At 38.4% G+C, this 57,020-nt stretch carries 62 protein-coding genes and 3 pseudogenes (2 of these 65 cut by a window edge); 48 read left to right on the top strand and 17 right to left on the bottom strand.

Annotated elements, in window-relative coordinates:
• The 12 genes from pyrF to ACJV45_RS03455 all read left to right on the top strand — a co-directional run.
• A protein-coding gene (gene pyrF, locus ACJV45_RS03510) for an orotidine-5'-phosphate decarboxylase (RefSeq protein WP_004115188.1) crosses the window boundary here: on the top strand, nt 1-336 show its final stretch. 564 nt of this gene lie to the left of the window's left edge; only the last 336 of its 900 coding nucleotides appear in the window; its start codon lies beyond the left edge, outside the window; the stop codon is at nt 334-336.
• Between the two features lie 22 nt (nt 337-358).
• Nucleotides 359-976 carry a guanylate kinase gene (gene gmk / locus ACJV45_RS03505; RefSeq protein ID WP_419397660.1) on the top strand — a complete coding sequence of 206 codons (618 nt, stop codon included), beginning with the start codon at nt 359-361 and terminating at the stop codon, nt 974-976.
• Nucleotides 977-1,075: 99 nt separating this feature from the next.
• Complete coding sequence (gene rpoZ / locus ACJV45_RS03500) at nt 1,076-1,360, top strand: DNA-directed RNA polymerase subunit omega (RefSeq protein WP_004111763.1); 285 nt, start codon at nt 1,076-1,078, stop codon at nt 1,358-1,360.
• A gap of 113 nt (nt 1,361-1,473) precedes the next feature.
• Nucleotides 1,474-2,700 (top strand): methionine adenosyltransferase, encoded by a 1,227-nt coding sequence (gene metK, locus ACJV45_RS03495; protein ID WP_415684095.1) that lies wholly within the window; start codon nt 1,474-1,476, stop codon nt 2,698-2,700.
• A gap of 24 nt (nt 2,701-2,724) precedes the next feature.
• The gene (locus ACJV45_RS03490; protein WP_419397659.1) at nt 2,725-5,169 is read left to right on the top strand and encodes a primosomal protein N' family DNA-binding protein; all 2,445 of its coding nucleotides are present in this window, start codon (nt 2,725-2,727) and stop codon (nt 5,167-5,169) included.
• A 46-nt stretch (nt 5,170-5,215) separates the two neighbouring features.
• Entirely contained in the window at nt 5,216-6,340 is a 1,125-nt protein-coding gene (locus ACJV45_RS03485; protein WP_419397658.1) for a shikimate dehydrogenase, read from the top strand.
• Nucleotides 6,337-7,236: an RNase adapter RapZ gene (gene rapZ, locus ACJV45_RS03480; protein WP_004122445.1), complete on the top strand. Its 900-nt coding sequence runs from the start codon at nt 6,337-6,339 to the stop codon at nt 7,234-7,236. The genes ACJV45_RS03485 and rapZ overlap by 4 nt, the downstream gene beginning before the upstream one ends.
• A gap of 174 nt (nt 7,237-7,410) precedes the next feature.
• On the top strand, nt 7,411-8,349 hold the full coding sequence (gene whiA, locus ACJV45_RS03475; RefSeq protein WP_004117190.1) for a DNA-binding protein WhiA: 939 nt from the start codon (nt 7,411-7,413) through the stop codon (nt 8,347-8,349).
• 213 nt (nt 8,350-8,562) lie between these two features.
• Nucleotides 8,563-9,768, top strand: a complete 1,206-nt coding sequence (locus tag ACJV45_RS03470; protein WP_004123485.1) for a phosphoglycerate kinase — start codon at nt 8,563-8,565, stop codon at nt 9,766-9,768.
• Nucleotides 9,769-9,871: 103 nt separating this feature from the next.
• Nucleotides 9,872-10,669 carry a triose-phosphate isomerase gene (tpiA, locus tag ACJV45_RS03465; RefSeq protein WP_004111753.1) on the top strand — a complete coding sequence of 266 codons (798 nt, stop codon included), beginning with the start codon at nt 9,872-9,874 and terminating at the stop codon, nt 10,667-10,669.
• A gap of 59 nt (nt 10,670-10,728) precedes the next feature.
• Nucleotides 10,729-10,977 (top strand): preprotein translocase subunit SecG, encoded by a 249-nt coding sequence (secG, locus tag ACJV45_RS03460; RefSeq protein ID WP_004115170.1) that lies wholly within the window; start codon nt 10,729-10,731, stop codon nt 10,975-10,977.
• Nucleotides 10,978-11,107: 130 nt separating this feature from the next.
• Nucleotides 11,108-11,947 (top strand): HAD family hydrolase, encoded by an 840-nt coding sequence (locus tag ACJV45_RS03455; protein WP_419397657.1) that lies wholly within the window; start codon nt 11,108-11,110, stop codon nt 11,945-11,947.
• Nucleotides 11,948-12,742: 795 nt separating this feature from the next.
• Here the strand turns inward: ACJV45_RS03455 and ACJV45_RS03450 are convergent.
• The gene (locus ACJV45_RS03450) at nt 12,743-13,192 is read right to left on the bottom strand and encodes a hypothetical protein (protein ID WP_419397656.1); all 450 of its coding nucleotides are present in this window, start codon (nt 13,190-13,192) and stop codon (nt 12,743-12,745) included.
• A gap of 1 nt (nt 13,193) precedes the next feature.
• A complete protein-coding gene (locus ACJV45_RS03445) occupies nt 13,194-13,394 on the bottom strand; it encodes a helix-turn-helix transcriptional regulator (protein WP_004128511.1) in 201 nt (66 codons plus the stop codon).
• A 240-nt stretch (nt 13,395-13,634) separates the two neighbouring features.
• On the opposite strand from ACJV45_RS03445, the gene ACJV45_RS03440 reads away from it, so the two are divergent.
• From ACJV45_RS03440 to ACJV45_RS03415, 6 genes and pseudogenes are all read left to right on the top strand, one after another.
• Entirely contained in the window at nt 13,635-13,793 is a 159-nt protein-coding gene (locus ACJV45_RS03440) for a hypothetical protein (protein WP_419397655.1), read from the top strand.
• On the top strand, nt 13,736-14,281 hold the full coding sequence (locus tag ACJV45_RS03435) for a recombinase zinc ribbon domain-containing protein (protein ID WP_419397691.1): 546 nt from the start codon (nt 13,736-13,738) through the stop codon (nt 14,279-14,281). Before ACJV45_RS03440 ends, ACJV45_RS03435 begins: the two co-directional genes overlap by 58 nt.
• Before the next feature lie 167 nt (nt 14,282-14,448).
• A complete protein-coding gene (locus ACJV45_RS03430; RefSeq protein WP_472850112.1) occupies nt 14,449-14,991 on the top strand; it encodes a conjugal transfer protein in 543 nt (180 codons plus the stop codon).
• 274 nt (nt 14,992-15,265) lie between these two features.
• Nucleotides 15,266-15,352 carry a tetracycline resistance determinant leader peptide gene (locus ACJV45_RS03425; RefSeq protein ID WP_011058339.1) on the top strand — a complete coding sequence of 29 codons (87 nt, stop codon included), beginning with the start codon at nt 15,266-15,268 and terminating at the stop codon, nt 15,350-15,352.
• 15 nt (nt 15,353-15,367) lie between these two features.
• Nucleotides 15,368-17,286: pseudogene (gene tet(M) / locus ACJV45_RS03420) on the top strand (tetracycline resistance ribosomal protection protein Tet(M)).
• Between the two features lie 118 nt (nt 17,287-17,404).
• Nucleotides 17,405-17,572, top strand: a complete 168-nt coding sequence (locus ACJV45_RS03415; protein ID WP_000336323.1) for a cysteine-rich KTR domain-containing protein — start codon at nt 17,405-17,407, stop codon at nt 17,570-17,572.
• Between the two features lie 59 nt (nt 17,573-17,631).
• Here the strand turns inward: ACJV45_RS03415 and ACJV45_RS03410 are convergent, their stop codons facing one another.
• Together ACJV45_RS03410 and ACJV45_RS03405 are read right to left on the bottom strand one after the other, a co-directional pair.
• Complete coding sequence (locus ACJV45_RS03410) at nt 17,632-17,754, bottom strand: hypothetical protein (RefSeq protein ID WP_427876568.1); 123 nt, start codon at nt 17,752-17,754, stop codon at nt 17,632-17,634.
• Nucleotides 17,755-17,866: 112 nt separating this feature from the next.
• Nucleotides 17,867-18,031, bottom strand: a pseudogene (locus ACJV45_RS03405) (IS256 family transposase); the annotation flags it as partial.
• A gap of 52 nt (nt 18,032-18,083) precedes the next feature.
• Here ACJV45_RS03405 and ACJV45_RS03400 point away from each other — a divergent pair.
• Nucleotides 18,084-19,352 carry a DNA methyltransferase family protein gene (locus ACJV45_RS03400; protein WP_075038927.1) on the top strand — a complete coding sequence of 423 codons (1,269 nt, stop codon included), beginning with the start codon at nt 18,084-18,086 and terminating at the stop codon, nt 19,350-19,352.
• A 103-nt stretch (nt 19,353-19,455) separates the two neighbouring features.
• Here the strand turns inward: ACJV45_RS03400 and ACJV45_RS03395 are convergent.
• A pseudogene (locus tag ACJV45_RS03395) lies at nt 19,456-19,624 on the bottom strand (helix-turn-helix domain-containing protein).
• A gap of 614 nt (nt 19,625-20,238) precedes the next feature.
• Between ACJV45_RS03395 and ACJV45_RS03390 the strand changes: the two are divergent.
• From ACJV45_RS03390 to ACJV45_RS03375, 4 genes are all read left to right on the top strand, one after another.
• A complete protein-coding gene (locus ACJV45_RS03390; protein ID WP_353582750.1) occupies nt 20,239-20,832 on the top strand; it encodes a DUF4097 family beta strand repeat-containing protein in 594 nt (197 codons plus the stop codon).
• A 91-nt stretch (nt 20,833-20,923) separates the two neighbouring features.
• Complete coding sequence (locus ACJV45_RS03385; protein WP_004114737.1) at nt 20,924-21,208, top strand: hypothetical protein; 285 nt, start codon at nt 20,924-20,926, stop codon at nt 21,206-21,208.
• A gap of 108 nt (nt 21,209-21,316) precedes the next feature.
• Nucleotides 21,317-22,795, top strand: a complete 1,479-nt coding sequence (locus tag ACJV45_RS03380) for an Lsa family ABC-F type ribosomal protection protein (protein ID WP_004113321.1) — start codon at nt 21,317-21,319, stop codon at nt 22,793-22,795.
• Nucleotides 22,796-23,193: 398 nt separating this feature from the next.
• The gene (locus tag ACJV45_RS03375; protein WP_353582751.1) at nt 23,194-23,805 is read left to right on the top strand and encodes a CadD family cadmium resistance transporter; all 612 of its coding nucleotides are present in this window, start codon (nt 23,194-23,196) and stop codon (nt 23,803-23,805) included.
• Between the two features lie 621 nt (nt 23,806-24,426).
• Here the strand turns inward: ACJV45_RS03375 and ACJV45_RS03370 are convergent.
• Complete coding sequence (locus tag ACJV45_RS03370; RefSeq protein ID WP_419397690.1) at nt 24,427-25,230, bottom strand: sulfite exporter TauE/SafE family protein; 804 nt, start codon at nt 25,228-25,230, stop codon at nt 24,427-24,429.
• A gap of 129 nt (nt 25,231-25,359) precedes the next feature.
• On the opposite strand from ACJV45_RS03370, the gene ACJV45_RS03365 reads away from it, so the two are divergent.
• Nucleotides 25,360-25,698 (top strand): hypothetical protein, encoded by a 339-nt coding sequence (locus tag ACJV45_RS03365; protein WP_004120510.1) that lies wholly within the window; start codon nt 25,360-25,362, stop codon nt 25,696-25,698.
• Between the two features lie 46 nt (nt 25,699-25,744).
• Nucleotides 25,745-26,236, top strand: a complete 492-nt coding sequence (locus ACJV45_RS03360; RefSeq protein ID WP_004123511.1) for an NUDIX hydrolase — start codon at nt 25,745-25,747, stop codon at nt 26,234-26,236.
• A 529-nt stretch (nt 26,237-26,765) separates the two neighbouring features.
• On the opposite strand, the gene ACJV45_RS03355 is transcribed toward ACJV45_RS03360, so the two are convergent.
• Genes ACJV45_RS03355 through ACJV45_RS03330 form a run of 6 tightly spaced genes read right to left on the bottom strand, consistent with a single transcriptional unit; the run spans nt 26,766 to nt 33,743 of the window.
• Nucleotides 26,766-28,175 (bottom strand): ABC transporter ATP-binding protein, encoded by a 1,410-nt coding sequence (locus ACJV45_RS03355; protein ID WP_101887808.1) that lies wholly within the window; start codon nt 28,173-28,175, stop codon nt 26,766-26,768.
• Nucleotides 28,172-28,906, bottom strand: a complete 735-nt coding sequence (locus ACJV45_RS03350; protein WP_101887807.1) for an energy-coupling factor transporter transmembrane component T — start codon at nt 28,904-28,906, stop codon at nt 28,172-28,174. The genes ACJV45_RS03355 and ACJV45_RS03350 overlap by 4 nt, the downstream gene beginning before the upstream one ends.
• Nucleotides 28,906-29,490: an MptD family putative ECF transporter S component gene (locus ACJV45_RS03345; RefSeq protein ID WP_419397654.1), complete on the bottom strand. Its 585-nt coding sequence runs from the start codon at nt 29,488-29,490 to the stop codon at nt 28,906-28,908. The genes ACJV45_RS03350 and ACJV45_RS03345 overlap by 1 nt, the downstream gene beginning before the upstream one ends.
• Nucleotides 29,491-29,537: 47 nt before the next feature.
• Entirely contained in the window at nt 29,538-31,295 is a 1,758-nt protein-coding gene (locus tag ACJV45_RS03340) for an ABC transporter ATP-binding protein (RefSeq protein ID WP_101887806.1), read from the bottom strand.
• Nucleotides 31,288-33,033, bottom strand: a complete 1,746-nt coding sequence (locus tag ACJV45_RS03335; protein WP_101887805.1) for an ABC transporter ATP-binding protein — start codon at nt 33,031-33,033, stop codon at nt 31,288-31,290. The genes ACJV45_RS03340 and ACJV45_RS03335 overlap by 8 nt, the downstream gene beginning before the upstream one ends.
• On the bottom strand, nt 33,030-33,743 hold the full coding sequence (locus ACJV45_RS03330; protein WP_285060868.1) for a TetR/AcrR family transcriptional regulator: 714 nt from the start codon (nt 33,741-33,743) through the stop codon (nt 33,030-33,032). The genes ACJV45_RS03335 and ACJV45_RS03330 overlap by 4 nt, the downstream gene beginning before the upstream one ends.
• 842 nt (nt 33,744-34,585) lie before the next feature.
• On the opposite strand from ACJV45_RS03330, the gene abc-f reads away from it, so the two are divergent.
• The 12 genes from abc-f (at nt 34,586) to ACJV45_RS03270 (ending at nt 43,460) form a co-directional block, all read left to right on the top strand.
• Nucleotides 34,586-36,028 (top strand): ribosomal protection-like ABC-F family protein, encoded by a 1,443-nt coding sequence (gene abc-f, locus ACJV45_RS03325; RefSeq protein WP_419397653.1) that lies wholly within the window; start codon nt 34,586-34,588, stop codon nt 36,026-36,028.
• Between the two features lie 199 nt (nt 36,029-36,227).
• Entirely contained in the window at nt 36,228-36,407 is a 180-nt protein-coding gene (locus ACJV45_RS03320) for a hypothetical protein (RefSeq protein WP_285060866.1), read from the top strand.
• 164 nt (nt 36,408-36,571) lie between these two features.
• Nucleotides 36,572-36,946: an integrase gene (locus ACJV45_RS03315; RefSeq protein ID WP_419397652.1), complete on the top strand. Its 375-nt coding sequence runs from the start codon at nt 36,572-36,574 to the stop codon at nt 36,944-36,946.
• Between the two features lie 478 nt (nt 36,947-37,424).
• Entirely contained in the window at nt 37,425-38,435 is a 1,011-nt protein-coding gene (locus tag ACJV45_RS03310) for a GNAT family N-acetyltransferase (RefSeq protein ID WP_419397651.1), read from the top strand.
• A 335-nt stretch (nt 38,436-38,770) separates the two neighbouring features.
• A complete protein-coding gene (locus ACJV45_RS03305; protein WP_419397650.1) occupies nt 38,771-39,025 on the top strand; it encodes a type II toxin-antitoxin system RelE/ParE family toxin in 255 nt (84 codons plus the stop codon).
• Between the two features lie 32 nt (nt 39,026-39,057).
• On the top strand, nt 39,058-40,110 hold the full coding sequence (locus ACJV45_RS03300) for a HigA family addiction module antitoxin (protein ID WP_419397649.1): 1,053 nt from the start codon (nt 39,058-39,060) through the stop codon (nt 40,108-40,110).
• Between the two features lie 139 nt (nt 40,111-40,249).
• Nucleotides 40,250-40,585, top strand: a complete 336-nt coding sequence (locus ACJV45_RS03295; protein WP_419397648.1) for a restriction endonuclease — start codon at nt 40,250-40,252, stop codon at nt 40,583-40,585.
• A 293-nt stretch (nt 40,586-40,878) separates the two neighbouring features.
• Entirely contained in the window at nt 40,879-41,184 is a 306-nt protein-coding gene (locus ACJV45_RS03290) for a type II toxin-antitoxin system RelB/DinJ family antitoxin (RefSeq protein WP_419397647.1), read from the top strand.
• Entirely contained in the window at nt 41,181-41,501 is a 321-nt protein-coding gene (locus ACJV45_RS03285) for a type II toxin-antitoxin system RelE/ParE family toxin (protein ID WP_419397646.1), read from the top strand. The genes ACJV45_RS03290 and ACJV45_RS03285 overlap by 4 nt, the downstream gene beginning before the upstream one ends.
• 167 nt (nt 41,502-41,668) lie before the next feature.
• Nucleotides 41,669-42,133, top strand: a complete 465-nt coding sequence (locus ACJV45_RS03280) for a GNAT family N-acetyltransferase (protein WP_419397645.1) — start codon at nt 41,669-41,671, stop codon at nt 42,131-42,133.
• Nucleotides 42,134-42,180: 47 nt separating this feature from the next.
• A complete protein-coding gene (locus ACJV45_RS03275) occupies nt 42,181-42,798 on the top strand; it encodes a DNA alkylation repair protein (RefSeq protein ID WP_419397644.1) in 618 nt (205 codons plus the stop codon).
• 398 nt (nt 42,799-43,196) lie between these two features.
• Nucleotides 43,197-43,460 carry a hypothetical protein gene (locus ACJV45_RS03270; RefSeq protein ID WP_419397643.1) on the top strand — a complete coding sequence of 88 codons (264 nt, stop codon included), beginning with the start codon at nt 43,197-43,199 and terminating at the stop codon, nt 43,458-43,460.
• Between the two features lie 127 nt (nt 43,461-43,587).
• Here ACJV45_RS03270 and ACJV45_RS03265 read toward each other — a convergent pair whose 3' ends face one another.
• Entirely contained in the window at nt 43,588-44,769 is a 1,182-nt protein-coding gene (locus tag ACJV45_RS03265) for an alpha/beta fold hydrolase (protein ID WP_419397642.1), read from the bottom strand.
• A gap of 38 nt (nt 44,770-44,807) precedes the next feature.
• Nucleotides 44,808-45,329 (bottom strand): HXXEE domain-containing protein, encoded by a 522-nt coding sequence (locus ACJV45_RS03260; RefSeq protein WP_004111736.1) that lies wholly within the window; start codon nt 45,327-45,329, stop codon nt 44,808-44,810.
• Between the two features lie 129 nt (nt 45,330-45,458).
• Between ACJV45_RS03260 and ACJV45_RS03255 the strand changes: the two genes are divergently transcribed.
• The 8 genes from ACJV45_RS03255 to ACJV45_RS03225 all read left to right on the top strand — a co-directional run bounded on the left by ACJV45_RS03255 (nt 45,459) and on the right by ACJV45_RS03225 (nt 52,100).
• Nucleotides 45,459-46,016 carry a TetR/AcrR family transcriptional regulator gene (locus ACJV45_RS03255; RefSeq protein WP_419397641.1) on the top strand — a complete coding sequence of 186 codons (558 nt, stop codon included), beginning with the start codon at nt 45,459-45,461 and terminating at the stop codon, nt 46,014-46,016.
• Nucleotides 46,017-46,205: 189 nt separating this feature from the next.
• Nucleotides 46,206-47,111 carry an exonuclease domain-containing protein gene (locus ACJV45_RS03250; RefSeq protein ID WP_419397640.1) on the top strand — a complete coding sequence of 302 codons (906 nt, stop codon included), beginning with the start codon at nt 46,206-46,208 and terminating at the stop codon, nt 47,109-47,111.
• Between the two features lie 25 nt (nt 47,112-47,136).
• On the top strand, nt 47,137-47,400 hold the full coding sequence (locus ACJV45_RS06965; protein WP_472850111.1) for a KilA-N domain-containing protein: 264 nt from the start codon (nt 47,137-47,139) through the stop codon (nt 47,398-47,400).
• The gene (locus ACJV45_RS06960) at nt 47,391-47,681 is read left to right on the top strand and encodes a hypothetical protein (RefSeq protein WP_472850110.1); all 291 of its coding nucleotides are present in this window, start codon (nt 47,391-47,393) and stop codon (nt 47,679-47,681) included. Before ACJV45_RS06965 ends, ACJV45_RS06960 begins: the two co-directional genes overlap by 10 nt.
• A 67-nt stretch (nt 47,682-47,748) precedes the next feature.
• Nucleotides 47,749-48,000, top strand: coding sequence for a hypothetical protein (locus ACJV45_RS03240; protein ID WP_472850109.1), 252 nt, complete (start codon nt 47,749-47,751; stop codon nt 47,998-48,000).
• Nucleotides 48,001-48,561: 561 nt separating this feature from the next.
• A complete protein-coding gene (locus tag ACJV45_RS03235) occupies nt 48,562-49,770 on the top strand; it encodes an ATP-binding protein (RefSeq protein WP_419397639.1) in 1,209 nt (402 codons plus the stop codon).
• A 373-nt stretch (nt 49,771-50,143) separates the two neighbouring features.
• Nucleotides 50,144-51,130 carry a helix-turn-helix domain-containing protein gene (locus ACJV45_RS03230; RefSeq protein WP_419397638.1) on the top strand — a complete coding sequence of 329 codons (987 nt, stop codon included), beginning with the start codon at nt 50,144-50,146 and terminating at the stop codon, nt 51,128-51,130.
• 352 nt (nt 51,131-51,482) lie between these two features.
• Complete coding sequence (locus tag ACJV45_RS03225; protein ID WP_419397637.1) at nt 51,483-52,100, top strand: hypothetical protein; 618 nt, start codon at nt 51,483-51,485, stop codon at nt 52,098-52,100.
• Nucleotides 52,101-52,278: 178 nt separating this feature from the next.
• On the opposite strand, the gene ACJV45_RS03220 is transcribed toward ACJV45_RS03225, so the two are convergent.
• A complete protein-coding gene (locus ACJV45_RS03220; RefSeq protein WP_415686337.1) occupies nt 52,279-52,521 on the bottom strand; it encodes a type II toxin-antitoxin system Phd/YefM family antitoxin in 243 nt (80 codons plus the stop codon).
• Between the two features lie 265 nt (nt 52,522-52,786).
• On the opposite strand from ACJV45_RS03220, the gene ACJV45_RS03215 reads away from it, so the two are divergent.
• The 3 genes from ACJV45_RS03215 (at nt 52,787) to ACJV45_RS03205 (ending at nt 54,601) form a co-directional block, all read left to right on the top strand.
• A complete protein-coding gene (locus tag ACJV45_RS03215; RefSeq protein WP_116437144.1) occupies nt 52,787-53,512 on the top strand; it encodes a MerR family transcriptional regulator in 726 nt (241 codons plus the stop codon).
• A 359-nt stretch (nt 53,513-53,871) separates the two neighbouring features.
• On the top strand, nt 53,872-54,009 hold the full coding sequence (locus ACJV45_RS03210; RefSeq protein ID WP_419397636.1) for a hypothetical protein: 138 nt from the start codon (nt 53,872-53,874) through the stop codon (nt 54,007-54,009).
• A gap of 49 nt (nt 54,010-54,058) precedes the next feature.
• The gene (locus tag ACJV45_RS03205) at nt 54,059-54,601 is read left to right on the top strand and encodes an ATP-binding protein (protein ID WP_419397635.1); all 543 of its coding nucleotides are present in this window, start codon (nt 54,059-54,061) and stop codon (nt 54,599-54,601) included.
• Nucleotides 54,602-54,677: 76 nt separating this feature from the next.
• Here ACJV45_RS03205 and tal read toward each other — a convergent pair whose 3' ends face one another.
• Entirely contained in the window at nt 54,678-55,781 is a 1,104-nt protein-coding gene (tal, locus tag ACJV45_RS03200) for a transaldolase (protein ID WP_016828836.1), read from the bottom strand.
• A gap of 211 nt (nt 55,782-55,992) precedes the next feature.
• Nucleotides 55,993-57,020 carry the final stretch of a transketolase gene (tkt, locus tag ACJV45_RS03195; RefSeq protein ID WP_004117899.1) on the bottom strand. The gene runs 1,072 nt beyond the window's last position, so the window shows 1,028 of its 2,100 coding nt (coding positions 1,073-2,100); its start codon lies off the right edge, out of view; its stop codon occupies nt 55,993-55,995.

Below are 57,020 nucleotides of genomic sequence, written 5' to 3'. Positions count from 1 at the left end.
ACTGTTGCTCATGGTATTGCTCAAACTGCGCAAATTTTTAACAACAATACAAAAGGCATGGGTTCTGTTGGCTTAATTGTTGGAGCTACTATTGGGGATTGGATGAATGGAGGTGGAATAGATTTAACGAGTTTTACTGGTCCTATTCTTTCTCCAGGTTACGGCTGGCAGGGAGCGGAAGCTAACGATTTGAAAACGGTTTTTGCTGGTACTCATGGAAATGTTTTAGTAACAGTTTCTAGGTCTATTGCTTCTCATGGTCCAGATATTGGTGCATTATCTACTGCAACTGAACGAATAGCTTGGGATATTCGTCAAGCTTTAATGGATTCATGAAAATTATTTAAGAGAGTCAAATATGGTTAGTTTAAACGATACACAGAGTATGCCAGTCGCTACTAAAAGGCGTTTGATTGTTCTTACTGGTCCTACTGCAGCTGGTAAGGGCACTGTTGAGGGAGTATTGCGCGAAAAACATCCTAATATTTGGCTTTCTGTTTCTGCTACTACTCGCAAGCCTCGTTATGATGAGTTTAATGGAATTCATTATTGGTTCATTGATGAAGAGGAGTTTGAGCGTAGGAAGAAGAACGGTGAGTTTCTGGAGACTGCTCTTGTTCATGGAATGGCACATTATGGCACTTTAATTCAGCCTGTTTTAGATCATCTTGCTCAAAACGTTCCAACTCTTTTAGAAATTGATCTTCAGGGAGCTAGAAGAGTAAAGCAAGAGGCTTCTAGACTTGGCTTGGAAGTTGTGTACGTGTTTATTGCCCCTCCTAGCTTTGAAGAGCTTAAACGCCGACTTATTGGTAGAGGCACTGAAACTTCTGAGCAGCAGGCTAAGCGTTTGCAAACCGCTAAAGTAGAAATGGCTGCGTCTAGCGAGTTTGATTTTGTGATTGTTAATGATGATGCTCAGCGCGCTGCAGATGAACTTTGGAAGATAATAGCTAAAGAATACGATTTAGATTAATTTAGATTAATCTAAATGAGTAATTCCTAAATATCCTTGCAATAGCTTACAATAGTCTACTTGGAAACTATTGTGGCACCATAGAATATGGAGAACATTATGGCATTGGGCACTAAGCCAACACCTACGGGACTTGCAAATCCGCCTATTGATGATTTGATGCAGCATGCGGATTCCAAGTATGCGCTTGCCTTGTTTGCCGCAAAACGAGCACGGCAGATTAATTCTTATTTCACTCAGCTCAACGAAGGATTGTTGCAGAACGTCGGTCCTCTTGTTGATTATAGAAACCAAGAGAAGCCTCTTTCTATCGCATTCCGAGAAATTAATAAAGGTTTGCTGGTGGAGAATCTTGGTGAAGATGATATGAATGAGGGAAATTAAGTTTTCTTTACATTTTTAATTGCAGCCGTATTATCCTATGCTTGTTGGTATTGGATATGCGGCTGTTATTGGTTTTAGCGCGTAAGTTTTAATTTTTTAATTAAAGGGGAGTTATGTCGGAAGCTAAACTTATTTCTGCAGAATCCGTTACAGAAGGTCATCCCGATAAGCTTTGTGATCAGATTGCAGATGCGATTCTAGATGATATGCTTCGTCAAGATTCTCATGCGCATGTTGCTGTTGAAGTTTGTGCATGCGTAGGACAATTTGTAGTCTTCGGGGAAGTTAGGGGAGAAGTATACACCGACATACCAGGCATTGTTAGAAAAGTTGTACGTGAAGTAGGATACAACAGTTCAACTGTTGGCTTGGATGCTGATTCATGTGGAGTAATGGTATCTTTAACAGAGCAAAGTGCAGAAATAAATCAAGGTGTTTCTAGGTTAAATCTTGAATCTGAAAGCTTAGCGTCTAAAGAAGATCGTTATAAAAGCCAAGGTGCAGGCGATCAAGGTGTTATGTTTGGATATGCTAGCGATGAGACAGACGCTTATATGCCCCTTCCAATATATCTTGCTCATCAGCTTGCCCAGCGCTTATCCTACGTACGAAAAGCTGGAATTGTATCTAAACTTAGACCGGACGGTAAAACACAGGTTACAATCGAATATGATGAATGTGGGAACCCTGTTCGTTTAGATACTGTTCTTATTTCAACACAGCATGACCCAGATGTGAGTCCTGATTGGCTTAGAAATCAGCTTGTCCAAAATGTTGTAGAGCCTGTTCTTAGTAAAGTCTTAGAAAATCGCGTTGATTATAGCGATTATAGAATGCTTGTAAATCCTACAGGGTCGTTTGTTTTAGGCGGGCCTGCTGCAGATTCTGGATTAACTGGCAGAAAGATTATTGTAGACACTTATGGTGGAGCCGCTCATCATGGTGGTGGTGCTTTCTCTGGCAAAGACCCTAGTAAAGTGGATCGTTCTGCAGCATACGCTGCGCGTTGGGTTGCTAAGAATCTTGTCGCCGCAGGTTTAGCACATAAGGTAGAGGTACAAGTTGCATATGCGATTGGAATTGCAGAACCTGTTAGCGTAAATGTAGAAACTTTTGGAACCGAAGCAAATGGAATTACTCGTTCGGATATTTCTAAGATTGTTCGAAAAGTCTTTGATTTGCGCCCAGCAGCAATTATCGACGAGCTTGATTTGCTTCGACCAATCTACTCGAAGACTTCTGCTTATGGGCATTTTGGAAGAACAGATGTTGATTTTCCTTGGGAAAGACTTAATCGTGTTGATCAGATTAAGAATGAGGTAAAATCTTTAAAAAATTGATTTAGGATTTAAAAGGATGTGCTAATGCTTGAGCAGCCTTCACTTGATGGTTTAGCGCGCAAACCACGTAGGCGTAAGAAGAGTGATTCAATACAGAGTCAAGCTGATAATCGCCCTATTGCTCATATTGTGCTGGATGTTCAAGCATCTCATCTCGGTAAAACTTTTGATTACATTGTTAGCAAAGATCAGGATGATTACGCTAAGCCAGGATGTATGGTCCGTGTCAAATTTGGTGCTAGACGCGTAAATGGAATTATTTGGGGTAGGAGTGAATCAAGCACAACACCAATATCTTCATTAAAGTTTATTGAAAAAATTATTCCAATAGGAGAAGTAGTTTCTAAATCTTTTATGGAAGATATTGCTTCAATAGCTAATGCTTATGGCGGAACAAGAGCTAATATTATTAGGCTTGCTTTACCTAGAAGAATTGCTGGTGTAGATAAAGAAAATTTGCTGGACGATATTCATTTATCTAAAAGAGTAAAGTGGATTAACGAATTACAAAAAAATTTTAGGTCTAACAATACTTGTGAAATATCTCAATACGATGGAAGTGAGAATCTTAGAAAAACAACAGATGCTCGTATGATTGCATCCTACCAGAATGCGAATCTTCTTAAGCAATCCTTAGAGGATGTTCAGAAACCGTATTATTTTCATCATGAAAATAGTTCGCTTTCGAATAATTATAAAAATAATTGCAAAGCTTTTCTTATAGATGCTTTACCAGGATCAATGAGATGGTCTCAGGATTTAGCGTGGATTATTGTAACTGCAATAAGAGCGGGTCGCCAAGTTGCTGTTGTTCTTCCTACAATTCGCGAAGTAAACGATGTTATGCGCTCCCTCATGGTTTATGGTCTTAAGCCTTATAAAAAATCGCAGAATCCAAGTGGAAGTTTAAGTGGGGATGTTGCTCGTCTTTGTGCATATGATTCTCCAGCAGACAGGTATAGAGCGTGGAGAGCTATAGAAAAAGGAATTGTTCCATGTGTTTTAGGAACAAGATCTGCAATGTATGCTCCTGTTGAATCGCAAGCACTTTTTGTGATTGTAGAAGATAGCGCATATCAGTACGCAGATGGTATGATGCCCTACGCTCAAGCTAGAGGCGTTATGCGATTACGTGCACAAAATCATAATGGTGTTTTCATAACAATGTCTTTTGCTAGAAGCGTGATAAGTCAAGACGAATTAAAAGGAAAAAATCTTGCTGCAAAAGTAAGTGGACCTTTAGTTGAAATTAAGCCATTTAATACTATTGTGAATAATGCCTGCCCATGGGTTCGTCTACTTAATTCTGATAACCTTAATAAGATAAATGATCCGAGTGCAGGATCTAGAATACCGTATACTGCATTAGCGTCGATTAGACAAACTTTAGACGCAAATCTGCCTGTTTTACTTGTTACAGCACAAGACGATACTGTTCAGCGTGCTGCATGTAAAAAATGCCACAGTATGGCTCGTTGTAAGCGCTGTACAGGTCCTCTTGACTTACCTATAGATGGTTCTGCTCCTAAATGCGCATGGTGTGGAAGTGCTGCGATTGGATGGAAGTGCTCGAATTGTTCTAGTGGATCTAACTTTATCGAGGCTATTCGTGTTGGAGTTAATTTTACTGCCAAGGAAATATTTAAGATTTTTAAGGATGTTCCAATAATTATATCTTCTGCGAAGCAGAAAAGTGGTGTTATAGAGTGGATTGACCAGAAGCCGATGATTGTCATTTGTACTTTAGGAGCAGAACCTCGAGTTTTAAGCTCATCTAAAGATTCTTGCGGAGAATATGGCCTTGTTGCGATTTTAGACGCGTGGACGAGTCTTTACAACACTGGTTTAGATTCTCGAATAGACACTTTGAATGCTTGGATGAAAGCAGCTTCAATGTGTGCGTCAAAAAACAGAGGTGGAAGCGTTCTTATTTTGGGTGAAACTTACGATATTCTCGCTAAATCTTTGGAAGAATGGGATTCATCACTTCTTTCTAAACAAGAGTTGCAAGAAAGAAGTGAAGCACTTCTTCCGCCAACTGTATGCGTCGCAAGAATATGGGGTTTTAGGCAGGCTGTAATAGATACGCTTAATGCTATAGGTGCAATGAGTGTAGATGTAAGCGAAGATATTACAAAAGTCGCAAGCAAAAATGGTGATTTAGATAGTTCTAGTAATCTTCCAATGTTAAAAGTTGAAACTAAAAATAGTGATTCTAATGATGATTCTGATGAATCCGAATATCTTCCTCCTTTACTTGGAATTGTTCCAATGAAGCCTCCTTCAACATTGCACGAGCAAAATTCTCAACGCTTTGAAGAGTTAAACGACAGAGTTAAAGCAGTTGTGAGAGTGCCGTTAGAGTATAGAGATGAATTAGTTAGTCGTTTGAAAAAAGAATGTGCAAAGCATTTTGCGATGCGGAAAAATGGCGAATTAAAATTTAGTGTGGATCCTAAGGATTTGTAAAATCGCATAAACTTATTAATAAAGACTTATAAATAAAGAGGTTAAAATGGTTGAAAAATGCTACAATTGCGCGGTTTTGGGAAATCCCATATCGCACTCTCTGTCTCCAGTCCTGCATAATGCTGCATATAAGGCATTGGGCTTAAATAATTGGCATTATGGTAAAGAAAAAGTTAGCGAGGAAGACTTAAAAGATTTTATTGCAAATCTTGACGATTCCTGGAAAGGCTTAAGCCTTACAATGCCACTTAAAAAAACAATTATGAGCCTAGGTGTAGCTTGCGACTATTGGTCTAAAACGCTTGGTGTTGCAAATACTGCTGTGTTTAGTAAAAAGCCATGTTTAGAAAATCCTGAGACGATTGAGCTTTGTAACACAGACGTAAATGGGATTGTTGTGGCATTAATGCACTCTTTAAAATCTCAAATATTAAACGCTAAAAGTGCGGTTATTATTGGCAGCGGAAACACTGCGTCTTCTGCAATGGCAGCTTTAATAGAAATTGCTCAAGGCTCAAAATTGAGCAAAATTAGTGTTGTTGCAAGATTGCAAAGCGATAGTAAAACCGTTAAAGGCGTTAGTAGATTTAACGATTTAGTAGATAAACATAACTCGGATTTTCCAAATAGCAGAAGAATAGAGCCGTCTAACTTGAATCATAAAAACAAACGCGATTACAAGCCTGTTTGCGGTATAGAATTCCCTACTATTGATCCTGAATTTATAAAAATATCGCAAGATATAGAAAAATGTGATAAATCTCACATTCTAGAATCTATTTCTTCATTGGATGCAATTGAAGCAATTGCAAACGCAGATATTGTTATAAGCACTGTTCCAGCTCATGTAGCAGACGGATTAGCGCTAGCTTTGTGTGAATATTGCCAAGAAAAGTCAATAAAACATTTAGGAGCTTTGCTAGACGTTGTATATGATCCTCGACCAAGCCAGATACTTAAAGTTTGGAGAAAATACGGCATTGGTATTGGCGGAGAAGAAATGCTTTTACACCAGGCATTAGATCAAGTAAAACTCATGACTTTTGAATATAGATATGCGAGTGATGATTCGAGTGATGATTCTTGCATAAACAAACACCAATCTGACAAGGCTCCAGATTACGATTACATAAGAAGTTGCATGGAAAAAGCATTGCAGGAGGCGTTATGAGAACTGAAAATAGTGAATTCTCGCAGGTGGCAAGCGATTTTGAAGTAATGCTCATTACTGGTATGAGCGGCGCTGGCAGATCTCATGCAGCAAATGCTTTGGAAGACATGGGCTGGTATGTTATTGATAATCTTCCTCCAAAGCTACTTATTCCTCTTGTAGACATGATGACATCTTCTGGATCTAAAGTTCATAAGCTTGCAGCAGTTATTGACGTAAGATCACGTGGATATTTTGATGATTTATTTGCTGTTTTGGGTCATATAGATGATTTAGGCGTAAAAACTCGAATACTATTTTTAGATGCATCTGATTCTGTGCTTATTAAAAGATATGAGTCAGTGCGCAGACCACATCCTTTGCAGCGCGGAGGAAGACTTATAGATGGTATTTTGGAAGAGCGTGAGCTTTTAGGTCATCTTAAAGATTGCGCGGATATTATTATCGATACTTCAAATCTTAGTATTCATCAGCTTTCCACTAAACTTTATGAAGGGTTGCTTGGAAAAGGATCTTCTACAGTATCTGTTCACATTTTTAGTTTTGGGTTCAAGTACGGAATGCCGATGGATGCCGATTTTGTGGCAGATATGCGATTTTTGCCCAATCCATTTTGGGTTCCAGAGCTTAGAGATTTAACAGGAAAAGATAAAGCAGTTAGCGATTATGTTCTTAAAAATCCAGCGGCAAAAGAATTCTTAGACTCTTACGAAAAAGCTCTTCTTACGGCAATCGATGGTTTTGCAAAAGAAGATAAGCATTATGTAACAATTGCTGTTGGATGCACTGGTGGTCAGCATAGGTCTGTAGCTATTAGCATAGAGCTTGCAAGACGACTAAAATTAAGAGGATTGCAGGTTACAGTATCTGCTAGAGAGATGAGATCTAGAACATGATTTAATTTCTCCTATAGGATTATGTAATATAAAAAGCAGAACTATAAAAGGTAAAATGTCCAAGTCATTGGGTATCACAGAAAGCCGAGCATGTAGGTGTTTTGCACATTGTGCAACGGCATCTTGTATGAATCCCAACGCATACTCTAAGAAGAACAAAATAGGAGGTTTCCCTTGGCTCTTCTTGACGACGTAAAGAACGAACTCGTCGCAAATAATAGTGAGCTACCAGCGGTTGTTATGGCTCAGGCAGCAGCAATGATGCGTTTTGGTGGCGGCTTAAGGCCAGTTAATAATCAGGCTGTGATTCGTGCACAGTTTGATTCTCTAAGCGCAGCGCAATGGCTTGTAGATACGCTTGTGACGTGTTTCCAAAGAGAAGCAACGATTTCTCAAACTACTCGTCAGACTCCTACAGGTGTTGTTACTCGTTACGATGTTCTTGTGGAGCGAGGTGCTGCAGCTTTGGCTCTACAATCAGGTTTGTTGGACCGTCGTATGCATATCGTTGCTGGTCTTGCCCCTGAAATTGTTGGTGGAAGTATTGCGCAGGTTAAAGCTGCGTGGAGAGGTGCTTTCTTAGCTCATGGGGCTATATCCGATCCTGGAAAGGCAAGCTATTTAGAGATTGTTTGCCCAACTCATGAGGCTGCTACGGCGTTGCAAGCAATGGCAGCACGACTTGGAGTTGGTGCAAAGGCGCGCAAAGTTAAAAGCTCTGAGCGTGTTACTTTGAGAGATTCTGACGCTATTGAGCGCATGCTGATTTTGATTGGAGCTCCTCGTTCTGCTCGAGAATGGACTGGTAAGCGTTCTGATGGTGAAGCAAGAGGAAAAGCTAATCGACTGGCAAACTTTGATGATGCTAACATGCGCAGAAGTGCTAAAGCTGCAGCGGAAGCATGTGAGAAAGTTCGTCACGCTTTTGATATTCTTGGAGACGATATACCAGAAAATCTTTTAATGGCGGGAAAGTTGCGATTGCAGCATAGTGATGCAAGTCTAGAAGAACTTGGTCATTTAGCGGATCCTCCGATTACAAAAGATGCTGTTGCTGGTCGTATTCGTAGGCTTTTGCAGCTTTGCGCTAAAGTAGAAAAGTCGCGAATGTAATTGCTTTTTGACTAAGTATTTATTCGTATTAGCCGCATACTTTGAGTATGCGGCATTTTTGTAGTTTTTTATTATCTGATTTTGGGCGTGCTTGTTGCGCACATGCGATATAATTGCTCATGGAATTTATAGACGTTTTAGCTTTGCTTTCGTCTTTTTTCTTGTTAAATTCGCCATCATGATTGGTTGAATCATGTTTTGGAAAGGATACCAATGAAGACACTTAAAGATTTGGGAGATTTGAGCGGCAAGCGCGTACTCGTTCGTGCTGATTTTAATGTTCCTCTCAAGGGCACGACTATCACAGACGATGGTCGCATTAAGGCTGCTTTGCCAACGATTAAAGCTTTGCGTGAGCAGGGTGCCAAGGTTATTTTAATGGCCCATCTTGGACGTCCAAAGGGTCAGGTTGTTCCAGAGCTTTCTTTGGCTCCAGTAGCGGCTCGCTTAGGTGAACTTCTTGGTGTTAATGTTGTTTTGGCTGCAGATACTTATGGTGAAGATGCTCAGGCTAAGGTAGCTGCCATGAATAATGGCGACGTTGTTTTGCTTGAAAACGTTCGTTTCAACGCTGAAGAAACCAGTAAGGATGCGTCCGAACGCGCTGAATATGCTAAGAAGATTGCTGCTCTTGGAGAAGTTTTCGTTTCCGACGGTTTCGGTGTTGTTCACCGCGCTCAGGGTTCAAATTACGATGTTGCTGCCGATCTTCCAGCAGCTGCTGGCTTGCTTGTTGAGAAGGAAGTTAAGGCACTTTCTCGAGCAACCGAAAATCCAGAGCGTCCTTTGACAGTAGTTCTTGGTGGATCTAAGGTTTCCGACAAGCTTGGCGTTATTGAAAACTTGCTTTCTAAGGCTGATCGTCTTGTTATTGGCGGCGGTATGGTGTTCACTTTCTTGAAGGCTTTGGGTCACGAAGTTGGTACTTCTCTGCTTGAAGAGGATCAGCTCGAGAAAGTTAAGGGTTACATTGAAACCGCTAAGAAGAACGGCGTTGAGCTTGTTCTTCCAACCGATATTGTTGTTAACGCTGGCTTCCCAGCAGGAGACACTCCAGTTGCTCCAGAAGTAGTTCCAGCAGATGCTATTCCTGCAGACAAGATGGGCTTGGATATTGGTCCTGATTCTCAGAAGCTTTTCCACGACAAGATTGTTGATTCCAAGACTGTTGTTTGGAATGGACCAATGGGTGTGTTCGAGGTTCCAGAGTTTGCTGCTGGCACTCGCGCTGTAGCACAAGGCTTAGTAGATGCCACAAAGAATGGCACTTTCACTATCGTTGGTGGTGGCGATTCTGCTTCTGCAGTTCGTAATCTTGGATTCCCAGAAGATGGCTTCTCTCACATATCCACTGGTGGTGGCGCTTCACTCGAGTTCTTGGAAGGTAAGACGCTTCCAGGTTTGAGCGTGCTTGAGTAAGTGACTTTAAAATATTGTGCCGACTTCGATTTTATAAATTCTTTTTGTAGATCGGGGTCGGCATAATGTTAATCTTTCGAATAGTTGATTCTTAAGGGTGATTATGGTTGTCAATAGGAAACCGCTAGTTGCAGGCAATTGGAAGATGAATTTTAATCACCTTGAAGCCACTCATTTTATTCAAAAATTCTGGTGGCGTCTATGTGATTCTCACTTCGATTGTAAAAAATGCGATATTGCTCTTATGCCATCGTTTACGTCCTTAAGAAGCGTGCAAGTATTAGTTGAGTCTGATAATCTTCCTATTCTTTATGGCGCGCAAGCAGTTTCCGTTACAGCTCAAGGCGCGTTTACTGGAGATGTTTCTGCAGATATGCTTGCAAGCTTGGGCTGCTCAATGGTGATTGTAGGTCATTCTGAGCGACGCAAGTATCATCCAGAAGATGATGCAAATATTGTTGACCAAGTGCGAGCTGTGCTTGCTGCTGGTATGCAACCTATTCTTTGCGTTGGTGAAAGTTTTGAAGAGCGCAAGCAGGGTATAGAGCTTGATTTTGCAGTTGGACAGGTTCACGACGTTACTCGCGATTTGGATTCTAAGCAGGCAGAGCGTTTGATTATTGCCTACGAACCAGTTTGGGCTATTGGAACTGGAATGGTCGCTACAGCACAGTCTGCTCAAGATGCTGCTAAGGCTATTAGGGATGATCTGCAGGAAACTTTCGGGGATACTGTATCACAGAAAGTTAGAATACTTTATGGCGGCTCTGTAACGTCTTCTAATGCAGCAAGTCTTATTTGTGAGCCAGACGTTGATGGATTTCTTATTGGTGGAGCTTCTTTAGACATTGAGGAATTGGCTACTATTGTTCAATTGTCGTCTTACAAAAATCGAATTTAATACATAGGTCAATGGCTTTTACTATGCTTTACAAAGTACTCTAAAACAGGAGGTTACTTGTGTCCGCTGTGAAAATTGTTTTGCAAGTGTTGCTTGTGCTGACCAGCATTTTGTTGACATTGTTGATTTTGATGCACAAGGGCAAGGGCGGCGGTCTTTCCGATATGTTCGGCGGCGGTTTAACGAAGAACGCTGGTAGCTCTGGTGTTGCAGAAAAGAACTTGAATCGTTGGACTGTTATTATAGCGTTGATTTGGGTGGCTGTTATTGTTGCCTTGAACCTTATGACTAAGTTCTCACTTATCTAAGTATTCTTTTAAGCGCGTAGTCGAAAGATTGCGCGCTTTTTATTTTATAAGCAGAGCAGGTGTACATTTTGCTATGCTTTTTAAGATGTTAGAAGATGTTAGACTAATTAAAATACATTAGGTTATTGTTATGCTTCATTTTTCTCCTTCTCTTGTGGTAGCAGATCTTGATGGCACTATGCTTCATGATGCTAATGCTTTTGAAAGCAGATATTTAAGCCAAGAAACTGTTAGAGCTTCTAAGCGTTTGAGTGAATGTGGAATTCCGCTTGCGATTATTACTGCTCGACCTGTTGGAAGTGCTTTTGATTTTATTCACGATTTGAATGCTCAAGTTTGCGCGTACCTTAATGGTGCTCTTATTGATTTTGACTGTGCTCACAGCAAGATAGGTGAGCTTACTTCGCAAAGAAGCCTTGATACTCTTACGCGTTTTGGATTTGATTCTCAACATGCTTGTAGTGTGTGTTTGCGCTTGCTTAATGAGATTCCTACGCTTCGCATTGGCATTGTTATGAACGATGTTCGTTACACTAATTTTGATGTTCGTATGCTTTGGAACGAGCAGGATTTTGTTATTACCGATTTTTCTGATGTTCCGCGTGGCACAGCAGACAAGATTATTATTGTTCCTCGAGATAATGAGAAGGAAAAACTTCAGAACATTATTCCAGACGATTTTTCCTTGCATATTAGCGAAGATGTTTTGTGGATGCTTACGAATCCTCTTGCAAACAAGGGACATGCTTTGAATGTTATTTGCAATCGCTTAAATGTAAAGCCGAGCCGCACAGTTGTTTTTGGAGACGATATTATAGATATCGACATGTTTTTAGCAGGAGGATATGGGGTAGCAGTGGCGAATAGCAATCCTCGGTTGCTTGCGATTGCAGACGAGGTTTGTGATTCCAACAACAACGACGGCGTTGCCAACTGGCTTAATTCAAATCTTTTACTAGATTGTGAATAACCCACCTTTCGTTACTGGCGAATTTGTGTGACGAATTCTTTCGTATAGAGTCAAACGGAAAGCTTGGTGACATTATCAGTGAAGAGAAGAAATCTACCATTCAAGTCGAAACAGCTAAAGATCTCAATGGATAATACCCATTTTTCATTAGTGGTGATGCTGTACTTTCTTGTGATAAACCACTAGTTAATAATCGGATCTGTTTATTAAATACTGGATGTAATGCAGACGTGAAATTTTATGTCGGTCCTGCTTTGTATTCAACAGATACATGGTGCATTACTGGTACTGATGGATTATCAGATTACTTATTCGCTTTGCTTTATTCTATCAAACAAGAGCTTAACTTAAAGTTCTTCTTGGGAACAGGGCTAAAGCATTTACAAAAACCACTACTCAAAATCGACCCATTTATATTCCAAATGAGATTGAGCTTAAGCTGTTTAATAGCATTACTATGCCTGCTTATACGACTATATCGTCTAATCAACGCGAAAATAGAGCTTTGATAGCTCTACGTGATTGGCTTTTACCTATGCTCATGAACAGGCAAGCGACAATAGAAGATTAGGCAGCTAAATTATCATTTCTCTATCCATTAATTTATTCTCCTTAATCTACAAATTTCAATTAACAAAGCGACTGAACTTATATTTCAATCGCTAAATGTCTTATATGTTAAATTGTTTTAAGTGGGGATTCTTATCCTTGCCATTTTTACATCCTAATTTTGAGTATAAAAAAAGACGATAGAGTTTTAACTGTCTATCGTCTAATACCTTAACTATGATATTTTTAAATCTTTTTTGACCAATATACTTTTAATAATTTAGAAAATATTATTTGTACAAATGCAACTATTATTAACGCTAAAAAGGCTTCATAACTTACATATGCTACAATTAAAGAAACTATTACAATAACCATTGAAAATATAGGTATTATATTTGATCCTGACTTCATCCTTATTAATATCATTCTCTCATCTGTTTCTTTAGTATACATCTTCTCCAATATATCTCTATTTCTATATGCTCTACTAAGCATTGACATGTAGAATACAGATACAAGTTCAAGTCCAATAAAAAATACTGCTACATAATATGTCACACCTTCTTTTAATGGGAATTTATATTTTAAGTAAAAATTTCCAATAATAACTGCGAGTAAGGCAACCATACATAATAAGACTAAAATACTAATTCTAAATCCTATTTCTTTTTTATATTTTTCTAATTTGTTCATATTAATCATCCTCTTCTATACTAAATATTTCTTCAATACTTGTATCAAAAAACTTAGCAATTTTAAAAGCCAACGGCAGTGACGCTATATATTTCCCAGTTTCAATGGAAGTTATGGTCTGCCTTGTAACTCCAACTTCATTTGCCAATTCTTCTTGAGTTATTTTATGCTGTTTTCTTAATTGAGAAATTGCATTTTTCATTTTCCTCCTCCAACAGCAAGCTCACTTTACATATAATGTATAGCTCGCTTTGCTTTTTTTGTCAAGCGTACTTTGCTTTTTTATAATTTCTTAAACTAAAAGACTATAGATTTTATTAACCATGTTCGTATAAAAAATGATGGAACAGAACCACAGTATTATGTAAAAGATAGCCACGCTTCGATTATTCCAAGAGATATTTTCTTTAAAGTTCAAGAAGAAATGGTAAGACGAGCCAACATGTTTAGCGGTGAGGAGAATAAAAAAGGAGAGTTTATTCCAGCAAGTACGCTTTATCCAGCTTATGTGTTTGTGCTAAATGCGGGGATGTTTACAGAAGAATTGCTTGGAACAATCGAGGAGTGCGTTCTGTTGTTTGGCGTTGTTGCACCAGAGTGAAAAACGGTCCTAGTGCTTGCGATGCTCCGACAGTAAAAGAGGAAGAACTGCAGTCTGCTACAGTGAAAGCCATAAACAAGGTGTTTAGTATGCCGGATGAAGTATTGGATACGTTGAATAACAATATTAGAGAAATTATCGCGGGCAATAATTTAAGCGAGATTGAGACGGTTGATAAAAAAATCGCGGACAAACAAGCGATACTACTAACCTTGCTTAAAGCTAAAAAAGACTACACGAAAATAGCTGATGAGATTGATGAGCTTAAAGGTAAGAAACAGCAGCTTCTTATAGAAAAAGCAGGTCAAGAAGATGCTAAAAGACGAATCAGAGAAATGGAAGATTTTCTGAAAAATGAGCGTCACGATATTAGTGAATATGACGAGAAGCTGGTAAGAAAGTACATCAAGAAAATAAAAGTTTACGAGGACAAGTTCAGCGTAATTTTTAAATCAGAGATTAGTGTTGATGTTGAAAGGGCATCGTAAAAGTCAAAAAAATGTGAGCATTTGAAATGTTACAAAAGTCAGCCTAGGGGGAATCATCTCTAGGCTGTTTTTTGTTTTTATGCTCAAAAACCAAGCTATCAAGCCAATCTTAAACTTTTTAACGATAGCCTTTCCTATCGTTAAAAAGTGCACCCACTATCAATAGTGTGCACTCAAAAAAGTGTAGCTATACTACCCGTTCTCTCAATCCAACTGGCGACAATGAGTTTAATGTAACCTACAGTGTAGACCAGCTCATTACAGAGGGAGAAAATACAAAGACCGTCCACTCTGCTTATATAGTGAGTGTCTATGTAGATGGTTCTGGAAATATGGTACTGGTTAAGAATCCGACCATTACCAACATACCTAAGAAATCAAGTTATAAACCAAAAGCCATTGAAAGTGAGGGGACGGTTGATTCCATTACAACCAATGAAATCAATGAGTTTTTAACGACGTTCTTCAAGCTCTATCCTACAGCGACAGCCAGTGAACTTTCCTACTATGTGAATGACGGGATATTAAAACCAATCGGAAAAGAGTACATCTTTCAAGAACTGGTAAATCCTATTCACAATCGTAAGGATAATCAAGTCACGGTATCGCTGACAGTGGAGTATATCGACCAGCAGACCAAAGCAACGCAGGTATCTCAATTTGATTTGGTACTTGAAAAGAACGGGAGTAATTGGAAGATTATAGAATAACAAATATTGGTACATTATTGCAGCTATTTTGTAATCACGTACTCTCTTTGATAAAAAATTGGAGATTCCTTTACAAATATGCTCTTACGTGCTATTATTTAAGTATCTATTTAAAAGGAGTTAATAAATATGCGGCAAGGTATTCTTAAATAAACTGTCAATTTGATAGTGGGAACAAATAATTGGATGTCCTTTTTTAGGAGGGCTTAGTTTTTTGTACCCAGTTTAAGAATACCTTTATCATGTGATTCTAAAGTATCCAGAGAATATCTGTATGCTTTGTATACCTATGGTTATGCATAAAAATCCCAGTGATAAAAGTATTTATCACTGGGATTTTTATGCCCTTTTGGGTTTTTGAATGGAGGAAAATCACATGAAAATTATTAATATTGGAGTTTTAGCTCATGTTGATGCAGGAAAAACTACCTTAACAGAAAGCTTATTATATAACAGTGGAGCGATTACAGAATTAGGAAGCGTGGACAAAGGTACAACGAGGACGGATAATACGCTTTTAGAACGTCAGAGAGGAATTACAATTCAGACAGGAATAACCTCTTTTCAGTGGGAAAATACGAAGGTGAACATCATAGACACGCCAGGACATATGGATTTCTTAGCAGAAGTATATCGTTCATTATCAGTTTTAGATGGGGCAATTCTACTGATTTCTGCAAAAGATGGCGTACAAGCACAAACTCGTATATTATTTCATGCACTTAGGAAAATGGGGATTCCCACAATCTTTTTTATCAATAAGATTGACCAAAATGGAATTGATTTATCAACGGTTTATCAGGATATTAAAGAGAAACTTTCTGCCGAAATTGTAATCAAACAGAAGGTAGAACTGTATCCTAATATGTGTGTGACGAACTTTACCGAATCTGAACAATGGGATACGGTAATAGAGGGAAACGATGACCTTTTAGAGAAATATATGTCCGGTAAATCATTAGAAGCATTGGAACTCGAACAAGAGGAAAGCATAAGATTTCAGAATTGTTCTCTGTTCCCTCTTTATCATGGAAGTGCAAAAAGTAATATAGGGATTGATAACCTTATAGAAGTGATTACGAATAAATTTTATTCATCAACACATCGAGGTCCGTCTGAACTTTGCGGAAATGTTTTCAAAATTGAATATACAAAAAAAGACAACGTCTTGCATATATACGCCTTTATAGTGGAGTACTACATTTACGAGATTCGGTTAGAGTATCAGAAAAAGAAAAAATAAAAGTTACAGAAATGTATACTTCAATAAATGGTGAATTATGTAAGATTGATAGAGCTTATTCTGGAGAAATTGTTATTTTGCAAAATGAGTTTTTGAAGTTAAATAGTGTTCTTGGAGATACAAAACTATTGCCACAGAGAAAAAAGATTGAAAATCCGCACCCTCTACTACAAACAACTGTTGAACCGAGTAAACCTGAACAGAGAGAAATGTTGCTTGATGCCCTTTTGGAAATCTCAGATAGTGATCCGCTTCTACGATATTACGTGGATTCTACGACACATGAAATTATACTTTCTTTCTTAGGGAAAGTACAAATGGAAGTGATTAGTGCACTGTTGCAAGAAAAGTATCATGTGGAGATAGAACTAAAAGAGCCTACAGTCATTTATATGGAGAGACCGTTAAAAAATGCAGAATATACCATTCACATCGAAGTGCCGCCAAATCCTTTCTGGGCTTCCATTGGTTTATCTGTATCACCGCTTCCGTTGGGAAGTGGAATGCAGTATGAGAGCTCGGTTTCTCTTGGATACTTAAATCAATCATTTCAAAATGCAGTTATGGAAGGGATACGCTATGGTTGCGAACAAGGATTATATGGTTGGAATGTGACGGACTGTAAAATCTGTTTTAAGTATGGCTTATACTATAGCCCTGTTAGTACCCCAGCAGATTTTCGGATGCTTGCTCCTATTGTATTGGAACAAGTCTTAAAAAAAGCTGGAACAGAATTGTTAGAGCCATATCTTAGTTTTAAAATTTATGCGCCACAGGAATATCTTTCACGAGCATACAACGATGCTCCTAAATATTGTGCGAACATCGTAGACACTCAATTGAAAAATAATGAGGTCATTCTTAGTGGAGAAATCCCTGCTCGGTGTATTCAAGAATATCGTAGTGATTTAACTTTCTTTACAAATGGACGTAGTGTTTGTTTAACAGAGTTAAAAGGGTACCATGTTACTACCGGTGAACCTGTTTGCCAGCCCCGTCGTCCAAATAGTCGGATAGATAAAGTACGATATATGTTCAATAAAATAACTTAGTGTATTTTATGTTGTTATATAAATATGGTTTCTTGTTAAATAAGATGAAATATTTTTTAATAAAGATTTGAATTAAAGTGTAAAGGAGGAGATAGTTATTATAAACTACAAGTGGATATTGTGTCCTGTATGTGGAAATAAAACACGATTAAAGATAAGGGAAGATACTGAATTAAAAAAATTCCCCCTCTATTGTCCGAAATGCAGACAAGAAAATTTAATTGAAATAAAGCAGTTCAAAGTAACTGTGATTACAGAGCCAGACGCAAAGACGCAGAGCCGATAAAATGAGATTAATACAATCTCATTTTATCGGCTCTTTCCGTTATGTATGGATTCTTTTAATTAGTCTTCGATGTTTCTTGCTTCGTTGATACCGCTGGCTAAAGATTCCATTAAGGATAGTTCTTTGTCTGTAAAGCTATCCATGTATTTCTCTATCTGTAATCGTCGGGTGCTTTTTACCAAGTTATTAGCAGGTAAGAAAAATTCGGCAGTGTCAAGAATTTTGTGTAAACTCCACTAGTTGTCAATCAAGCTATCAATCCAATAATATTTGCTTTTCTACGAAAAGCAAATATTATTGGATTTCGAATTTTTCGTGCAGGTCATAAGACGCTAATCCAAATCCTCTATGAATTCTTTCTTTAGATAATTCATTTTGTTCAATACAAAATACTCCTAGATAACGATTTAAACTATCCTCTGCTGGAAACTGTTCCTTTGCTTTTAATCGTTTTTTTAATCAAAAAATCAGACATTTAGTTTCTGGTGAAGCGATTACTTTCGTTGGTCAGATGCCATTAGAAGGTGTCTTTTTAGAATTGCTGATTGAGCTTCTTAAGCCTGGAACAACATTAGCTTGCGTATTTCCTAAGACACATTTAATGGCGCGTGGTTTAGAAGCAAAAACTATAAGAAAATTATTATTAAATAAGTTTGGACTCCGTCTGGTTTTTACATATCCAGGAGACGAAATTTTTGATGGTGTAACAAAAGATACTTGTGTCCTTGTTGGCAAAGTGAAAACTTCATCTGAGTACATAAAAGTTATTTCAAGTTATGACACTATTCCTAATATTGATATTCACAGATTTGTGCAAACTCTCTCAGATGATATGACATATAACTTTTCTCCAATGATGCCAGGAATTGTTGCGAGAAAGATTTCAGTACAGGGAATGATTGCTGACATTGAGGATGGATGGAGAACACTTAATAGTGAAATGTCTGATGCAGTCGCCTTTGTAAAAGATAATTTTAAGAATTCAAGTCAATTTCTAGAGTTATCTATCTCTAATTACATAATTAAAAGAGGGCACGCGGGGAACGAGGGCGGCAGCGATATTATATTTTTTGACGCTCGTAGTGAATTATATAACAAATTTGAAAATAAAAATATCAGCTTTTCAATCGGAATGCGTAATGCTAAATTGGATACAATAGATATTGGAACAGGAGATAACTATTTTCTGGATATTTCCAATAACTCTGACCAGGTCATAGATGCAATTATTGACACATATAACAAATTACCTGAAAGAAAAGGCAAACAGCAGCGTGGGAGAAAAACAAAGCAGGAATGGAAGAAGATATTAGCCAAAGAGAGCAAAGGAGAATTTGGCGCAAATTCTGTATTGATTCCAAGGGGCATCAGAGCAACGGGGAAAATTTATCTATCAAAAAATCCTGTATTTGTGTCTACAAATTTTGTTGTTTGTACGTTGCCTTCATTGAGCGAAGCAATCATGCTATCCACTTGGATGAGCACAATTTTTTATCAATTAATATGTGAAGTATCATCTAAAGATCAAGAGGGAATGAGAAAAATGGAGATTTGCGATATAGAAAAAACATTCATTCCAGTTTTTGACAACATTAAAAAAGAAACGAAAGATGCGTTGTTTAAAGAGTATTCTTCAATAAGATTTTTAAAATTGATTGACCCACAAATACGACAAGTAGATAGAATATGGGCAAATGAATTGTTTGGAGAAAACTCAGACACTATGTTAGATAATGCACGAAGAATGCTTGAATATCTCGCAAAGAGAAGGAACGCTTGATTTTTTATTCATTTAATGAATTAACTATTATACTGCCCCATTTATTAGAATGGGGCAGTAATACTGAGTGTTATAAACAATTAATAATAAATTTTGGCAGTATTTATTCTTCTACGTTTTCCATGATGTCTTCCAGTTTACAGTCCAATGCTTCGCAAATTTTGATGAGAACTTCAGTGGTGACGTTTTCACCTTTGCCAAGTTTTGCAATAGTTGATGAGCTGATTTTTGCAGCATTTTGCAAATCAGCCCTGTTCATGTTTTTTATCTATTAGTAGTTTCCATAGTCGGTTAAGAAAATAAAAATTTACGAGGACAGGTTCAGCATAACTTTTAAATCAGAGATTAGTGTGAATATTGAAAGGGCATCGTAAAAGCCAAAAGAATGTGAGCATTTGAAATGTTACAAAAGTCAGCCTAGGGGGAAGCATCTCTAGGCTGTTTTTATGCTCAAGAATCAAGCTATTAAGCCAATCTTAAACCTTTTAACGATAGCTTTTCCTATCGTTAAAAAGTGCACCCAATATCCATAGTGTGCACTCAAAAAAGTGTAGCTATACTTGGAGTTCTCTCAATCCACGTCGAGAGTGTCGTATTGATGTCAAAGGCTTAATAGGTGGGTGCAAATTTGCCCTTGTGTAGCAAGGCTTAGCGAGGGCTATCGTTAAAAGGTTTAATGTGCGGCGGCTTTAAGCTGGGTTCTCGTGATTTTTGAGTGCAGTTTGGCTGTTTGAGGGAAGATGTCGACGCTCTAGGGTTGAGTGCACAGGATGTTAACGTTAAAAGGTGCACACACTTTGCACCCACCCTGTGAAGTGGGAAAATATAGCTCAAAAGGTAAAATGAAACCTGATTATTAGTATGTGCACGAGGAGGTGCTTAAGGAATGGATAATAAGAAGTTTATCGCAGAGACGAAAGATGTTCGTTTAACGGTGAAACGTGCTGATACTTTTGGCGTGAGCTTTGTTAACTGTGAACAAGATATGTTGAGGGTTGAGGAAGCGCAAAATGTTATAAGGCTTATTCAAACTAAAAAAGTCTCAGCTTCGAATTGGCTGAGGTGGTTTACTCAGGGTATGCCTGAAATTGTTGTGAGTTTGCCACATGATGTGGAATTTTGTGAGGTTGAATCTGATTCTAATCAAGTGCTCATCACGGATATTGAGATTGGTAAGCTTTATGTAGAAGTGAACAATGGCAAGGTAGAAGTTGTTAATTTGAAGGCGGATGATGTCTTTCTTAAATGTTATAATGGGTCGGCTTCAGCAACAAACGTAGAAGTAACTCATGTTTGTACGCTTGATACGTTAAATGGCATGAGTATTTTAGAAGGAACAATCACCAAGGATGCAAGCCTTGAAGTAGATTGTGAGAATGGTGTCACCGAGGTTTCAGATAAGAAGAAGGTAAATTGTAAAAACGATGGATTTGCGCATTACATGGTGCACTGTCTTAATGGGAAAGCTATTGCGAAGTAGCAGACATATAGATCAAAAAAGAAGCAATAAAACTTGATATAAGTTGGAATTAGAGCGTATATAGACATACCGATAAAGGAGGAAGCCGTATATGCTCTATGTAAAATTTGATGATTTCGAAGATGTTAGCGTCATGGGAAATGAGAAAGATCATGGAATGTTTATTCCGATTAAGGATGGGAATGTGTATGCTGAGTGCGAACGGTGCGGTGTAGTTGAAAGGATCACCTCACCATGCGAATTCATTGCTAGCACATTTAGGTCAAGAGTGAACTTCAATGAAGGTTATGAACTTTGCGAGAAGTGCTTGCAAGAGGTTGAGTTTGTTACTGTTGCTTTGAGAACTGGAAAATTACCTAATCGAGAATTGAAATAACTGAAAAAGCAAAGCAGTGATAACCGTAGTAATACAGGAAAAACTAAACGTTAAAAGGTGCACACACTTTGCACCCGGGCGGTAAATGATAATTTAGGGAGGCGTTTTATGTCAGTAATTAAAATTGAAAACCTCACTTTCTCATATTATGGATATGTAAAACCCATATTTAAAAATGTATCGTTTTCCTTTGATACAAACTGGAAAACGGGATTGATAGGAAGAAATGGAATCGGTAAATCAACTCTATTTAAGTTACTTTTAAATCAAGAAACTTATCAAGGTAAAATAAGCAAGGATGTTGAATTTATTAAATTTCCACCAAATATAAGCGATACTTCAAAATTAGGAATTGAGTTATATAAAGAACTAATATCAGATGATGAAGAATGGAAGTTATTTAGAGAACTCAGTTTGCTAAATGTAGATGAGAACCTTGTTTACAGAGAGTTTGAAACGCTTTCTAAAGGGGAACAAACAAAAATCCTTTTAGCTATTTTGTTTACAAGAGAAGATGGCTTTTTACTTATTGATGAACCAACAAACCATTTAGATATGGACGGAAGAAAAATTGTAAGTGAATATCTGAAAAGTAAAAAAGGATTTTTGCTTATATCTCATGATAGAGATTTTTTAGATGGTTGTATCAATCATGTTATTTCTATTAACAGGAATTCTATTGATGTCCAATCGGGAAATTTTACATCATGGTATGAAAACAAAGTGATGAAAGACCAATTTGAAATTAGTCAAAATGAGAGATTAAGAAAAGATATTAAACGATTAAAAGAGTCTGCAAGACAAAGTCAAATTTGGTCTGATAAAATTGAAAATACTAAAAATGGTGTAAAAGTATCAGGTGTAAAACCAGACAAAGGACATATAGGTCATCAATCAGCCAAGATGATGAAAAAATCTAAGAATTTGGAGAATAGACAAAACAAGGCAATAGAAGAAAAACAGAGTTTACTAAAAGATATCGAAACAAAGGAAAGTCTATTATTGCATCCATTACATCATCATAAAAATCCTCTAATATCGGTTAGCAATTTATCATCATGCTATGGAGAGAGACAGATCCTAAATAATGTAAGTTTCGAGATAAAGCAAGGCGACATAGTGGCTATATATGGGGGTAATGGTAGCGGAAAATCAACCTTGATTAAAATTTTATTAGGTATAAATCACGAGTATACAGGTGAGATAAAATTAGCAGGTAATTTAAAAATCTCGTATATTCCTCAAGACACATCTAATTTAACAGGTAGCCTAAATGAATATATTCACAAGCAAGATGTTGATGAAACATTGTGTAAAACAATTCTAAGAAAATTAGATTTTTCAAGAGAATTATTTGAAATGGATATGAAGAATTATAGTGATGGACAAAAAAAGAAAGTTTTAATTGCTGTAAGTTTCTCAAAGCCAGCTCATATATTTGTTTGGGATGAACCACTGAATTATATAGATGTAATATCAAGAATACAGATTGAGGAAATTATAAAAGAAGCAAAGCCTACACTCATATTTGTGGAACACGATAAGCGATTTGTAGAAGATATCGCTAATAAAATAATACAATTTTAAGTAAAATCCAAATCCCAGTTTGTAGTGCCTTAGACTTTTATCATCATACGACATTCCCCTTGTCAGCTTCTTTCCTGCAACGAACGTTAAGGCTCTTTTTTGATGCATGGTTATCATCAGGGTAGTCTTGAAACATGTGAGACTGTCGTATTGATGTCAAGGGCTGATTAGGTGGGTGCATTTTTGCCCTTGTGTAGCAGGGGTTTGCGAGGGCTATCGTTAAAAGGTTTAATGCGTGCCTGTTCTAATCTGAGTTCTCGCGGTTTTTGAGACCAGTTTGGCTGTTTGAGGGAACATGTCTACGCTCTAGTGTCGAGTGCACAGGATGTTAACGTTAAAAAGTGCACACACTTTGCACCCCCTTGTCTAAAAAATTTAACATTTTGAAAGGAGGAATAATGGAAACAATAGTATCCGCTTTATTAGTTTTTGTTTCTACATCCATTGACTACTTAGTTGTTTTGACTATTTTATTCGCTAGTCAAGGAAAGAAAGGTTTGAAATCAATTTATGTAGGGCAGTATTTAGGTACAGGACTGCTTGTACTGGCTAGTCTTATTGCCGCTTACTTTTTAAATTTTATTCCACAAGATTGGATTATCGGACTCCTTGGTCTAATTCCGCTAGGTCTTGGTATAAGAGCAATTTTTGTGGATGAAGATATTGATGAAGAAGATATCGAGGGGAAAATTACCGGAAATGGATCAAAAATCTTAGCATTTACAAGTTTAACAGTGGCAATGGGTGGAGATAATTTAGGAATTTATATCCCTTATTTTACAGGAAAGAGTTTGATTGAGATTAGTATAAGTTTAGTAATATTTGCCTTAGGGATTTTGATTCTATGCAAATTATCTCAAAATCTCGCCTCAATTTCTGCTATCGGAGAGACTGTGGAAAAGTACGAAAAAATAATTGTACCAGTCGTGTTTATTGGACTCGGTCTCTATATATTGATTGAAAATGGAACTATTAATTATTTCATAGGTCAAGTCCTAAAAGTGGTGTAAATTCATTTCCTTCCCTTTATCTGCTATTTTTATGTTCAAACTCAAACGAGAAAATAAGTGGTGCTTCCCACCGTCACGGCGCTTCACCGTGCTATCTGATGCAGGAGGCTGATTAGGTGGGTGCATTTTTGCCCTTGTGTAGCAGGGGTTTGTGAGGGCTATCGTTAAAAGGTTTAGCGTGTGGCGGCTTTAGGCTGGCTTGGTGTGGTTTTTGAGCGCAGTTTGGCTGTATGAGGGAACATGTCTACGCTCTGGGGTTGAGTGCACAGGATGTTAACGTACTTCGCTTGCGTTGAAAGCACACTGTGCTTTCAACTTTGAGCAAGCTCAGCGAATCGAAGTGCATTCGCGAATTATGTTTTAATCGCTCATGCAGGTCGATTCGCCACTTTGCACCCACCCTGTGAAGTGAGGATATACAGTATAGTTTGCGTAATTATTTATCACGCAAAAAACATGATAATAAAATTTATACAAGCAAAAAGAGATGTTACTCAAATGGCATAATTGTAAAAAGTTACTTTATAACATTCTCCTATATCGTGGGGCTTAAATCTAAGCCCCACTTTTTATATTAAAAACTATTTTTTCAAATAAATAAAAGTCAAAGACTTTACATATTTAACGCTTATTCTTAGCTAAAATACCTGTTTTTAATATCATTCGTAAGCATGCACTGAACAAAAAAATACAAAACAATATATTGCATATAAAAGGTGAAATACTGCGCGCAGTTATTGCGCCTAAGTTTACAGTAAATGTCGCAAAAATACCGATAATAATTCCTTCAGTAAAATGAGTATAATGGTAACGAGCATTAGCAATACTACCACTTATAGCTGTAGGAAGCGTGACAAGCAAAGCAGTTCCTCTTGCCATAAGGTCTCCCATGCCGAGCAAAAGTTGCACGCATGGCACTATAATTTCTCCGCCACCAACGCCTAAAATACCTGAAAAAATACCAGAAAAAACGCCTATAAATATAAGACATATAGCTTTTAAAAAACTAACATTAAAATCTACATTTCTTAACGGAATCCAAACTTGACTAGAACATATAACTAGTAATACAAAAAGTGTAAAACACCAAGGAAATATTTTTTTAGGCAAAATATGTGAAAAATATACCCCAATTTGTGATCCGAAAACTGAACCTATTATTAGAAAAAATGCTGATAAAAATGACACTTTGCCGTCTAAACCGTAAACAATGCTTCCACAAAGCGACGTTATAATTATGGCAACAAGAGAAGTAGCAGTAGCATGACGCTGATCAAATTTCATAAAAACAGTTAATGCAGGAACTATCACAATTCCCCCACCTACAGCGAACAATCCTGATAAGAAACCTGCTAATAGTCCAATGAAAACGATTAAAACAATATTATGGAAATTATATTTGGTTTTAAAAATATTTCTCAACATATATCTTTTCTTCACAAATTACCTCCTCGTAATTTATTCACTACTTTTACTATGTTATATGAAAAATAGAATGTTTCTATACTAGTTCAATTGTAATTTATGTATTTATTTATCTAATTAACGTAAGTAATGGATAATAAGAAGTTTATCGCAGAGACGAAAGATGTTCGTTTAACGGTGAAACGTGCTGATACCTTTGGTGTGAGCTTTGTTAACTGTGAACAAGATATATTGAGTGTTGAGGAAGCGCAAAATGTTATAAGGCTTATTCAAACTAAAAAAGTTTCAGCTTCGAATTGGCTGAGGTGGTTTACTCAGGGTATGCCTGAAATTGTTGTGAGTTTGCCACATGATGTGGAAGTTTGTGAGGTTGAATCTGATTCTAATCAAGTGCTCATCACAGATATTGAGATTGGTAAGCTTTATGTAGAAGTGAACAATGGCTTTGTATCCACCGGAGAAAGATAAAATTCATATTTAATGAAATTGACAATCAGGCCTTATGGAGGGTTTTATGGCTGAGATTTGGGATGCGTATGATAAAGAATTTAATAAATTAAAGAATATTACATTAGTGAGAGGAGAACCAATTCCTGACGGCATGTATCATTTGGTGGGCGAAGTAATTGTTAAACATATAGATGGGACTTACCTTATTATGCAAAGAGATTTTGAAAAGAAATTCGGTGGAATGTGGGAGTTGACAGCAGGTGGTTCTGCATTGCAATATGAAACACCATTAGAATGTGCAGTAAGAGAATTAAAAGAAGAAACAGGTATTGAAGCTTCAAAAATTATGGAGATCGGAAGATTTATGCAGGATGTTTACCACTCTCTTTATGTTGAATATCTATGCGTAACCGATTGTAAGAAAAATGCAATTGCTCTTCAAAAAGGAGAAACGGTTAATTATAAGTGGGTAGATAAAAAGAGCCTTTTGGAAATGAGCCAAGACGAGTTAGTATCATCAAGGGCAATCAAACTTATTAAAACAGTAGATATATAAATTCAAGTTTGGCTGTTTGAGGGAAGATATCAACGCTCTATGGTCGAGTGAACAGGATGTTAACGTACTTCGCTTGCGTTGAAAGCACACTGTGCTTTCAACTTGAGCAAGCTCAGCGAATCGAAGTGAATTCGCGAATTATATTATTCCTCACGGCTATTAGTAGCCGTTCGGCTGATTTGGCATGTAAAGTCCACTGGACTTTACATTTGAGCCAAATCACGCTTTGAAGGAGCTTGAAATGCGTTATGCAATTTCAAGCTCTGTCAAAGCGCCCATTCAAGTCGATTCGCCACTTTGTACCCAGGCTGTGAAGTCGGAAATGTTAATTAAGCACGATTCATGCACAGTATGATGAAATAATAGTTGAATCGTATGTGTCAACAAGGCGCGCAACTTTAGAACAATTTTGATTTGCTTCGGAAAAGAAACGAGTTCATTTGCGTTTATATTTATTCATACTCCCTTTTGGGGAGGTCATAGTATGTGGTTCAAGATAAATAAATTCTATGCATTTCGAGAGCTAACTTTACATATGAATCAATCTTGTGCAACATGCATGTATGAGTTCACTATCGTGAGTTACTACAACAATTGTTGTATTCATTGACTTAAGTTTTGATAGTAGCTGTGCTAGTTCTTGCATATGCGCATAGTCTAATCCGCTCGTCGGCTCGTCTAACGCTAGAATTTCTCTACCTGTTGCCAGCGCGCATGCAATTGCTAATCGCTGTTTTTGCCCACCCGATAGACTCTGCGGATGACGGTGTGCCAAAAAGTCCAAATCAAATTGTCGTAATATATTCATCGCAACATCGTTCTTATTTTTGCTGCGCTTAGGCAAACTAATTAAAACTTCATCTAAAACGCTTTCTGTAAACAGCTGGTTGCCTGTATTTTGCATCACCATAAAACATAATTTTTTACGTGCTCGATTACTTAAAACGCGATCCTCGTATTTAAAAATACCTTTGCAGTTTTTTTCTAAACCGCAAAAACAATTGAGAAAACTGGTTTTGCCAGCTCCATTTTTTCCTACAATTGCTGTAATTTGATTACGCGCAATAGCAAGCGATTTAATATTGACTATTTTCTTCTTTACGCCATGATACGCAAAGTTGAAATTTTTTAATGCGATTATCTGATCGTCTTGTGTGACAGATGGCATTTTATTAATTTGTATGGGTGATACCATAAGTCGTGTTCTCAGTCCCATTTTTTGCGCATCTATGTCGTTAAGAGCATCTTTTTGTTCGGATTTAATATCTTTAACGATCTCACCTTGTTGCATAACCACTAGGCGATCCATAATATCCCAAAGATAAGCTATTCGATGCTCAGCTACAACAATTGTTCTTCCTTGTTTTTTCCAATGCAAAATCAACTTTTTAAGCATCAACGTTGAGTCGTAATCTAAATTTGCTGAAGGTTCATCTAACAAAATTATGTTTAATCCTGCTACTTCAATTGACGCACAAGCTATTTTTTGCTTTTCGCCATCAGATAGATGAAAAATATTGCGATCCATCAAATTTTCCATGTGCAAATCAGCAACTGTTGTATCAATACGCTGATAAATATCAGATTTTGGTAGTCCTTGATTTTCACACGCAAACGCTAGTTCACTCGTTGTATCAACATTATAAAATTGTGACTTAGGATTTTGAAAAACCGTGCCTACAACATGTGCTAAATCATATAATTCATTATTTTTAAAAGATCGACCGTTTAATAGTATATCGCCTTTTACATTTCCTTGATAGAAGCGTGGAATTAAACCATTTATAAGACGTAACAGCGTTGTTTTGCCACAACCCGAAGGTCCGGTTATCAAAATTAATTCGCCATCTTCTATGCGCAAGTTAATATCATTTAATTCACTTGTATGATGGTCATCTTCAGTTCCATAATGGAAATAAACATGCCTAAATTCGATCATACGCTTACTCCTAAGCTACACAACAACCAAAAACATATGACCGACAAAGAAATGAGTAATAAAAACCAATCTTGTATTCGAAAACCAATTTGGCAAATATTAGTTCGCTTGATAGGGTAGCCTAATCCTCGAATTAACGCTGCTGCCGATAGTTCTTCGCCAATACGTACACCCGAACTAATCATAGGAATTAATTGGTACTCTAATATTTTTCCAATACCAACTGCTCCTATATGAATTTCACGCATATTCATAGCGCGACAAATTGATTTCCATTCTGTTGCAATCGTTGGAAACATTCTAAACATAACTGACATTGGCACAATAATGGCTCGTGGCATATGTATTTTTTCCATTGCTGCAATAAATTCACTCACCGAAGTTGTAGCTATAACATAATTGCCCATTGCAACTGTTGCTACAAAGCGCGTAAGAATATATCCGCACATTAAAGCGATAGGTTTTATCATACTAGGCAAATATGGTATCACCAAAAGACAGCCATAACCTATTATGAGCATGATACTTGCATGCCAAAATTTTTTCCATTGTTGTTCTATCAAAAGCAGCACAAAAGGAATGATAGATAATACAAAACTTATATCTTTCATGCGTGCGCCACACACGCCGCCCATTACGAATATTGCTAATAGCAAAACAAGGACGATTTTTACGCGTGGATCTAGAAAACTGCGTTTGTTCTTTTGCGCTGCTAGAGATGAATATGCCATTAAACAAGACCAGCTTTTTCAAAATGTTTTTTCAAAACTTTTTGACCAAACAGTCCGCCTAAAATACCGCAGATAAAGCATACAATTAGCAGAACGAACGCCATCCAATTTGGTAGGAGCTGAGCAACAGCCTCGGCACAAGCTTTACCAAAGCTTGCACGTTGTGCAAAATATTGTTCGCGATCAAGAAACAGTGACATATAGTTGCCATACATCCACAGGCTAAAAAATCCATATGTCAAAACAGCTTTTTTAGCACTGGCATAGTTGCCACTTTTGAACACAATTTCTGCAATCAAACCAGCAATCGCACTTGTTAACAACGACCACATTCCCATGCCTGTGAGCACCATCAATAGACCCATCATGATTGCCATGATAAAAATCATTCCTGGCTTTTTAACTTTGGTCAAAAAGAGCATAAAAGGAATACCGCCTATAATTGGCATTAATACCGCAAGGAGCGGCAAAAAGACGGGTACTATCCCAAGCATTGATATTACACATACAATAACAAAATAAATGGCTCCAAATATACCAATGTTTATCAGGTCATGACCACTTAATTTAGTTGCGCGTTCCATAACAAATTCCTCCTTTTTCTATCATGCGCGTTCTACACGCGCTCAAACTAATACGAAAACTCCTCTGCTGCACACGTTTTATCAATAAGATTTTGATAAGTAGGGCTTATCTGGATAAGCTCGGCATGTGTACCGCATGCTTCAACGTGACCATCTTTTAACACAACTATTCGATCAACATTTTCAATTGACTTCATGCGGTGAGAAATAATAATCACAGTCTTATTTTTTACCAATTCGGTAAGTGACTGTTGAATTTTAATCTCGTTGTCAACGTCTAAACTTGAAGCAATTTCATCAAGAATAAGAATTGGTGAGTTTTTCAAAAAGGCGCGCGCTATTGATATACGCTGACGCTCGCCTCCAGAAAGCTGCTGACCGTTTTCGCCGATAATGGTGTTGATCCCATCTGGGAGTGCGTCAATAAAGTCGCAATGCGCAAGCTGAGCTGCATGTTTCACTTCTTCGTCTGTAGCATCTTCTCGACCTATACGAATATTTTCCAAAATGCTTGTGTTGAAGAGAGTAACATCTTGAAAAACGATAGATATATTTCGGTACAGGTTTTCAGTAGAAACTTTCCGTATATCTACGCCGTCAATACGAATGCTACCAGAATTAAAATCGTACAGACGCGCTATAAGTCGAAGCAGAGTTGTTTTTCCGCAGCCTGACTGCCCAACAAGTGCGCAAACTGTTCCATGCGGCACAGTAAAACTTACGTCGTTTAGCACAGGAGTAGCGTCATCGTAAGAAAAGCTGAGCTTGTTTATCTCTATATCAAAATTAGCAAATTGAGTAGCGCGTTTATCTGTAGTGTGTACGTCTGTAGCAGCTTCCGGCTGCACATCTAATACCTTTGCGTCGCGAATTTCACGAATACGCTTCACAGCCGAATTGATATAGAAAACTTCCATAAGGAATTCCATATTCGAGTCCACAAATTCTTTGAGCTTCATGGCAGCAAGAACGTAGCCTAGCAGATATAGCACAGAAATTTCGCCAGTTTGCATAAGAAAAATGCCACCGATAATCGTGAATGCCAACGAAAAATGCGAGAAAATATCGGCAAATATCAGCAAGAACCCAGCGTTGCGTTCGCTTTCCCACTGGACGCGGAGCGTGTCATCAAGCTTGGCATAAAGCTTTGTTTTTATACGTTCTGCAAGATTAAACGCCGCAATTTCCTTGGACAGCTCAATACGATCTTGAAACGCTTGAGAATTTTCGCGTAATCGCAGGTAATGTTTGTTGTGCTGCGCACGTACATAGCGCTTTGATACTACAATCAGCAAAAACGAAAGAAGCGTAGGGCCAACGGCACAAATCGCCATTTTCCAGTTCCCTATGAACATTAATACAGAAAGAAATGGTAAGAATAAACAAAACGCGAGCAGTTTCGGAACTGCGTGACTTTCTGCATGCTCAAGTGACGCTACGTCTGCCATAATACTTTGAGAGAGATCGGTAAGATCGTGTTTTGCGAAGTAAGACATTTCTAGTCGCGAAAGTTTCTCTGCAATATTAAGACGCAAATGAGCTGCTTCTTTATATGTTTCGTTATATTGTGCTTCGTATTCAAAACTCAATAGCACTGCCATTACCACCAAGGTCACAATAGAACACACAAGATAGATGGCTGTACTATGTACATGGCGTAGTAACAGATGATCTACCAACAATAGCAGCAGCATTGAAGGAACCATATTGATAACAAATACCAAAAAACTAAGTACACCCGATTTAAAAGCGCCTCGTACACCTTGATCGGTAAGAGCAAACGTATTTTTTAAAAACTTAATCATTAACAACCCTCCACTCATTAGCTTGGGTGTAAATTGTGTACAAATGTGTATATTGGCCATTTTGCGCCATAAGCTGAGCATGTGAACCGCGCTCAACAATGTGTCCGTGGTCAACAAGCAAAATCTCATCCACACCCGTAATGGACGTCAGACGATGTGCAATCATAATGACCGTTTTACCACGCATTAAACGTTTAAATGCTTTTTGTAACTCATGCTCGTTGTCTGCGTCAATAGAAGCAGACGCTTCGTCCATAATTACGATGGGAGAATTTTTTAAAATGGCACGAGCAATCGCAACGCGTTGAGTTTCTCCACCTGAAAGATACACGCCTTTTGTTCCAATTATGGTATTTTCTCGCTTATCTAATTTATCTAATACCGAATCAAGTCCTGCTGCAGAAATCGCAGACATTACTTCCTCGTGGCTTGCGTCATGTTTTACGCAGCTAACATTGTTATATAGTGTGTCACTAAACAACTTAGAATCTTGAAAAACAAAGGAAATTTCTTGCATGAGCGCTTCTTGAGAATATGTGTTAAGAGGTTTATTGCCAATTAAAATTTCTCCAGAACTTATGTTGTAATATGCGCACATCAGTTTAGCAATTGTAGATTTACCTGATCCAGATTTTCCTACTAGAGCATATATCTTATTTTCTGCTAAATTGAAGGACAGATTTTTCAAAACTTCTTTTTTGTCATAAGAGAACGAAACGTTACGAAACTCAATGTTGTGATTTGCAAAATGATCTTCATTGCCAAAATGTATTTCTTCTTTCGACATTTGCGCATAAAGCTTCTCAAGCGAATCAACCGCATGATTACCCTGGAACGAGTACATGCCAATGTACATAACGCGCATAAATGCTGCAAACATTAATCCCGATACGAAAAACGTCATAATTAAATCGAGAGCCAAACGTTTGGGACTGCCCAAATCGTCAATAAAAAATACCAGCGGCAGTGTAAGTATTGCAATAATACCAAAGAAAAGGCATTCATACACAACGTATCCTGCTTTGCAATGCTTTGAATATTGGTAAGCATATGTTGAATAATTGTGAATAAGTTTGGATAGCTTTTTCATGGAACTTACTGAAACGCCAAAGATTTTGATAACAGAAATGCCACGAATATATTCGACTGTTTCGGCAGATAGATTATCGAGTGCGTCTTGGTACATTTTCATGAATTGCTTGCCGCCCATCATGCTAGCCATAATAGCGCTACCGACAATAGTAAGTATTAGAATGCATAAACCTACGCGCCAGCTTATGCAAAAGCTGAATGCAATTATGAAAAATGGCATAAGGATTGCGCGCGTAGCGTCAGGAATCATGTGTGCGACAATCGTGTGAGTGAGCGCTGCATTGTCGTCAATAGTTTTGCGAATAGTTCCAGATGAATGTGTGTCAAAGAATGTAAAACTTGCACGATTTAAGCCTTCAACACCGCGTTTGCGCAAAACATTTTCTAAATTGAATCCCACGTAATGAGCCATAAGACCCGACGCGCCAAGACATAAACTGCCGGTAAGTAAAAGCAGTGCAATGACGAATGCAAAATTTTGAGCGACAGGCAAGTTTTCGTCAATAATAAGCGCATGCAAAAAACAATGTATCGCATAATATCCGCAAGTAGTTAGTAGAGCTGACAAAGCTGAAACGAGTACTGCTCCAATAGCTAAACCCTTAAACTGTGGAATATAGGCAAACAGTTTGCGGTATGTGTTCATGAGAGCTCCTTTGCTGGTAAAGAAGTTGAAGATGCTTGAACAGACTCTTGTATGCTGCCTAACTGATTGTTTCCCTCGTCGCTGGAGCGAGTAGCGCCGCGGCTGTTGCCCTCGTGACTGGATTGAGCGGTGTCCTGTTTCAAAATATTCAAGAGCAGCTGCTTAATAAGCGCCTGATTATCTTGTACAAGTTTGTGTTCGTTGAGCACATGCGCAGAAAGAATGATCGCGTTTACAAAAAACGCCATAAGTTCAAAATTCGAAGGCTTAACAGAAAGCGTTTCTGCATCGATGTTATGTGCCCTAAACGTATCAAAAGCAGTGTGTTCAAGCTGTCTATATACCTGTTCAAGCTGGGGGTTTCTCTTCTTAGCCAACAAAAGTTCCACGTAGACGGGCATAAGCGCATTGCTATCAACTGCTTTTCTGGCCATTTCATCTGCAAGAAGATCAATGCTCCATTGCTTGCCATCCTCTATAGATTTCATCATGATGGTGTTGCGGTATGCGATGCCGTCGAGCATGATGTCGTGGAGTATGTCGGTTGTATTCTTGTAGTAGTGATAAAACCCACCCTTTGATAAGCCCGTTTCTTTTACCAGGTCTTCCATGGTTGTGTTCTCAAAGCCTTGTTTGACAAAAATACGTATAGCAGCATGCTTTATTGCTTGCTTGCGTTCATCAAAACTAAGCCGCTTATTACGAGCCATGCAATTCACCTCACACCACAAGCTGGTAAAGGGTTAACGCGCCAAATAGTTGTCATGAGTCAACGCGTAAAAAGTCTTCGCGCCTTGGCTACATCTAAGGGGTCGTCATCCTATCGACGGATGTGTCGATACATACAGTATAAGTTAGATAGTGTTTACTGTCAAGCTCTTGCTTGAAAGTAAACACTATTTGTCGATGCTGGTTAGAAGAGTGCCTGCTTGTGCTAATAAAATTCATAAGAAACTAGGCGATAGTTCAGCAAATCCATAAACGCATACCGTATTTATAGTTTGCATATATGTACCACCGTACAAAAAAGTTCAATCGTTCGTGTATTTTTGGGCTACATGGGGAGTGTCGTATTGATATCACGGGCTTAATAGGTGGGTGCATTTTTGCCCTTGTGTAGCAAGGCTTAGCGAGGGCTATCGTTAAAAGGTTTAATGCGAAGCGGCTTTAAGCTGGGTTCTTGCGGTTTTTGAGCGCAGTTTGGCTGTTTGAGGGAAGATATCAACGCTCTAGGGTCGAGTGCACAGGATGTTAACGTACTTCGCTTGCGTTGAAAGCACGCTGTGCTTTCTACTTTGAGCAAGCTCAGCGAATCGAAGTGCATTCGCGAATTATATTTAATCGCTCATGCAAGTCGATTCGCCACTTTGCACCCAGCTTTGTGAAATAAGTAAGACGATAGTTAAGTTGCTTGAAGTACTAAGTTATATATATGAGTACATGGTATAATAGTGACAATTATTTTCGGAGGTATCAAAAGATGGTAATTAATAAATCCTGTTCTAACTAATGTAGAGAGGTTAAATCCTCTCGGTATTTTCAAGGAGGATTTATGATACGTATTGATGATTTAACAAAAGTTGTAGGTGCAAGAACTTTATTTGCGATTGATCATCTATCTATTGGTGCTTGTGACAAGGTTGGTTTAATTGGTGATAACGGCACAGGCAAAACCACCTTTTTACGCATACTTTCAAGTCTTGATACTGACTATGCGGGGCGAGTTCAAATGGACGACGAGATTAGTTATTTGCTCAACAATTTAGAAGATGAACTCGGTTTTATGTATCAGCGTCGTTTTCAGCAGAATTGTAGTAGTAGTCCAGGCGAGCAGCAAAGATTGAAACTGGAGCACCTTTTAGTTGATAATAAAGCATTTTTGCTTATTGACGAGCCTACATCACATTTAGACATTAAGCAAAGAAAGCTATTAGCTAAACGGCTCTATTCTCGCAATAAGGGTTTTATTCTTGTCTCCCATGATCGAGATTTTATTAATCAAACCTGTACGAAAATTTTCGAATTGGTCAATGGGAAAATTGAGGTTTATAGCGGTGATTATTCGTTTTACCTATGCGAAAGAGAAAAGAGGTATAAGTGTGCTGAGAGGGAATATGAGAGTTATGTAAAAGAAAAGAAGCGTCTTTTACAGGTTGCAAATGCAATAAAACAGCAGTCAGCAAAAGTAAAAACCACACCCAAAAGGATGGGTAACTCAGAAGCTAGGCTGCATAAAATGGGTGGGCAACAAAATAAGAAGAAGCTCGACAAACAGGTAAAAGCCACTTTAGAAAGAGTAAATCAACTAGAGGTGAAGAGTAAGCCATATCAAAATGCAGCCATCAAGCTCAATATGGACGAGCGAGAAAAAATTCATTCCAAGGTACTCATCAGGGCAGAAAATCTCAATAAGAGCTTTGATAGCAAGGTGATTTTTAAGAATGTCAATTTTGCGATAGACAATACAAATAAAGTTGCCTTATTAGGTGACAACGGTTCAGGGAAAACCACTTTGCTCAACATGATTCTTAACGGTGAAACGTGGACACATCCGAATTTACGAATTGGTTACTATAGTCAGCTAGGAGAAACACTCGACTATACAAAAACGATTCTAGGCAACGTATTACCTTATTCAATCTATGACCAGTCAATGACGAGAATCATCTTGGCTCGTCTAGGTTTCAAAACAAATGATGTGTTCAAGCAAGTGAATGTGCTTAGTGATGGTGAAAAAGCCAAGGTGAAATTGGCGAAGCTTCTAACAGGTAACTTTAATTATTTGCTGATGGATGAGCCAACTAACTTTTTAGATATTCGTGCCATAGAAGCCTTAGAAGAGCTGCTTCAAGGCTACGACAGACCCTTGCTTTTCGTGACGCATGATGTGTCTTTTATCAACAATGTAGCGGATTCTTTGTTACTTATCGAGAATGAAAAGATTACTGGTTTTGAAGGTAATTTGCAGCAATATAATGAGGAAAATAAGGTTTAGGCTAATTATCATAATGAGAATATTTGCTGTTATTCGCTGGCATTGCACAAATGAGAAGTTTAGTGCCCAGGAATACATAGATGTCAATTGCAATTATCCTGGTGATTGGGATGGTGCAATAGAACGCATTGAAGAAATATAGCTCAAAAGGTAAAATGAAATCTGATTATTAGTATGTGCACGAGGAGGTTTTTAAGGAATGGACAAGCTCGTTCGTTTTTGCCGTGAAGTAGCGACATTCGGCTTGACGGTTGCCTTAATCGCGATGCTGGTTGCCTTAATATGGGGTGGCACACTTGCTATTAGAGTTGGTTTTACCTCTTTTGTTATTGGTGTCACAGTGATCTCGCTTAAGACTGTCCTTCGAAAGACTGATTGAATTTTGTTTGGTTCAAGTCAATAGTTGAATATCTCACGTTGGGTGACTATTACTGATCTCTGTCAGTAATAGTCACTTCTTTTTATGAATCTTAAAGTCAGGCTCAATGTCCGTCCTGTTTAGCCGGTGATTAGTTAGGGTAATCGGATGAAGTATTGGATACGTTGAAGAATAATATTAGAGAAATTATCGCGGGCAACAACTTAAGTGAGCTTGAAACGGTTGATAAAAGAATTGCGGACAAACAAGCGATACTATTAACCTTGCTTAAAGCTAAAAAAGACTACACGAAAATAGCTGATGAGATTGATGAACTGAAGGGTAAGAAACAGCAGCTTCTTATAGAAAAAGCAGGTCAAGAAGATGCTAAAAGACGAATCAGAGAAATGGAAGATTTTCTGAAAAGTGAGCGTCACGATATTAGTGAGTATGACGAGAAGCTGGTAAGAAAGTATATAAAGAAAATAAAAGTTTACGAGGACAGGTTCAGCGTAACTTTTAAATCAGAGTTTAGTGTGGATATTGAAAGGGCATCGTAAAAGTCAAAAGAATGTGAGCGTTTGAAATGTTACAAAACTCAGCCTAGGGGGAATCCTCTCTAGGCTGTTTTTATGCTCAAGAATCAAGCTATTAAGCCAGTCTTAAACTTTTTAACGATAGCTTTTTCTATCGTTAAAAAGTGCACCCACTATCCATAGTGTGCACTCAAAAAAGTGTAGATATACTTGGAGTTCTCTCAATCCACGTCGAGAGTGTTGTATTGATGTCAAGGGTAAAAGGCTAACCGCCGAAAAAATGCTTGACTTTATGGGCTTTTCGGGCATCTGATCGTCAGCGGCAAGAAACAAAAATGACCGCAAAATCGCTCCGTGGGAACATAAGTCTTTTGAAGAGCTTTATCACGAGCTTCCCCTGCTCAAATGCGGCTACACCGCTCAGAATATCGGCACGGCGTCACCGGCTGATATGGGCATTTATTATTCAAAAGACTAGCAGCAAAAGTACGGCGTGGTCGGCATGGAGATTAGTCTTATACAGCCACTGGAGACAGAGCGGCTGATTCTCCGTCCTTGGGAAGAAGCAGATGCGGAAGAATGTTATAAATACGCAAAAGATCCACGTGTAAGTCCTATTGCCGGGTGGTCGGTGCATACAAGCGTGGAACACAGCCGTCAGGTCATCCGGGACGTGCTGATGGTGCCGGAGGCCTATGTCATCGTGCTGAAGGAGTCGGGGCTTCCTGTTGGTAGTATCGGACTGCATTTCCACAGCGATCTTGCTAAAAAGGATGACGAGGCGGAGTTGGGTTACTGGCTGGGTGTTCCGTGCTGGGGACAGGGACTTGTTCTAGAAGCAGCAAGTGAGCTGTTGCGCTACGCTTTTGAAAATCTGAAACTTTCCCGTGTGTGTTGTGGATACTACGATGGCAATGAGAAATCGAAACGTGTGCAGGAGAAGCTTGGATTCAAGTATCAATGGACAACCGAGGAAGTACCTGTGCCGCAGATGGGCGAAATGCGTAAGGGACACGTCAATTTGATGACGATAGAGGACTGGAAAGGTCTCATTACGCTTTATACGCCATCTTTGGAAGAACTTTGGTTCAAGCAGGAAATGCTGGCAGATCCGGAAACCATGTCATATAACCATGCATGGGGAGGGACGATTTCTTTTCCGAAAGAGGAATGGTGCTACTGGTATGATTTCTGGATTGCGAATCATGAGAATAAACATTATTACAGATATTTGAAGGACAACACAGGTCGTTTTATTGGAGAGATTGCCTATCATTGTTATAGCGGCCGAAACTTTTATGTCGCAGATGTCATAATCTATGCTCCACACAGAGGAAAAGGCTATGGCGGCATTGGATTGGATTTGCTGTGTAGTGCCGCTAAACAAAACGGAGTGAAAATACTGTATGACGATATCGCCATAGATAATCCGGGAATCACGATGTTTCTGAATCGTGGATTTGTCGAGGAATACAGGACAGACGAAATCATCATACTCAAAAAAGAACTATAAAGACCTATGAAGGAAAGCGTTCGCTTAATTTGAAAACGCTAGTCCCAATTTTGGGGCCCACTTTAGAGAGGGGACTATTTGGGAAATCATCGCGGGTAGGGGGCGGTGCGAATCTCTACAGGTACGGCTCCCAGGGAACGGCGCGGGGGTCACGTGTGCAAAATCGCGAAATGAAAAGTGAAAATCTGACGGGGGTGAATTTACCTCTTAGGTGAATCTGCATCTTGACTAAATTGGATACCCGTGTTATCATATATTTACCTCAAAGGTAAATCCGAAAGAAGGGTGATGCTTTGGATATCACGTACAAAAACAACAAAATCAAAAAGGTTTGTATGGATGCCAAAGCTGCAGAGAGAACCTACGGTCGAGAAATGGCCGATAAAATACATCAGCGTATAGATGAAATTGGCGCAGCAGACACTGTTGAAATGATGATTCAGTTCCGTATTGGACGATGTCATCCTCTTAAGCAGAATCGGAAAGGACAATACGCAGTGGATTTGGTTCATCCGTACAGATTGCTATTTGAGAAGAATGGCGACGAAATCCAAATAGCGAACATTTTGGAAATAGTCGATTATCATTAATGATCAAGATGATAAGTCAAGGAGGTAGCACTATGGTGAGAAGTCGCAGTTATATTGCAACGCCACCTGGGGCGACAATTAAAGAGCAGTTGAACGACAGAGGTATGAGCCAGAAGGAGTTTGCGACCAGGATGGATATGTCTGAGAAGCATATCAGCAAGCTTGTAAACGGTGACGTACAGCTTACACCGGAGACCGCTGTTAGGTTAGAGATGGTTTTAGGTGTTCCAGCTAAGTTTTGGAATAACCTTGAGGCAATCTACAGAGAGAAGATTATTAAGGCAGGAGCAGAAAACGCAATGGATGCTGATGCCGAGATGGCAAAACAATTTCCCTATAGCGAGATGGCAAAATTCGGATGGGTCCCGAAGATCAGAGAAGCTAAGGATAAAGTTGTCAATCTTAGGAAATACTTTGAAGTTGTTGATCTTTCTCTTCTTGGAAGCGAGCAGATTACAAGAATTGCATGTAGACGTCTGGCAATCACAGAAAAAAGTGATTTGGCGTTGATGGCTTGGGCTCAGGAAGCAAAGATTAAGGCACGAGATATCCAAACCGCACCAATCAACGTTAAAGGCTTAATTTCCGCTATGCCAGAGTTACGAAAAATGACCGTGCTTAAGCCAACGGAATTCTGCCCTCAGATAAAGAAATGTCTTGCAGATTGTGGAATAGCTTTAGTATTTCTGCCACACCTTAAAGGATCTTTTCTTCAGGGAGCTTCCTTTATGGATGGAAGTAAAATTGTTGTTGGACTTACGGCAAGAGGAAAGGACGCGGATAAGTTTTGGTTTAGTTTGTTCCACGAACTTGCCCACATTGCTCTCGGCCATGTAGGACAGCCTAACGGTACATCTGAGGATGATGAAAAAGCTGCTGACAAATGGTCTGGTGAGACACTGATAACATCTAAGGAGTTCGAGGCTTTCAGAAGAGGTAGAGATTATTCAGAGAGAAGCGTACTCCAGTTTGCAAAAGAACATGGAATTGCACCTGGGATAGTAGTTGGGAGAATGCAGACGGAAGGAATGATTAAGTATAGCATGCTGAATAATCTGAAAGAAAAATATGAAATAGCTGTATAAAGTAATCATCGAAAAGACTTTGAAGGATCATGTGAAGAGCATGGTCCTTTTATTATGCGAAAAATAAAGGAAGGAACAGATTGAATCAGCATATAAGCAGATTAACGCGACTCTTGCTTCTGATTTGTTGAATGAAGTATTGAATATTTCTCCGTATACTTTTGAAAAACTTGTTGTTGATCTTCTTTCCAGTATGGGTTATGGGGCTATTGCTTATGGTAGTCATGCTACTGTCGCTTCTAGTGATGATGGAATTGATGGTGTAATAATGGAGGATCAGCTTGGGTTCTCACTGATTTATATACAAGCTAAGAAATGGGCTTTAGATAAAGTTGTTGGGCAGCCTGATATTCAAAGTTTTGTTGGTGCAATTGCTGGTAAGCTTGGACATGGTCTTTTTGTTACAACATCTAGGTTTTCGCAGAAAGCTAAGGATTATGCTGACAATCATCATATTATTTGGTTGATGGTGTGAAGCTTGCAAATCTTATGATTAAGCATAATTTTTGTGTTTCAACAAGAAAAACGTTTGAAATTAAAACGATTGATACTGATGCTTTGCTTGAATATCAAAATGAGTAGTGTTTTGTGTAAATTTTGTGACTTGATTTTATTATGTTTTAAGTTTATTAGCTGGTTTCTTACGGTTTTTGAATGCGATTTGGCTTTTAATATTACGTATAAGTGTAATTTGCTAATGTTAATGCAGTGACATTGCAATGCCAATGCAATGTTGTATAATCGTCGTAAGAAATAAGGGGTGATTGTATGGCGAAAACAGCTAACTTGTATGCTCGTATTGATCCGGAGTTAAAAGAGCAGGCAGAGTATATATTGAATTCTTTGGGTCTTCCTCCTTCGAGTGCTATTACCATGTTTTATAAGCAGGTTGTTTTACGGCAGGGGCTTCCTTTTGATGTTAAATTGGGTTATAGAGAGCCGCGTGATGTGAGTTCTATGACTCAAGGTGAGTTGAATGATGAGTTGGAAAAGGGTTATAAGTCGGTTTTGTCTGGTGATGTGAAGCCTGCGAGTAAGGTTTTTGAATCTTTGCATAAGGAATTTGACTTATGATTTACGTTGTGCACATTTCGCGTGAGGCTGAGGAAGACTTGCGTGGTATTTACGCTTATATTGCGTTTAATTTACTGTCTTTGAAAAACGCGCAGGGGCAGGTAAATAGGTTGGAGAAAGCAATATTGAGTCTTGATGAGTTTCCTCTTGCGCATCGTTTAGTTAGTTTTGAGCCATGGAGAAGTAGAGGTTTAAGGTTCATGGCGTGTGATAATTTTCTTATTTTTTATTTTGTTTTTGAAGAAAAGCATGAAGTTGTGGTTTCTCGTGTGCTTTATGGGAAAAGAGATATTGAGAAAGTTATAAATGACAATTAAAGTTTTAACGATAGCTTTTTCTATCGTTAAAAAGTGCACCCAATATCTATAGTATGCACTCAAAAAAGTGTAAATATGCTACCAGTACTTTTCATCAATATCGAAACAATTACATTAACGTATCATAGAATGCAAGAAAACAATAGGAAAAGAGAAGGAGGTGCAGTATGGTTACTGAACGATTAAAGATAAGAAAATTTACTAATAATGATCTAACGGAACTCTATAATCTACTTTCAGATGAAGATGTCATGGAATTTATAGAACCTCCTTTTTCGTTGGAAAAAACAGCGGATTTTCTAAATAGTGTCGCACTGATTGACCCTCCTTTGATCTATACGGTGGAAGATTTTAATCAGAATTTTATTGGATATGTAATATTCCATGAGTATGATGAAGACTCCTTTGAACTTGGTTGGATACTTAATAAAAGATACTGGGGAAAAGGATATGCCAATGATTTAACAAAAGTCTTTATAGAACGTAGTTCAAAGATAGGGAAAAACTTGGTTATTGAGTGTGATTCGAATCAGGAAATCTCCAAACATATTGCGCTGAAAAATGATTTTGAATTTATTGGAGAAAGTGATGGTTGCAGTGTATTCAAAAGAAAGCTGGTTAATAAGATTTAAAAAGGTGACAAAGTGAGAAATTGGAAGTTGGAAGGAGATGAAGCTGCATGAAAGAATATATCGTGAGTTTAGAAAAAGAATTTTCGTTGATAGAAAATGGCTTCAAAGAGGAGGAAAAAAGAGCCTTTGCAGATTACAAATCTAATGATAATGAATATATAAGAAAATTAGCATTTTTAGCATATAAATCTGATGTCTACCAAGTTAGAATGTATGGTGTATTTCTTTTTGGATACTTATCAGAGCAAGATGATATTTTAGCATTTATGAGAGATGAAGTTTCCAAAGATGATAATTGGAGAGTTCAGGAAGTATTGGCGAAGGCATTTGATGAATTTTGCAAGAAAATAGGATATGAAAAAGCACTTGAAATAATTGATGAATGGTTAAAAAACAATAATCCTAATACAAGGAGAGCGGTTACAGAGGGACTTAGAATATGGACAAGTAGACCATATTTCAAAGATAATCCGAATGAAGCTATCAGACGAATTGCTGCATTAAAAGAAGATACGAGTGAATATGTTAGAAAATCGGTAGGGAATGCTTTAAGAGATATTAGTAAAAAATTTCCAGAGTTAATTAAAGCTGAACTTTGTAACTGGAAGTTAGAAAGCAAAGAAATAAATCAAGTATACAAATTAGCGAGTAAGCTTGTAAGCTAACAACTCCCAGTTTGTCGAGGTAATACTTTTTAACGATAGCTTTTTCTATCGTTAAAAAGTGCACCCACTATCCATAGTGTGCACTCAAAAAAGTGTAGCTATACTAGGAGTTCTCTCAATCCACGTCGAGAGTGTTGTATTGATGTCAAGGGCTGATTAGGTGGGTGCATTTTTGCCCTTGTGTAGCAAGGCTTAACGAGAACTATCGTTAAAAGGTTTAGCGTATGGCGTCTTTAAGCTGGGTTCTCGCGGTTTTTGAGCGTGATTTTGCTGTTTGAGGAAACATATCAACGCTCTAGGGTCGAGTGCACAGGATGGATAACGTTAAAAAGTGCACCCACTTTGCACCCACCCTGTAAGTGGAAAAAATTTATGCAAAAGGAAATGTACCGTAGCATATGTGGGAGAAAAAATATACGAGTCTAGTGAACAGGTTCAATACTGTAGAATCAAGGCTTAAGGGAGTAAAAGCTCGCATTGTTGAAAAGCAAGCGAGGCATGATGGAGTTGAATATTTTATCGAGGACTTGAAAAAACAGGACTTGTTAACAGTGTTCGATGAAAACGTCTGGCTTAGCATGGTTGACCATCTAACTGTGCATCACGATGGAAAGGTTGATCTTACTTTCCTTGATGGGAGCAAAACAGAATTAAAGCGTTAAGCTTATAGGAAATGTTAGAAGGCAAAATAAAAGCATATCAGCAAGCTGCTGACGTGCTTTTTTGCTGTTAAAAGAGTTACACGTTGAGTATGATAGGATAGATGTACATGAGATTCTTGAAATGAATTCAATTCTTCCTAACTTCTAAATCACGCTGTTTTAAAAATGTCAACCATTGCAGTATCACATCTAAAGCCAGTTTGGCGTTTCCTAAATTGCAATGATTTCCCGCATTTTCTTTTTCAGTAAAAAGGCGAAATGTGAGAGAGTTCGCATTGGTAAGTGCGTTGATTTCTTTGCCGATCATTCGGTAATCAACGAGGTGGTCTTGGTTGGCACCAAGAATCAATACATCTTGTTCAATCATGGAGGCCACATCCATAATCTGATATTTACTCACTTTCTTCAGATAATCATAAATGCTGTCAGCTCCATAGGCGTACATTCCATGATTGACACCCCATTGAAATAATGGGTCATTCTTCCGTATCAATTTCATCATGCAAAGAATAGGGCTGAGAACGATGCGAAGATTATGTTTCAACATAAACCGAACGATACCGGCTACCTTTTTTGGTATTTGGTCGAGAACCACGTCAAGAAAGTCCGGAAAAACAGACCAAGATACAGCCCTTGTAATTCTCTTGTCAAGTGCAGCAGCACGCAGGGCCAGCATAGCTCCCAAAGAAACACCAATAATAATGACGTCATTCAAGTGAAAGAAATCTAATATTGCTTTGACCGGACGTTCCCAAGCATATGTAAAGTGTTTACCTTGAACACGAAGAACGTTGCCTTGTCCAGGACCTTCAAATAGATATACATCATACCCGTGTTCAGAAAGATATAACATCGGCAAAAACATTTCCTCATAGCATGAATCGTTACCACCGTGTAAAAGAATGGTGCCCTTACATTGTTTTTGAGTTTTTGCAACCATGATTGGCAGCATAACATCTTCATATGGAACTTGAATTTTCTGGACACGTCTCTCATCGAAATAAGAATGGTAATACTCATAAAACAGTCCTGTGGCTTTTATATAGTATTCCTTGTTGCCAGGATTTCCATCAAAAAATTCGCTCATCTGGTAATATGCAATTGCCTGAGGGATTCTGTTTTGAGAGAGTGCATGATCCCCAAGGTAAATCATTTCCTGTTTCCAGCTTGTGCTGTCTGTAATCCTTTTGGCAGCCTGCATCACATCGTTTAAATTCCCTCCATCCCAAAGAATGACACGGTTAAGCTGAAAGTTAAAATTAGGATCAGGATTTAGGTGATACATACCTTGTTTAAATTCCAACTCCATGCAAAAGACCTCCTTAAAAATTTGCTATTTGTGGGTAATTAAACTTCCCACTTCTTGATAAAAGTTTCAAACGATTTCATACATCTATGCAAAACAGCCACCATTAAGAGCATCAAAATAGCGCCTACTACACAACTGATCCATAATTGAGCTGTGGTAAAAGAAAGGAATTCATTTGAGACCCAAAGGATATAAAAGCAAAACGGAAGTAACGGGACTGCGGTGACCACTCCGGGTACATAGCCTTTAAATTGCGACGCCAACATACAATGCACAATCAGGTGAATGGTAAATCCAAAAAATAATCCCAGCCACAAAAAGTACCAATCAAAGATACAAGCAGAGAGCGATAAAGCTGAAATAATGAAAAATTCAATCAATACACCAATGGAAAATGACGGGGTGCTTCCCAAATCGGCAAATGGAATCTTCTTCATTTTTGTTGTTTGTATTTTTCTTTTATATTTCCGTTTCCATGCCTCTACAAAAATAATCTCCTCGAAGTCATGCAGCATAAAAATAACCGGGAACAGCCAAACAATCGTATTTATTGTATTCATAAAATTGAGCCTCCTTTATCTGTCTCACTTGTGTCACTTTCTAATTTATATTATATTCAAAAAGACATGATTGTTAATGGAAGAAGTTCAAGTGCTACAATCCCGAAAAAGTGTGACAGGAGGACCAAAATGAGTTTGGTAGAAAAGGAAAAGAATCCCATCGCTGAGCAATCCCGTCAATGGTTGATGCAGTCCTTGTTGGATCTTATGAGCCAAAAAGACTACGCTCGTATTACCGTAACAGAAATCGCCGAACATGCGCTTTTATCAAGGAGAACTTTTTATCGGATCTTTGAGTCGAAGGAGCAGGTATTACAGCAATGCTTCTTAGAAAGATGTGAGGACTACATTACTTATTTTCAAAAAGACAGGCACTATACACTGGAGCAGATTGTGGAAGTGTTTTTTACCTTTTGGGAGAAACAGATCAACTTTTTGCGTCTTTTGCAGCGGAATCATCTGTTCTATTATCTGCTGGAAGAATTCAATCGGGCCTTACCTGTGATTTATGACACCGTTCGTGGAAATCAAAATTTGTACGATAGCATCTTTGAAAAGAAAGCTGCACTGCTTGTCAGTGCCGGTGCACTTTGGAATCTTCTTTCCGAATGGATGCAAATGGAAAATCGCCCGTCTCCAAAAGAAATATCTAAAATGATGCTACAAATAATTGCATCTAATTCTTGAGTTTTTTAATAGTTAATCTGATACACTAACGGTAGTAATTGCGCGAAAAAGGCTGACAAAATCTTTATAAAAAATAGTTAAAACAGCCGGTCAATTATTACAATCGACCTGTTTTTATGCTTAAGGCACTTAGCTTTCAAGATATAATAAGTGCTAGACTGATTTCAATAGATGAAGGAGGTGCTTTTTATGTCCAATTCAAACTCAAATTACACTAAGCAACTCATTGATGATTACTGTGTGCTGGATACCGAAACGACCGGCTTATCTGCGTATTACGATGAAATTATTGAAATTGGTATTTTAAGGGTCAGGAACAATGAAATTGTAGATCGTTATGACCAGTTGATTAAACCAAACTTTGACATAGACGATTTTATTACAGCATTAACAGGAATAACTAATGAAATGTTGGAGAGTATGCCGTCTATCGCTGATGTGAAAACGGCTGTGCTTTCATTTATTGGTGAGGATATTATTCTTGGGCATAGTACTTCTTTTGATATGCGTTTTTTGAATGAGGGTTTTAAGGAACAATTGTCTAATCAGTATATGGATACGATGCAATTTGCTCGTAAACTGTATCCTGAGTTGAAGCATCACAGGCTTTCTGATTTAACTGATTATTTGGGTTTGCATAATAATGAGCATCGTGCTTTAGCTGATTGTATTGCGACGAAAGAATTATATGATGCAGTTAAAACACGCATGGCTGAGAAGAATCTAGTAATTGAAGATTTATGGCCTGTTAGCGGAAGTCACGGTGGTAAATGGATAGATATCAAAGCAATTAAGCCTGATGAAGTGGTTGTTGATAAAGATGGATTTTTCTATAATCGGCACGTGGTTTTTACTGGTAAGCTTGAGAAAATGCTTCGCAAGGATGCTCAGCAGATTGTAGTGAATCTCGGCGGTGTCTTAGATAATAGTGTGACTAAGCAAACAAACTATCTGATACTTGGGGATAATGATTACAATGCAATTCTTAAAGGTGAAAAGTCATCAAAGCATAAGAAAGCAGAAAAGCTCAAGCTTGAGGGGCAAGATATAGAAATCATCGATGAGAGTACTTTCTATGATTTGATAAATGAGTGAAATTGGATGATCGAGAGGTAGTTAGGTGTCTAAAATAAATGTTGAAGGTTCAGAGATCAGCATTATCGCCATTGGCAATAGAGATTATATTTCTTTAACGGATATGGTTAGAAATATTGATAACGGTTCTGCTTTGATTGAAAAGTGGCTTAGGAATAAGAATACAATAGAGTTTTTAGGTATTTGGGAAGAAATGTATAACACGAATTTTAATTCCACCGAATTCGAGGGAATTAAAAATGAAGCAGGACTTAACCGTTTTATATTATCTGTTAAGCAATGGGTGTAGAAATCAATTTTATTTATGCAAATGAAGCGGATATTCTTAATGTTTCTTTATTTGGAATAACAGCTAAAGAGTGGCGTGATGAAAATCCGGATTTAAAAGGCAATATTAGAGATTATGCAGATATATCTCAGCTTGTTTGCCTTTCTAATCTTGAGAATCTTAATGCGGTATTTATAAATGAAGGTATGAGTCAATCTGAAAGATTGGAGAAATTAAATGCAATAGCTATTGAACAAATGAGGATACTGTCTGAAAGTGAATCAATTAAAAAATTGCAATAAGATTGCGTCGTATCATTGGGAAACAGTAGCGGTGTCTCGGGAAGAATATCGCCTACCAGCCGATTACATGAATAAAGGTGAACTGTATCTCTTTGCGTCACGAGATATTCTTGATTCTCATTATGATTTGTCTAAAGTCACTCTTGGCAGTAAGCCCATCAAATTAGTTGACTCACAGTTTAATTTACCTGGTTCAGGGCTTAAAGCTTTATTTTTAGTTGGAAAATTTGATTTAAAAGACAAGCCAAGCTCTGATGTTCTTAAAGTACCAGGTATTGATAAAACAGGTAATGTTGCTATAGGTTATAAGGAAAACTAGTAATATTTTTCACTCAAGAATCAAGCTATTAAGCCAATCTCAAACTTTTTAACGATAGCTTTTTCTATCGTTAAAAGATGCACCCACTATCCATAGTGTGCACTCAAAAAAGTGTAGCTATACTACCCGTTCTCTCAATCCATACAGAATCAGTGGTGCTCCTTTGCAAATCGCACTTAATAATATATCGTTTTGATGACACCTGCTTGCGTACAGTCTAGGTCCTGAGTTTAAGAAGTTGCTTGTTGAATATTATGAGGGTGAAGATTTGCAGGTGATTGCTTCGTTTATGATGGATATTGTTGGAAGCATTAAACGAGCACTGATTGGCTATTTTGTTTGCTGCGTGCATTTTCTGCATAAGAAGATAAGTTAACCAATTTGAGCGTAATTTTAAAGTTGAACTTGAAATTTACGCCCATTATTAGAACACTGCGGCTTCAATCTCAAAGGTGAATTTTTAATTTGTTTCGTTTATAATAGAAACAACTATAAAAAACAATAAATTTATCGACTATAATCGAAATTGTAAGCAAAGCTGTAATCGAAAGGTGTGAGGATATGTCATATATATTACGTAAAAAATATCTTAATAAGATCAAACCTTTTATTGACAAGCCTATTGTGAAGGTGATTACAGGTATGAGACGAGTGGGAAAGTCCACTTTGTTAAAAATGATTCAATCTGAATTGCTTGTAGACGTTCCTCAAAGTCGTATTATTTATATCAATTTAGAATCAGCTCAATACTTATCTGTGAAAAATGATTTTGATCTGCAGAAATTAATTACAGAACGTAGTCAACAAATAGAAGGTAAAATATATTTTTTCTTTGATGAAATTCAATTAGTTTCTCACTGGGAACGTGTTATAAATGCGCTTAGAGTTGATTATGATTGCGATATTTATTTGACTGGTTCTAACTCAAAATTATTGTCCGGAGAGCTTGCCACCTTGCTTGCAGGGCGTTACGTAAGTTTTGAGGTGCTTCCTTTTACTTTTAGCGAATTCGTGAATTTGTATCAAAGTTTGAATTTAAGCATACAGGAATTATTTCAGCTATATATCAAAATTGGTGGTATGCCTCCTCTTCATTATTTTAATGGGGAAGAGGAGCCGAGTTTTAGATATTTAAACGACATTTATAATACCGTTGTTGTTAAGGATATACTTGAATACAATTCGATCCGAGATGTTGACGTATTTAATCGCATTTTACTTTTTTGTTTAGATAATATTGGACAAAGTTTTTCAGCTAACAGTTTACGAAAATATTTTGTTAGCGAAAATCGTAAAGTTTCAGTCGATACCATTTTGAATTACTTGAATTTTTGCCAAGCGGCGTATCTTCTAAAAAAAGTTCCACGCTATGACAGTGTTGGGAAAAAGTTACTGACGGTTGAGGAAAAATATTATGTAACAGATCATGGTTTTAGGCAAGCAGTAGGTTTCTCAAACGTTGCGTCAATTGAATGTATTCTAGAAAATATTGTCTATATTGAGCTTTTGTCTCGTGGTTTTCAGGTTCAAGTTGGTCGTATTAATAATCAAGGAATCGATTTCATTGCTACTAGACAAGGTGAAACTGAGTATTATCAAGTCTCTTATTTGATGGCTAGCGAAGAGACTCGTAGCCGGGAATTTGGTGTTTATCGATTGGTTAAGGATAATTATCCTAAATATGTTTTGTCGATGGATACAATGAATTTTTCGCAAGAAGGGATTATACACAAATATTTACCAGATTTTCTACTGGAAGAGAATGCGTAATCTGCTTGATTTTGCTCTTATGTAGATTATGTTTCGCGATGGCTATTATTAAAAGGTTTAATTTGAAAGCGTAAGTGCGATGTTTCATAGTTTTCCTTGCGAATTGGCGGGATATTAGTACTACGATTGGCGAGTTTTCATTCCGACGATTGGCGAAATTCTGTTCCGATGTTTGGCGGCATCAGTGAAGATGATTGGAAAGCGCAGTGCGAACATGAGAGAAAACAAATTGGCGGTCGGTTGCGCTCATTTGTCGGCAGAAATTGCGCTTTCAATGGCAATTGCCAACCGCACTTGCTACTACGCAACTGCTGTTTCAGCTATAATTTCACCATAATCATGATGAATTCTAGTTTGAAATGGAGATCTTTTTATGATTTTAGCAGATAAAATATTGGAACTGCGTAAGCAAAACGGTTGGTCGCAGGAAGAATTTGCGGAAAAATTGGGCGTCAGTCGCCAAGCTGTTTCCAAATGGGAAGGCGCACAAAGTATCCCGGATATGGAACGGATAATTGCATTGAGCCGTTTGTTTGGTGTTAGTACAGATCTTCTGGTAAAAGATGAAATTGATGTTATGGGGAAGAACGTCAACGCAGATGAAAATGCCTGCCAGGAAGAAGCCGGCGTTCGCATGCGGGTAATTGAGCTGGAAGAAGCCTCCGCTTATATTGCTCACAGAATATCATTTGCCGCCTATGTTGCTCTAGGCGTTTTTCTTTGTATTCTGGCGGCAATCCCGTTGGTCGGCAGTGATCTTTTGCTTTCTCACACAGTAAATGCGCAAGTCGGTAAAACTTTGGGCTTAGCATTTAGTGTTGCGATTATTACCGTAGCTGTAGCTATTTTTATTATTCAGAGTTTCCACGGAAAGCGTTATCAATATTTGGAAAAAGAGGACTTTGAAACGGCTTACGGTGTTGACAGTGTGCTCAAAGAACGCTTGGAACGGTTCATGCCGTCGTATGTTCTGCGGACGGTCAGCGGTGTCGTTTTATGTATGGTTGCTTTTATTTTTCTTATAATTTCGGATATAGCGCCGGAATTTTATCAACTTTCATCCGGCTTTTTTGTAGTTATCGCTATTGCCCTGGTGGCAGCAGCTGTTTATTTATTCGTACAGGCGAATATTGTCCGCTCGTCCTATTACCGTTTGCTGCAACCGAAGAAAAAGATTGTCTATCCTGCAAAGATTAGGTTATTCCTCCAAGCTTACTGGCTTATAGTTGTCTGCATTTATTTAGCCTACAGTTTCATCACGTCCGATTGGGGAAAAAGTTGGATTGTTTGGCCGTTGGCCGCATTGACTTACGGAGTAATAGAAGTAGTGCTCAAAGCGTGGAGGCTCGGAAAGAAATAAGTGACTTTCGGAGCCGATTTTGTTCCGATGTTTGGCGGCGTTCGTGAAGATGATTGGAAAGCGCTGTGTGTGAAATACATGTCATCAACTCATAAAGGGCAAGATATTTAGTGTGCTGTGATAGTTTGTGTTTTCGTTCTGACATTTGTTTGTGTTCATGAAGGTGAGTGTAAGACTAAATAATCTTGTTAGAAAGAAAAAATTTGTGCTAGTTTGAAAGATTTAATAAAATACTCTCATTGGTGCAGCATACGTAAATAACAGTACCCGACGCGCCTATTAACAATGCGGACCAAGTCGGGTCTTTTGATTTTTGGTCTATAACCCGATATTTAACAAGGGAGTTGTTCAAGTGGCGAATAGTAGGAAGTTTGTAGCAAAAACGAAAGATGTTAGCTTAAAGGTTAGAAGGGCTGATTCTTTTAGTATTAGTTATGTTAATTGTGAAAAAGACGTGTTTGGGATTGAAGAAAATCAAGATGGTATAAAACTCGTTCAAACAGAAAAAGTGTCGGCTTTTTACTGGTTGCATTGGCTTGCTAAAGGCACTCCTGAGGTAATTGTTTCGTTGCCAGAGAGTGTTTATTTTTGTGAGATTGAAGCTGAGTCGAATCAAGTATTAGTAACGGATATTAAAGCTGACAAGATTTATGCGGAGGTTCATAATGGCAGGGTGGAAGCAAGGAATGTTCAGGCGAATGATGTTTTTCTAAAGTGCCTTAATGGTTCTGCTGTGGCGAATAATGTTAAGGTTGTTGCTTCTTGCATGGTGGATACGTTAAATGGTACGAGTGTTTTAGAAGGAGAAATACCTAAGGATGCATGTCTTGAAGTAGTTTGTGAGAATGGTATTAGCGAGGTTTCTGATAAGAATAAGGTCAATCTTAGTTGTAATAATCTTGGGCGCAAAACAGACGGATGTGCTCACTATGCTGTGCATTGCTTGAATGGGAAAGCTGTAGTGAAGTAATATTGTTGCGGTGTTTTATGTCCGCTACTTTGACCAATCGCACGAAATAGAGTTTGGCATATTCTAAAAATGCTTCGGAATGTTGGAGTATTAGGCTTGGTGGTTTTTAATCCAAGTGTAAAGGTCATTTTCATTTGCTTCGCCTGATGCAACTTTGAGAATAATATCAATCAGTTCTTCATTTGGCAAGTTTCTCATAGACTTTTTTATTCTTTTTGATGAACATATCCGATAAAGCCATGACATCATCATCAGCTGGAACAGAAACCTCATAGGCTTTAGGGAACTCTAAAATCACATAGCGCGGAGAGTTGTTTTTTAGTATTACAGCTGAGCCGTATTTATCGACAAGACGAGCAACCTTTGAGAAGTTTTGATTGGCTTCAGAAATTGAAATCAGCGTATCTGTATTTACATTCATAACGATAGCCTCCTTTTAAGGGGATTGTGCCCTATATTTTAGGATGAATCAATCCTAAGTATTTCAAATCCACATCATAACTATTAACTCAGAAAAGATGTGATAGGTGTCAATCGGAACTCATGGTTTGCTGATTGAAGCTGTATAAATACAACAGTCCTAGGTTGAGCATTAGACGGCAACGTAGCAAAAAATACTTGACTAAAATACTTGACTATGACGTTGCGTAATACTTTATTCTAGTGATAAGGAAGGAGGTGAGATAGTGAAAACAGTGAATGAAGTCAGTAAGATAGCAGGAATTAGTATTCGTACTCTTCAGTATTACGACAAAATCGGTTTGTTAAAACCGTCCGCTTATTCGGAGTCAGGATATAGGTTGTATGGTGATGAGGATCTAAAGGTACTACAATCCATTTTGCTGTTTAAAGCTTTGGAATTTCCGCTCAAAGAAATTAAAGAAATAATAACCAGTGAGCATTTCGACAAAGATTTAGCGCTGGAACAACAAATCAAATTATTAATCCTGAAAAAAGAGCATTTGGAAAATTTAATTCGTCTTGCAAAGGGATTAAAAGCATTAGGAGGTAACTATATGAACTTTACAGCATTTGACACAAGCAAAATTGATGAGTATGCCAAACAGGCAAAAGAGTATTGGGGAGATACACCGGAATTCAAGGAATTTGAAGCTAAAGAAAAAAGGAGAAACAGCGAGGAAACAAAAATGCTACATCAACAACTCATGCTTATTTTTGCAGAATTTGGCAAGGTAAAATCACAACACAGCGATTCAGTTGAAGTTCAGGCTTTGGTAAAGAAACTGCAGGAATTTATTACAGCTAATTTCTATAAGTGCTCGAATGAGATTTTATCCGGACTTGGCAAGATGTATGCTTCTGGTGGTGATTTTACGAAAAATATAGATGCGTTTGCAGGCGAAGGGACATCAGTATTTGTCAACAAGGCAATCGAATATTATTGCAAGTAAGTTTTATAATTGAGTTATTGATTAAAAACACCTAATTAACTAATGTAGTGCTCCCAAAAGTTGGACCAAAAATCTAACTTTTGGGATTATTGCAAAAAGGTGCTTTAATTTTCTACCAGAATAAAAAATTGTTTTGTAGAAAATAGATTCTCAAACTTTTTAACGATAGCCCTTCCTATCGTTAAAAAGTGCACCCACTATCCATAGTGTGCACTCAAAAAAGTGTATAAATACTACGAGTTCTCTCAATCCAGATTGAAGTACTGTTTTTAGTAGTCTTTAGTGTTAATTTATCATCGCATTTATTACCATTTTTGATTAATTCTCAATCATTAAGAGTTGATGATACCCCGTTGCATATGGCAATTAGAGAAGCTCTTGCAAACACGTTGATTCATGCTGATTATTATATGCGAGGAAACGCGGTTATTACATATAATGATGCTGTGAGTACTGATGTTGACGGTTCTTCACAATCTTCTATAGAAAACAAATAGCGCAAATGATGGTTTTAAGCTTTCTTTTGCAAACCCTGGGTGTTTACGTATGCCTATAGAAGTGGCTTTGGCTGGAGGTTTTTCTGATTCTCGAAATTCCGCACTGCTTAAAATGTTTGCACTGATTTCTGTTGTTGAACGTGCAGGAAGCGGATTTGATGCTATGAGAGCTGGATGTGATTGGGCTGGGATACCTCATCCAAGGTTAAGCGAGTCCTTTAATCCTGACCGTACTACTCTTGAATTTTTTGTAAGCGATAAGAATAACATTGTATCTAGTCCTGAAAATCACAAAACGAATCTTAGTGTTCATTCGTCAAATTTAGTGAATAATACTTATAATTCAGGACTTACTGCAAATGCACTTTCACAAGATTCTAATAAGTCGCACAAACGTATGAGCGTTGACGATTGCTATAAAAAGATTATTGAAGCAGTAAATAATCATGGAACAATAAAGCGTGAGCAAGTGCAAAATATTCTTAACGTGGGTAGCACCAAAGCTAAGCAATTGTTATCTAATCTAGTTAGTAGAGTAGATATTTCAGTTTGTGGAAAAGGTCGGTCTACTACTTACGTTTTTAACCGCTAGTTAAACAAAAACCGCACATGTGTGAATCAATCCACTTGCATGTGCGGCTTTTGTTATTTATTACTGATTAATCAAATCAGGCGTTTACGCGATCGATGCCGGACTGTACGTCAGCAATCACGGAATCCCAAGACTTGATGAAGGCGGCAACACCGTCGGCCTCAAGCTTGTCGGTAACGTCCTTGATGTTGATGCCAAGCTCAGCAAGCTTGTTCATAACAGCGTGGCTCTCTTCGTAAGTACCCTTAACGGAAGGAGCACCGTTGCCGTGATCAGCAAGAGCGTTCAAAGTCTTCTCTGGCATGGTGTTAACAACATGCTCAGCAACCAACTCGTCAACGTACTTGCAATCAGAGTAAGCTGCGTTCTTGGTGCCAGTAGAAGCCCAAAGTGGACGCTGCTTCTTAGCGCCCTTGGCCTCAAGTTCAGCCCAACGTGGATCAGCTGCGAACTTCTTCTCGAAGAGTTCGTAAGCCAAGCGAGCGTTAGCAACAGCAGCCTTGCCTTCAAGAGCCTTAGCTTCTTCAGAACCGTTAGCTTCGAGGAGCTTGTCAACAGCAGTATCAACGCGGGAGACGAAGAAGGAAGCTACGGAGCCGATGTGCTTCAAGTCGTGGCCGTTAGCTGCAGCCTGAGCGATACCTTCGATGAAGGCGTCGATAACCTGCTCGTAGCGCTCGAGGGAGAAGATCAAGGTTACGTTCACGGAAATACCCTTAGCAAGGGTAGCGGTGATAGCTGGAAGACCTTCCAAAGTTGCTGGAATCTTGATCATAACGTTTGGACGATCAACCTTTGCCCAAAGCTCTTCAGCCTGCTTCTCAGTGTTAGCAGTATCGTGAGCCAAGCGTGGGTCAACTTCGATGGAAACGCGGCCGTCAACGAAATCGGTCTTTTCAGCAATCTCGCGGAAGATATCAGTTGCGTTACGAACATCGGTGGTGGTCAACTCGCGGATAGCGGTTTCAACGTCAACCTTGCCGAGTTCCTTAAGCTGTGCGTCGTATGGACCAACCTGGCTCAAAGCCTTCTGGAAGATAGATGGGTTGGTAGTAACACCAACAACATTCTTGTTAGCAATCAAATCCTGCAAAGAACCAGACTCAATGCGGGTACGGGACAAATCGTCCAACCAAATAGAAACGCCGGAATCGCTAGTGCGCTGCGTTGCTTCAGTCATGTTATCTCCTTAACACTGTGCTCCACCAGTTGGAACACGTTGGTAGTGTTGGCGTTTTTACAGGAAACAGCGGTTGATGCTAAACCAACTGTAGCTTAACATCAACACGCCTTTGCTGTTTCCAGTGAAGTTGCTAAATTAGCACTTCGAGTTTTGTGATGAATCAATTTTATTTTGATACATCAAGTTTTTATTTTGCTTAATTTCTATCTTAAGCGCGAGCTTCTTCGATAGAAGCCTTAGCAGCTTCTACTACATGCTCAGCAGTAATGCCCAAGTCGATCATGTTCTGACCGCCGTCACCCTGCAAGCCGTACTGTTCGATAGAAACAGCCTTGCCGCAATCGCCAAGATACTTATACCAAGGCAATGCCAAGCCAGCTTCGATGGAAACGCGAGCCTTGACGGACTTTGGCAAGATTGCTTCCTTGTACTCTTCGTCTTGCTCTTCGAACCACTCGAGAGATGGCATAGAAAGAACGCGAGCCTTAATGCCTTCAGCTGCCAAAGTCTTGGCGCCAGCAACAGCCCACTGAACTTCAGAGCCAGTAGCCATGATGATTACGTCTGGAGTGCCTTCGCAGTCAACCAACACATAACCGCCGTGCTTTACGCCTTCGCGAGCCTTCTCAGCAGTTTCTGCGAGGGTCGGCACGCCCTGACGGGTCAAAATCATAGCGGTTGGGTAGTTGTTCTTCTTCTCGAAGAAGTAGCGGTAAGCTTCAGCAGTCTCATACTCATCTGCAGGGCGTACAACCTCAAGCTGAGGAATAGCGCGGAATGCAGCCAAGTGTTCGATTGGCTGGTGAGTTGGGCCATCTTCGCCCAAGGCTACAGAGTCGTGAGTCCAAACGTAGAGATTTGGAATCTCCATCAAAGCAGCCAAGCGAACTGCTGGACGCTCGTAGTCAGAGAACTGGAAGAATGTGCCGTTGAATGGGCGAGTGTCAGAACCAAGCAAAATGCCGTTGGTAATAGCACCCATTGCGAACTCGCGCACACCAAAGTGAAGCTGGCGACCGTACTCGGAAACGTTTGGCCAAGTGCGGGTTGCGTCTTCGGATGGACCGAAGGAGTCAGCGCCCTTAATATTGGTGTTGTTGGAGCCGCCCAAATCAGCGGAACCGCCCCAAAGTTCTGGCATAACAGCAGCGATTGCGTTAAGAACTGCGCCAGAAGCCTTACGGGTAGCGACCTTGGAACCGACTTCGAAGCCAGCGACCAAGTCGTCAATAGCCT

This window comes from Gardnerella lacydonensis, assembly GCF_048545055.1.
Classification (GTDB): Bacteria; Actinomycetota; Actinomycetes; order Actinomycetales; family Bifidobacteriaceae; genus Bifidobacterium; species Bifidobacterium vaginale_C.
Note: the sequence above shows the minus strand (reverse complement) of the source record. Positions and strands in the feature narration are given on the sequence as shown.

What these genes read in the sequence shown, in the direction of transcription:
- ACJV45_RS03455 (WP_419397657.1), top strand. Translation starts at nt 11,108, where the DNA reads ATGCTTCATTTTTCTCCTTCTCTTGTGGTAGCAGATCTTGATGGCACT.
- ACJV45_RS03385 (WP_004114737.1), top strand. Translation starts at nt 20,924, where the DNA reads ATGCTCTATGTAAAATTTGATGATTTCGAAGATGTTAGCGTCATGGGA.
- ACJV45_RS03265 (WP_419397642.1), bottom strand. Translation starts at nt 44,769, where the DNA reads ATGGAGTTGGAATTTAAACAAGGTATGTATCACCTAAATCCTGATCCT.
- ACJV45_RS03350 (WP_101887807.1), bottom strand. Translation starts at nt 28,906, where the DNA reads ATGGCATATTCATCTCTAGCAGCGCAAAAGAACAAACGCAGTTTTCTA.
- ACJV45_RS03490 (WP_419397659.1), top strand. Translation starts at nt 2,725, where the DNA reads ATGCTTGAGCAGCCTTCACTTGATGGTTTAGCGCGCAAACCACGTAGG.
- ACJV45_RS03370 (WP_419397690.1), bottom strand. Translation starts at nt 25,230, where the DNA reads ATGTTGAGAAATATTTTTAAAACCAAATATAATTTCCATAATATTGTT.
- ACJV45_RS03210 (WP_419397636.1), top strand. Translation starts at nt 53,872, where the DNA reads ATGGCAATTAGAGAAGCTCTTGCAAACACGTTGATTCATGCTGATTAT.
- rapZ (WP_004122445.1), top strand. Translation starts at nt 6,337, where the DNA reads ATGAGAACTGAAAATAGTGAATTCTCGCAGGTGGCAAGCGATTTTGAA.
- rpoZ (WP_004111763.1), top strand. Translation starts at nt 1,076, where the DNA reads ATGGCATTGGGCACTAAGCCAACACCTACGGGACTTGCAAATCCGCCT.
- ACJV45_RS03275 (WP_419397644.1), top strand. Translation starts at nt 42,181, where the DNA reads ATGAAAGAATATATCGTGAGTTTAGAAAAAGAATTTTCGTTGATAGAA.
- ACJV45_RS03280 (WP_419397645.1), top strand. Translation starts at nt 41,669, where the DNA reads ATGGTTACTGAACGATTAAAGATAAGAAAATTTACTAATAATGATCTA.
- tal (WP_016828836.1), bottom strand. Translation starts at nt 55,781, where the DNA reads ATGACTGAAGCAACGCAGCGCACTAGCGATTCCGGCGTTTCTATTTGG.
- abc-f (WP_419397653.1), top strand. Translation starts at nt 34,586, where the DNA reads ATGATACGTATTGATGATTTAACAAAAGTTGTAGGTGCAAGAACTTTA.
- ACJV45_RS03330 (WP_285060868.1), bottom strand. Translation starts at nt 33,743, where the DNA reads ATGGCTCGTAATAAGCGGCTTAGTTTTGATGAACGCAAGCAAGCAATA.
- ACJV45_RS03485 (WP_419397658.1), top strand. Translation starts at nt 5,216, where the DNA reads ATGGTTGAAAAATGCTACAATTGCGCGGTTTTGGGAAATCCCATATCG.
- ACJV45_RS03230 (WP_419397638.1), top strand. Translation starts at nt 50,144, where the DNA reads ATGATTTTAGCAGATAAAATATTGGAACTGCGTAAGCAAAACGGTTGG.
- ACJV45_RS03335 (WP_101887805.1), bottom strand. Translation starts at nt 33,033, where the DNA reads ATGAACACATACCGCAAACTGTTTGCCTATATTCCACAGTTTAAGGGT.
- tpiA (WP_004111753.1), top strand. Translation starts at nt 9,872, where the DNA reads ATGGTTGTCAATAGGAAACCGCTAGTTGCAGGCAATTGGAAGATGAAT.
- ACJV45_RS03310 (WP_419397651.1), top strand. Translation starts at nt 37,425, where the DNA reads ATGGAGATTAGTCTTATACAGCCACTGGAGACAGAGCGGCTGATTCTC.
- ACJV45_RS03365 (WP_004120510.1), top strand. Translation starts at nt 25,360, where the DNA reads ATGGATAATAAGAAGTTTATCGCAGAGACGAAAGATGTTCGTTTAACG.
- ACJV45_RS03380 (WP_004113321.1), top strand. Translation starts at nt 21,317, where the DNA reads ATGTCAGTAATTAAAATTGAAAACCTCACTTTCTCATATTATGGATAT.
- ACJV45_RS03375 (WP_353582751.1), top strand. Translation starts at nt 23,194, where the DNA reads ATGGAAACAATAGTATCCGCTTTATTAGTTTTTGTTTCTACATCCATT.
- ACJV45_RS03240 (WP_472850109.1), top strand. Translation starts at nt 47,749, where the DNA reads ATGAATAAAGGTGAACTGTATCTCTTTGCGTCACGAGATATTCTTGAT.
- ACJV45_RS03300 (WP_419397649.1), top strand. Translation starts at nt 39,058, where the DNA reads ATGGTGAGAAGTCGCAGTTATATTGCAACGCCACCTGGGGCGACAATT.
- ACJV45_RS03250 (WP_419397640.1), top strand. Translation starts at nt 46,206, where the DNA reads ATGTCCAATTCAAACTCAAATTACACTAAGCAACTCATTGATGATTAC.
- gmk (WP_419397660.1), top strand. Translation starts at nt 359, where the DNA reads ATGGTTAGTTTAAACGATACACAGAGTATGCCAGTCGCTACTAAAAGG.
- ACJV45_RS03220 (WP_415686337.1), bottom strand. Translation starts at nt 52,521, where the DNA reads ATGAATGTAAATACAGATACGCTGATTTCAATTTCTGAAGCCAATCAA.
- ACJV45_RS03400 (WP_075038927.1), top strand. Translation starts at nt 18,084, where the DNA reads ATGCCATTAGAAGGTGTCTTTTTAGAATTGCTGATTGAGCTTCTTAAG.
- ACJV45_RS03445 (WP_004128511.1), bottom strand. Translation starts at nt 13,394, where the DNA reads ATGAAAAATGCAATTTCTCAATTAAGAAAACAGCATAAAATAACTCAA.
- ACJV45_RS03470 (WP_004123485.1), top strand. Translation starts at nt 8,563, where the DNA reads ATGAAGACACTTAAAGATTTGGGAGATTTGAGCGGCAAGCGCGTACTC.
- ACJV45_RS03345 (WP_419397654.1), bottom strand. Translation starts at nt 29,490, where the DNA reads ATGGAACGCGCAACTAAATTAAGTGGTCATGACCTGATAAACATTGGT.
- ACJV45_RS03305 (WP_419397650.1), top strand. Translation starts at nt 38,771, where the DNA reads ATGGATGCCAAAGCTGCAGAGAGAACCTACGGTCGAGAAATGGCCGAT.
- ACJV45_RS03450 (WP_419397656.1), bottom strand. Translation starts at nt 13,192, where the DNA reads ATGAACAAATTAGAAAAATATAAAAAAGAAATAGGATTTAGAATTAGT.
- ACJV45_RS03320 (WP_285060866.1), top strand. Translation starts at nt 36,228, where the DNA reads ATGGACAAGCTCGTTCGTTTTTGCCGTGAAGTAGCGACATTCGGCTTG.
- ACJV45_RS03235 (WP_419397639.1), top strand. Translation starts at nt 48,562, where the DNA reads ATGTCATATATATTACGTAAAAAATATCTTAATAAGATCAAACCTTTT.
- ACJV45_RS03440 (WP_419397655.1), top strand. Translation starts at nt 13,635, where the DNA reads ATGTTTAGCGGTGAGGAGAATAAAAAAGGAGAGTTTATTCCAGCAAGT.
- ACJV45_RS03290 (WP_419397647.1), top strand. Translation starts at nt 40,879, where the DNA reads ATGGCGAAAACAGCTAACTTGTATGCTCGTATTGATCCGGAGTTAAAA.
- ACJV45_RS03425 (WP_011058339.1), top strand. Translation starts at nt 15,266, where the DNA reads ATGCTTTGTATACCTATGGTTATGCATAAAAATCCCAGTGATAAAAGT.
- ACJV45_RS03260 (WP_004111736.1), bottom strand. Translation starts at nt 45,329, where the DNA reads ATGAATACAATAAATACGATTGTTTGGCTGTTCCCGGTTATTTTTATG.
- ACJV45_RS03255 (WP_419397641.1), top strand. Translation starts at nt 45,459, where the DNA reads ATGAGTTTGGTAGAAAAGGAAAAGAATCCCATCGCTGAGCAATCCCGT.
- ACJV45_RS03340 (WP_101887806.1), bottom strand. Translation starts at nt 31,295, where the DNA reads ATGATTAAGTTTTTAAAAAATACGTTTGCTCTTACCGATCAAGGTGTA.
- ACJV45_RS03390 (WP_353582750.1), top strand. Translation starts at nt 20,239, where the DNA reads ATGGATAATAAGAAGTTTATCGCAGAGACGAAAGATGTTCGTTTAACG.
- ACJV45_RS03270 (WP_419397643.1), top strand. Translation starts at nt 43,197, where the DNA reads ATGTGGGAGAAAAAATATACGAGTCTAGTGAACAGGTTCAATACTGTA.
- ACJV45_RS03285 (WP_419397646.1), top strand. Translation starts at nt 41,181, where the DNA reads ATGATTTACGTTGTGCACATTTCGCGTGAGGCTGAGGAAGACTTGCGT.
- ACJV45_RS06960 (WP_472850110.1), top strand. Translation starts at nt 47,391, where the DNA reads ATGGGTGTAGAAATCAATTTTATTTATGCAAATGAAGCGGATATTCTT.
- ACJV45_RS03205 (WP_419397635.1), top strand. Translation starts at nt 54,059, where the DNA reads ATGCCTATAGAAGTGGCTTTGGCTGGAGGTTTTTCTGATTCTCGAAAT.
- ACJV45_RS03360 (WP_004123511.1), top strand. Translation starts at nt 25,745, where the DNA reads ATGGCTGAGATTTGGGATGCGTATGATAAAGAATTTAATAAATTAAAG.
- ACJV45_RS03355 (WP_101887808.1), bottom strand. Translation starts at nt 28,175, where the DNA reads ATGATCGAATTTAGGCATGTTTATTTCCATTATGGAACTGAAGATGAC.
- metK (WP_415684095.1), top strand. Translation starts at nt 1,474, where the DNA reads ATGTCGGAAGCTAAACTTATTTCTGCAGAATCCGTTACAGAAGGTCAT.